Origin of the sequence: Lonepinella koalarum (assembly GCF_004565475.1) — a bacterium.
GTDB lineage: Bacteria > Pseudomonadota > Gammaproteobacteria > Enterobacterales > Pasteurellaceae > Lonepinella > Lonepinella koalarum.
In genome coordinates, this window is record NZ_SRHX01000001.1 from 115,344 (window position 1) to 173,014 (window position 57,671).

At 39.1% G+C, this 57,671-nt stretch carries 57 protein-coding genes and 2 tRNA genes (2 of these 59 cut by a window edge); 22 read left to right on the top strand and 37 right to left on the bottom strand.

Annotated features, from left to right (window positions below; genetic code table 11):
• From hemN to corA, 4 genes are all read right to left on the bottom strand, one after another.
• Nucleotides 1–15, bottom strand: the start of a protein-coding gene (gene hemN, locus E0709_RS00570; protein ID WP_132299509.1) for an oxygen-independent coproporphyrinogen III oxidase. It extends 1,353 nt beyond the left edge of the window; 15 of the gene's 1,368 nt are visible here — the first part of the coding sequence; its start codon is at nt 13–15; its stop codon lies off the left edge, out of view.
• A gap of 2 nt (nt 16–17) precedes the next feature.
• Nucleotides 18–446 (bottom strand): DUF2489 domain-containing protein, encoded by a 429-nt coding sequence (locus E0709_RS00575; RefSeq protein WP_207905200.1) that lies wholly within the window; start codon nt 444–446, stop codon nt 18–20.
• Entirely contained in the window at nt 446–1,009 is a 564-nt protein-coding gene (gene yihI, locus E0709_RS00580) for a Der GTPase-activating protein YihI (RefSeq protein WP_132299513.1), read from the bottom strand. The genes E0709_RS00575 and yihI overlap by 1 nt, the downstream gene beginning before the upstream one ends.
• Before the next feature lie 93 nt (nt 1,010–1,102).
• Entirely contained in the window at nt 1,103–2,053 is a 951-nt protein-coding gene (gene corA / locus E0709_RS00585; protein WP_132299515.1) for a magnesium/cobalt transporter CorA, read from the bottom strand.
• Nucleotides 2,054–2,454: 401 nt separating this feature from the next.
• On the opposite strand from corA, the gene E0709_RS00590 reads away from it, so the two are divergent.
• The gene (locus tag E0709_RS00590) at nt 2,455–3,405 is read left to right on the top strand and encodes a hypothetical protein (protein ID WP_132299517.1); all 951 of its coding nucleotides are present in this window, start codon (nt 2,455–2,457) and stop codon (nt 3,403–3,405) included.
• A 50-nt stretch (nt 3,406–3,455) separates the two neighbouring features.
• On the opposite strand, the gene E0709_RS00595 is transcribed toward E0709_RS00590, so the two are convergent.
• The 4 genes from E0709_RS00595 to E0709_RS00610 all read right to left on the bottom strand — a co-directional run bounded on the left by E0709_RS00595 (nt 3,456) and on the right by E0709_RS00610 (nt 8,161).
• Complete coding sequence (locus E0709_RS00595; protein WP_132299519.1) at nt 3,456–3,794, bottom strand: YggL family protein; 339 nt, start codon at nt 3,792–3,794, stop codon at nt 3,456–3,458.
• Between the two features lie 31 nt (nt 3,795–3,825).
• Nucleotides 3,826–4,584, bottom strand: coding sequence for a tRNA (guanosine(46)-N7)-methyltransferase TrmB (gene trmB, locus E0709_RS00600; protein ID WP_132299521.1), 759 nt, complete (start codon nt 4,582–4,584; stop codon nt 3,826–3,828).
• A gap of 71 nt (nt 4,585–4,655) precedes the next feature.
• Nucleotides 4,656–5,825 (bottom strand): MFS transporter, encoded by a 1,170-nt coding sequence (locus E0709_RS00605; RefSeq protein ID WP_207905201.1) that lies wholly within the window; start codon nt 5,823–5,825, stop codon nt 4,656–4,658.
• A 140-nt stretch (nt 5,826–5,965) separates the two neighbouring features.
• Nucleotides 5,966–8,161 (bottom strand): TonB-dependent hemoglobin/transferrin/lactoferrin family receptor, encoded by a 2,196-nt coding sequence (locus tag E0709_RS00610; RefSeq protein ID WP_132299525.1) that lies wholly within the window; start codon nt 8,159–8,161, stop codon nt 5,966–5,968.
• Between the two features lie 144 nt (nt 8,162–8,305).
• Here E0709_RS00610 and mutY point away from each other — a divergent pair, with 144 nt between their 5' ends.
• The 7 genes from mutY to tkt all read left to right on the top strand — a co-directional run bounded on the left by mutY (nt 8,306) and on the right by tkt (nt 14,238).
• Entirely contained in the window at nt 8,306–9,418 is a 1,113-nt protein-coding gene (gene mutY / locus E0709_RS00615; protein WP_132300268.1) for an A/G-specific adenine glycosylase, read from the top strand.
• A gap of 2 nt (nt 9,419–9,420) precedes the next feature.
• Nucleotides 9,421–9,693, top strand: a complete 273-nt coding sequence (locus tag E0709_RS00620) for an oxidative damage protection protein (protein ID WP_132299527.1) — start codon at nt 9,421–9,423, stop codon at nt 9,691–9,693.
• A 7-nt stretch (nt 9,694–9,700) separates the two neighbouring features.
• Nucleotides 9,701–10,783: a membrane-bound lytic murein transglycosylase MltC gene (gene mltC / locus E0709_RS00625; RefSeq protein ID WP_132299529.1), complete on the top strand. Its 1,083-nt coding sequence runs from the start codon at nt 9,701–9,703 to the stop codon at nt 10,781–10,783.
• A 157-nt stretch (nt 10,784–10,940) separates the two neighbouring features.
• A tRNA-Phe gene (locus E0709_RS00630) sits at nt 10,941–11,016 on the top strand.
• Nucleotides 11,017–11,021: 5 nt separating this feature from the next.
• A tRNA-Asn gene (locus E0709_RS00635) sits at nt 11,022–11,097 on the top strand.
• A 73-nt stretch (nt 11,098–11,170) separates the two neighbouring features.
• A complete protein-coding gene (locus E0709_RS00640; RefSeq protein WP_132299531.1) occupies nt 11,171–12,016 on the top strand; it encodes a 23S rRNA (adenine(2030)-N(6))-methyltransferase RlmJ in 846 nt (281 codons plus the stop codon).
• Nucleotides 12,017–12,237: 221 nt separating this feature from the next.
• Nucleotides 12,238–14,238, top strand: a complete 2,001-nt coding sequence (tkt, locus tag E0709_RS00645; protein WP_132299533.1) for a transketolase — start codon at nt 12,238–12,240, stop codon at nt 14,236–14,238.
• An 82-nt stretch (nt 14,239–14,320) separates the two neighbouring features.
• Here tkt and E0709_RS00650 read toward each other — a convergent pair whose 3' ends face one another.
• The 8 genes from E0709_RS00650 to E0709_RS00685 form a co-directional block, all read right to left on the bottom strand.
• On the bottom strand, nt 14,321–15,079 hold the full coding sequence (locus E0709_RS00650; protein ID WP_132299535.1) for a DeoR/GlpR family DNA-binding transcription regulator: 759 nt from the start codon (nt 15,077–15,079) through the stop codon (nt 14,321–14,323).
• 8 nt (nt 15,080–15,087) lie between these two features.
• Nucleotides 15,088–17,655: a DNA mismatch repair protein MutS gene (gene mutS / locus E0709_RS00655; protein WP_132299537.1), complete on the bottom strand. Its 2,568-nt coding sequence runs from the start codon at nt 17,653–17,655 to the stop codon at nt 15,088–15,090.
• Between the two features lie 162 nt (nt 17,656–17,817).
• Nucleotides 17,818–18,615 carry a serine O-acetyltransferase gene (cysE, locus tag E0709_RS00660; RefSeq protein WP_132299539.1) on the bottom strand — a complete coding sequence of 266 codons (798 nt, stop codon included), beginning with the start codon at nt 18,613–18,615 and terminating at the stop codon, nt 17,818–17,820.
• Nucleotides 18,616–18,625: 10 nt separating this feature from the next.
• Nucleotides 18,626–19,630 carry an NAD(P)H-dependent glycerol-3-phosphate dehydrogenase gene (gene gpsA / locus E0709_RS00665; protein WP_132299541.1) on the bottom strand — a complete coding sequence of 335 codons (1,005 nt, stop codon included), beginning with the start codon at nt 19,628–19,630 and terminating at the stop codon, nt 18,626–18,628.
• Between the two features lie 125 nt (nt 19,631–19,755).
• On the bottom strand, nt 19,756–20,265 hold the full coding sequence (secB, locus tag E0709_RS00670; protein WP_132299543.1) for a protein-export chaperone SecB: 510 nt from the start codon (nt 20,263–20,265) through the stop codon (nt 19,756–19,758).
• Between the two features lie 9 nt (nt 20,266–20,274).
• Nucleotides 20,275–20,712, bottom strand: coding sequence for a rhodanese-like domain-containing protein (locus E0709_RS00675; RefSeq protein ID WP_132299545.1), 438 nt, complete (start codon nt 20,710–20,712; stop codon nt 20,275–20,277).
• A gap of 78 nt (nt 20,713–20,790) precedes the next feature.
• A complete protein-coding gene (gene dtd, locus E0709_RS00680; RefSeq protein WP_132299547.1) occupies nt 20,791–21,225 on the bottom strand; it encodes a D-aminoacyl-tRNA deacylase in 435 nt (144 codons plus the stop codon).
• Nucleotides 21,222–22,103: a virulence factor BrkB family protein gene (locus E0709_RS00685; RefSeq protein ID WP_132299549.1), complete on the bottom strand. Its 882-nt coding sequence runs from the start codon at nt 22,101–22,103 to the stop codon at nt 21,222–21,224. Before E0709_RS00685 ends, dtd begins: the two co-directional genes overlap by 4 nt.
• Before the next feature lie 60 nt (nt 22,104–22,163).
• Between E0709_RS00685 and trmL the strand changes: the two genes are divergently transcribed.
• The gene (trmL, locus tag E0709_RS00690) at nt 22,164–22,640 is read left to right on the top strand and encodes a tRNA (uridine(34)/cytosine(34)/5-carboxymethylaminomethyluridine(34)-2'-O)-methyltransferase TrmL (RefSeq protein ID WP_132299551.1); all 477 of its coding nucleotides are present in this window, start codon (nt 22,164–22,166) and stop codon (nt 22,638–22,640) included.
• 292 nt (nt 22,641–22,932) lie between these two features.
• Here trmL and E0709_RS00695 read toward each other — a convergent pair whose 3' ends face one another.
• The 3 genes from E0709_RS00695 to E0709_RS00705 all read right to left on the bottom strand — a co-directional run bounded on the left by E0709_RS00695 (nt 22,933) and on the right by E0709_RS00705 (nt 25,376).
• Nucleotides 22,933–23,973 (bottom strand): Gfo/Idh/MocA family oxidoreductase, encoded by a 1,041-nt coding sequence (locus E0709_RS00695; RefSeq protein WP_132299553.1) that lies wholly within the window; start codon nt 23,971–23,973, stop codon nt 22,933–22,935.
• A gap of 128 nt (nt 23,974–24,101) precedes the next feature.
• Entirely contained in the window at nt 24,102–24,641 is a 540-nt protein-coding gene (locus E0709_RS00700) for an NADPH-dependent FMN reductase (RefSeq protein ID WP_132299555.1), read from the bottom strand.
• 45 nt (nt 24,642–24,686) lie between these two features.
• Nucleotides 24,687–25,376: a pirin family protein gene (locus E0709_RS00705; protein WP_132299557.1), complete on the bottom strand. Its 690-nt coding sequence runs from the start codon at nt 25,374–25,376 to the stop codon at nt 24,687–24,689.
• 216 nt (nt 25,377–25,592) lie between these two features.
• Between E0709_RS00705 and gltS the strand changes: the two genes are divergently transcribed.
• From gltS to E0709_RS00730, 5 genes are all read left to right on the top strand, one after another.
• Nucleotides 25,593–26,801, top strand: coding sequence for a sodium/glutamate symporter (gltS, locus tag E0709_RS00710; protein WP_132300270.1), 1,209 nt, complete (start codon nt 25,593–25,595; stop codon nt 26,799–26,801).
• A gap of 89 nt (nt 26,802–26,890) precedes the next feature.
• The gene (locus E0709_RS00715; protein ID WP_132299559.1) at nt 26,891–27,280 is read left to right on the top strand and encodes a RidA family protein; all 390 of its coding nucleotides are present in this window, start codon (nt 26,891–26,893) and stop codon (nt 27,278–27,280) included.
• A gap of 12 nt (nt 27,281–27,292) precedes the next feature.
• Nucleotides 27,293–27,967, top strand: coding sequence for a phosphoglycolate phosphatase (locus E0709_RS00720; RefSeq protein ID WP_132299561.1), 675 nt, complete (start codon nt 27,293–27,295; stop codon nt 27,965–27,967).
• A gap of 38 nt (nt 27,968–28,005) precedes the next feature.
• On the top strand, nt 28,006–29,022 hold the full coding sequence (gene trpS / locus E0709_RS00725) for a tryptophan--tRNA ligase (protein WP_132299563.1): 1,017 nt from the start codon (nt 28,006–28,008) through the stop codon (nt 29,020–29,022).
• A gap of 73 nt (nt 29,023–29,095) precedes the next feature.
• On the top strand, nt 29,096–29,731 hold the full coding sequence (locus tag E0709_RS00730; RefSeq protein WP_132299565.1) for a hypothetical protein: 636 nt from the start codon (nt 29,096–29,098) through the stop codon (nt 29,729–29,731).
• Between the two features lie 49 nt (nt 29,732–29,780).
• Here E0709_RS00730 and glpX read toward each other — a convergent pair whose 3' ends face one another.
• A complete protein-coding gene (gene glpX / locus E0709_RS00735; RefSeq protein ID WP_132299567.1) occupies nt 29,781–30,794 on the bottom strand; it encodes a class II fructose-bisphosphatase in 1,014 nt (337 codons plus the stop codon).
• Nucleotides 30,795–30,968: 174 nt separating this feature from the next.
• On the opposite strand from glpX, the gene zapB reads away from it, so the two are divergent.
• Nucleotides 30,969–31,187 carry a cell division protein ZapB gene (gene zapB, locus E0709_RS00740; RefSeq protein WP_132299569.1) on the top strand — a complete coding sequence of 73 codons (219 nt, stop codon included), beginning with the start codon at nt 30,969–30,971 and terminating at the stop codon, nt 31,185–31,187.
• 153 nt (nt 31,188–31,340) lie between these two features.
• Nucleotides 31,341–32,099 (top strand): DeoR/GlpR family transcriptional regulator, encoded by a 759-nt coding sequence (locus E0709_RS00745; RefSeq protein WP_132299571.1) that lies wholly within the window; start codon nt 31,341–31,343, stop codon nt 32,097–32,099.
• A 390-nt stretch (nt 32,100–32,489) separates the two neighbouring features.
• Here E0709_RS00745 and glpK read toward each other — a convergent pair whose 3' ends face one another.
• The 5 genes from glpK to E0709_RS00770 form a co-directional block, all read right to left on the bottom strand.
• Nucleotides 32,490–34,004: a glycerol kinase GlpK gene (gene glpK / locus E0709_RS00750; RefSeq protein ID WP_132299573.1), complete on the bottom strand. Its 1,515-nt coding sequence runs from the start codon at nt 34,002–34,004 to the stop codon at nt 32,490–32,492.
• A gap of 355 nt (nt 34,005–34,359) precedes the next feature.
• Nucleotides 34,360–35,799: a glycerol-3-phosphate transporter gene (gene glpT, locus E0709_RS00755; protein ID WP_132299575.1), complete on the bottom strand. Its 1,440-nt coding sequence runs from the start codon at nt 35,797–35,799 to the stop codon at nt 34,360–34,362.
• Between the two features lie 19 nt (nt 35,800–35,818).
• On the bottom strand, nt 35,819–37,375 hold the full coding sequence (locus tag E0709_RS00760) for a glycerol-3-phosphate dehydrogenase/oxidase (RefSeq protein ID WP_132299577.1): 1,557 nt from the start codon (nt 37,373–37,375) through the stop codon (nt 35,819–35,821).
• Nucleotides 37,376–37,601: 226 nt separating this feature from the next.
• On the bottom strand, nt 37,602–37,985 hold the full coding sequence (gene crcB, locus E0709_RS00765) for a fluoride efflux transporter CrcB (RefSeq protein ID WP_132299579.1): 384 nt from the start codon (nt 37,983–37,985) through the stop codon (nt 37,602–37,604).
• Nucleotides 37,985–38,803, bottom strand: a complete 819-nt coding sequence (locus E0709_RS00770) for a Cof-type HAD-IIB family hydrolase (RefSeq protein WP_132299581.1) — start codon at nt 38,801–38,803, stop codon at nt 37,985–37,987. The genes crcB and E0709_RS00770 overlap by 1 nt, the downstream gene beginning before the upstream one ends.
• A 154-nt stretch (nt 38,804–38,957) precedes the next feature.
• On the opposite strand from E0709_RS00770, the gene ilvG reads away from it, so the two are divergent.
• From ilvG to ilvA, 4 genes are all read left to right on the top strand, one after another.
• Complete coding sequence (ilvG, locus tag E0709_RS00775) at nt 38,958–40,610, top strand: acetolactate synthase 2 catalytic subunit (protein ID WP_132299583.1); 1,653 nt, start codon at nt 38,958–38,960, stop codon at nt 40,608–40,610.
• 13 nt (nt 40,611–40,623) lie between these two features.
• Complete coding sequence (gene ilvM, locus E0709_RS00780) at nt 40,624–40,848, top strand: acetolactate synthase 2 small subunit (protein WP_132299585.1); 225 nt, start codon at nt 40,624–40,626, stop codon at nt 40,846–40,848.
• Nucleotides 40,849–40,999: 151 nt separating this feature from the next.
• Nucleotides 41,000–42,835: a dihydroxy-acid dehydratase gene (gene ilvD / locus E0709_RS00785; RefSeq protein ID WP_132299587.1), complete on the top strand. Its 1,836-nt coding sequence runs from the start codon at nt 41,000–41,002 to the stop codon at nt 42,833–42,835.
• A 79-nt stretch (nt 42,836–42,914) separates the two neighbouring features.
• Nucleotides 42,915–44,456 (top strand): threonine ammonia-lyase, biosynthetic, encoded by a 1,542-nt coding sequence (ilvA, locus tag E0709_RS00790; protein ID WP_132299589.1) that lies wholly within the window; start codon nt 42,915–42,917, stop codon nt 44,454–44,456.
• 257 nt (nt 44,457–44,713) lie between these two features.
• Here ilvA and E0709_RS00795 read toward each other — a convergent pair whose 3' ends face one another.
• The 12 genes from E0709_RS00795 to E0709_RS00850 all read right to left on the bottom strand — a co-directional run bounded on the left by E0709_RS00795 (nt 44,714) and on the right by E0709_RS00850 (nt 55,687).
• Entirely contained in the window at nt 44,714–45,142 is a 429-nt protein-coding gene (locus E0709_RS00795) for a F0F1 ATP synthase subunit epsilon (protein ID WP_132299591.1), read from the bottom strand.
• A 36-nt stretch (nt 45,143–45,178) separates the two neighbouring features.
• On the bottom strand, nt 45,179–46,552 hold the full coding sequence (gene atpD, locus E0709_RS00800; protein ID WP_132299593.1) for a F0F1 ATP synthase subunit beta: 1,374 nt from the start codon (nt 46,550–46,552) through the stop codon (nt 45,179–45,181).
• A gap of 13 nt (nt 46,553–46,565) precedes the next feature.
• Entirely contained in the window at nt 46,566–47,435 is an 870-nt protein-coding gene (gene atpG, locus E0709_RS00805; protein WP_132299595.1) for a F0F1 ATP synthase subunit gamma, read from the bottom strand.
• Between the two features lie 25 nt (nt 47,436–47,460).
• Entirely contained in the window at nt 47,461–49,002 is a 1,542-nt protein-coding gene (gene atpA, locus E0709_RS00810; RefSeq protein WP_132299597.1) for a F0F1 ATP synthase subunit alpha, read from the bottom strand.
• A gap of 16 nt (nt 49,003–49,018) precedes the next feature.
• Nucleotides 49,019–49,564: a F0F1 ATP synthase subunit delta gene (gene atpH / locus E0709_RS00815; protein WP_132299599.1), complete on the bottom strand. Its 546-nt coding sequence runs from the start codon at nt 49,562–49,564 to the stop codon at nt 49,019–49,021.
• A gap of 13 nt (nt 49,565–49,577) precedes the next feature.
• Entirely contained in the window at nt 49,578–50,048 is a 471-nt protein-coding gene (gene atpF / locus E0709_RS00820) for a F0F1 ATP synthase subunit B (RefSeq protein ID WP_132299601.1), read from the bottom strand.
• Between the two features lie 78 nt (nt 50,049–50,126).
• Nucleotides 50,127–50,381 (bottom strand): F0F1 ATP synthase subunit C, encoded by a 255-nt coding sequence (atpE, locus tag E0709_RS00825; RefSeq protein ID WP_005599073.1) that lies wholly within the window; start codon nt 50,379–50,381, stop codon nt 50,127–50,129.
• 90 nt (nt 50,382–50,471) lie between these two features.
• Nucleotides 50,472–51,263 carry a F0F1 ATP synthase subunit A gene (gene atpB, locus E0709_RS00830; RefSeq protein WP_132299603.1) on the bottom strand — a complete coding sequence of 264 codons (792 nt, stop codon included), beginning with the start codon at nt 51,261–51,263 and terminating at the stop codon, nt 50,472–50,474.
• 25 nt (nt 51,264–51,288) lie between these two features.
• Complete coding sequence (locus tag E0709_RS00835) at nt 51,289–51,675, bottom strand: ATP synthase subunit I (protein ID WP_132299605.1); 387 nt, start codon at nt 51,673–51,675, stop codon at nt 51,289–51,291.
• Nucleotides 51,676–51,867: 192 nt separating this feature from the next.
• Complete coding sequence (rsmG, locus tag E0709_RS00840) at nt 51,868–52,506, bottom strand: 16S rRNA (guanine(527)-N(7))-methyltransferase RsmG (RefSeq protein ID WP_132299607.1); 639 nt, start codon at nt 52,504–52,506, stop codon at nt 51,868–51,870.
• Entirely contained in the window at nt 52,499–54,388 is a 1,890-nt protein-coding gene (gene mnmG / locus E0709_RS00845) for a tRNA uridine-5-carboxymethylaminomethyl(34) synthesis enzyme MnmG (protein ID WP_132299609.1), read from the bottom strand. Before mnmG ends, rsmG begins: the two co-directional genes overlap by 8 nt.
• 381 nt (nt 54,389–54,769) lie before the next feature.
• Nucleotides 54,770–55,687, bottom strand: a complete 918-nt coding sequence (locus tag E0709_RS00850; RefSeq protein ID WP_132299611.1) for a LysR family transcriptional regulator — start codon at nt 55,685–55,687, stop codon at nt 54,770–54,772.
• 103 nt (nt 55,688–55,790) lie between these two features.
• On the opposite strand from E0709_RS00850, the gene E0709_RS00855 reads away from it, so the two are divergent.
• Entirely contained in the window at nt 55,791–56,888 is a 1,098-nt protein-coding gene (locus E0709_RS00855) for a 4-oxalomesaconate tautomerase (protein ID WP_132299613.1), read from the top strand.
• Between the two features lies 1 nt (nt 56,889).
• A protein-coding gene (locus E0709_RS00860) for an amidohydrolase family protein (protein WP_132299615.1) crosses the window boundary here: on the top strand, nt 56,890–57,671 show its 5' portion. The gene runs 250 nt beyond the window's last position; the window shows 782 of its 1,032 coding nt (coding positions 1–782); the start codon lies at nt 56,890–56,892; its stop codon lies off the right edge, out of view.

Sequence of the window (57,671 nt, forward strand, 5' to 3'; positions counted from 1 at the left end):
AGTAATGTCGCTCATGGCTATTTTATATCTTCAAGTAGTTGTTGAATTTCCAGTTTAATGTGTTGTTCTAGTTCGCTTTCTTTGCTTTCTCGTTGCAGATCTAATCGCATCCGTTCATTCTTTTTCAGTGTTTTACGAGCGTCGTGGGTTGGCATATCTTGTACGATTTCATACAGTTGCCACATGGCGGAATAATCCACAAGGCGTTTTTGCCCTAGGGGATCAAGTAACATCTTAAGCCGAATAACCCCTTCGGAATGGTTACAATCACCGACTAGCATGGCTTTAGCAATAAGCGTGACACTTTCCTTAATGCGATTCATACGAGCTTGTTTAGCTTGTGCAAATAAGCGTTTTTGTTTGCGTAATTGCATTAATAAATAAATGGTATAACCTGTCATTGCCAGTAGAATCAGGGTACCAAGAATAAGTAAAATCGTTGTCATTATTTAAACCGGTTAATATCTATTTTCTCGAAAGTGCGGTATAAATCCTCTTCACTTTCATCTTCTTCGTCAATGCCAAGTTCATTCATTAATTGAGCAATGCGATCTAGGCATTCATCCACAAATTTTTGATCTTCCGTATTTAGTGTTTTGCCTGCATCTAATTGATCTAATAAATCATTTAGGCATTCATTATTTTCCAACTGTTCTAGTTCTAACATTGGATTAAGTGTGCTAGATTTTGGTTCTGTTTTTAACGCCGGAATAGCTTTGCCTTGTTCTGGTTTATTGACAAATTCCACCACCAAAGGCACTTTTTTACGGCTACCGATACGAGGATCTTTGTATTCTGTCGTTTGAGTTTGCTTGCTGTTGTCCGTAACACTATGACGAGAACCGCTGGCAAGCCCTTTATGTTTGCGTTTTCTTTTTTCTTGGCGAGCTTTTGCATCTAATTCATAACGTGATAACTTCTTGCCAAACAAAGGTTTTTCCGATTTTTTATCAGATTTTCGAATCGGCATAGTATCTGTGATGCGACGACTTTTCTTTTCTCTTGACATAATTTTTTCTTAATAAAATAACATTTACATGATTGTAACATAAAAAGCGAAAGGGCGTTAAAAAACGCCCAAAAACTACCGCACTTTTATGAATTATAACCAACCTTTGCGTTTAAAATAAAAATACGGACCAATCGCAGCGAGCAACATTATACCTAATGCCATGGCATAGCCGTATTCGAAATGCAATTCTGGCATAATCTCAAAGTTCATGCCGTAATTGGATGCTACTAAGGTTGGTGGTAAGAAAATCACGGAAATCACTGAGAAAATTTTAATGATTTTGTTCTGTTCAATATTGATATAACCCATGGCTGCCTGCATCAAGAAGTTGACCTTCTGGAACAACGCTTCATTATGCGGTTGTAGAGATTCAATATCGCGTAAAATTTCTCTCGCTTGTTCCAGCTGATTAGTTGGCAAACGGGTTTTACGTACCAAGAAACTTAATGCACGCTGTGTATCCATTAAGCACAGGCGTACTTTTGAACTGCTGTCTTCTTGTTCAGTTAAGGTGGCTAAGGCTTCGTTAAAGGCTTCGCCTTGTTTACCATCTAAAATAATGCGGCTCAATTTTTCCAGTTCCGCATAAACGGTTTCAATGACGTCGGCTAATTGTTCGATTTTAGTTTCTAATAAATCTAACAACACTTCATAGGCATTACATTCTTCTAAACGTTGATAACGAGAACGCATGCGATATAAGCGGAAAGCGGGCAATTCGCGATTGCGTAAGGTAAAGAGACGACCGTCACGCAAAGTAAAGGCGACGGACGATAAATCCGCATAATCATTTTCATCTTCACAATAAAAGAAAGAGTGCAAATGTAAACCGTCTTCATCTTCGAAAAAACGAGCGGATGCTTCAATATCTTCCAATTCAAGAAAGCTCGCCAGATTTTGGTCTAAGCTATCTTGTAAGGTTTCACGTTCTTCTCGGGTTGGCTCAATTAAATCAATCCAAATGGCATTGTTTAACGCCGCGTTATCTTCATCTTCTAAACGTGCAAGGTGAGCATTTTCAAGTGAAAAAGCATTAATCATGTTGTCATACTCCTGTGAGAGATGAACAAACGCAATGAACAAAACCGATTTTTCAACCAAATAACACCCAAAGTGCGGTTGAAAAAAGCATAAAAAGATACCAAAATGGTGGAAAACTTATCCACGACCTTGTCGCCGATAAGCCCCAAGAAAGGGAAAGGCGACACTAAATGAAAATATAAAGTCGGTATCGACTGTGACTGTCCAAAGTGTGTTGCTCCTAAGTAATAAAATCGGGGCGAATATTACTCCTGAAAGTGTCTTTCGTCAAGGTTTAACGCGTAAATATCATTTACAAATAGTAAAGCCAAGATGATTTTTTCTAAATAAATAAAATTTGCATTTATCATATAATAACTTTATTATGTGATTGTTGATCAATACGTTATGGAAGAAATACTATGGCAAAAAAAGTGTATTATTTTACTCCCTTAGTGTTATTGGGATTGACGAGTCATGCTTGGGCAGAAACAAGTGACGAAAATTGGGTTGATAGCTCACATAAAAGTATTAGACAAACGTTAAAGGAGTGGTCTAATGATATTGACGGTTGGTTTGGTGAAACCGATCCCAATGATCCCTCTAGTGCCACCTTGCGTATCATGTTGGATAATCGTTGGAATCATTATGATCATTATACGATTAAACCAAGAATCCGAGGTAAAATTAAATTACCGACTTTAAAACGCAGATGGAGTTTGGTATTTGGTGATGAATCTATTGATAACATAATGGACGATCCCGTTAATCCAAGCCGTAAAGATCCGTTACAAACCAAAAAATTAGATCGAAAAAGTAGCCGTAATGATAATGCATCCGTAGCGTTGCGTTGGTCAAATGATCTTAAACGTTGGGGGATTGATACCGATCTCGATCTTGGTATTCGTCATGGCGCTGATATTTTCGTGCGAGCGAAAGCGGGTAAAAACTGGCAATGGACCGAAAATGTGGGATCAAGAGTGGAACAGATTTATCGTTACGGTGCCAACAGCAAACATTTTTTACGTACTAATTTTGACGTTAAACATTATGAAAGTAATCAGGTTAGCAATATTAGTAGCCTTTACCTTGAATATACTCATGATAATGATGAAGAGACCAATTGGGGAAATAGTATCTACCGCCAACATCGTTTTAGTGGCAATCGGGAACTTAATTATGGTATTTTTACCGGTGGCCCGATAGAACATAAGAAAGCGGATTTAACGGTGTATGGTCCTTTTATTAGTTGGCGTCAGCCTATTTTCAGAAAATGGATTTTTATCAAACCTGAAGTGCAATACTATAATGATCGTAAGGAAGATCGTACGCATTTTATTAATCTGTTTTTACGTGTTGAAGCGGTATTTTAAAAGAAATCCAAAAAATAGGGCTAATAGCCCTATTTTTTGTTGCTAGATGACTATTTAGTCGGGAATTCCCACCAAATATCAAATAATTCACTGATTTCCACTTGTTGTAATCCATTGCTTTCTAACCAGTTTCTCACTAAAGTGCGGTGATTTTCATCACATTTGCCAATTTTTTCTAAGCACACTAGCCCTTCCCAATGTAAATAGCCACTACCTTCATAAGCTAAGCCATTTGGTTGGATAACTTCATCAATAAAGCGATCAACGATTTCATCGACTTTCTCAATAGCCGTACCTTCGGCGAATTGCCAATTGACTAAAAAGCCTAATTCTTGGAATTCTGCTAAATGCATTTTTTTACGCTGACGCGCATTACGTTGAATAGCCATATTTTTCTCCTATGCTATCAGGGGGTTAGCCCTATTCTTTAATAAAATATAAATCCCAAACGCGGTGACCCAGTTTATGACCACGTTGTTCAAATTTGGTTAAAGGGCGGAAATCCGGGCGTTCAATATAATCGTTCGTGATTGAAACATTGCGAATTCCCACCGCACTTTGCACAGATTGTAACACACCCAGCATGTGTTCAGCATAATTTCCCCAGTCGGTGGCGAAATGAATAAAGCCACCGGTTTGTAATTTTTTCGCCACGGTTTCCACAAAAGCCGGCTGGACAATGCGCCGTTTATGATGTTTGGCTTTTTGCCAAGGATCGGGAAAGAATAATTGCAAGCCACCCAATGAATTTTCCGCAATACAGTCCCGCAATACTTCCGTGGCATCGTGGCACATGACACGCAAATTTTTAACCCCTTTCTCTAACGCATATGCCAAACAAGCCCCCACACCCGGTGTATGGACTTCAATACCCAGATAATTTCTATCAGGATGTTGTGCTGCCATTTCCACTAAGGATTTTCCCATACCAAAGCCTATTTCTAATACCACAGGATGACTATTGCCATAAATTTTAGCAAAATCAAAGAGTTCGTCTTGATAATCTACGCCATAATTAGCCCAGTTATCATTCATCATTTGACGTTGGTATTCACTTAATCGCCCTGTACGTAGCACAAAACTACGGACTTTACGCTTATAGCGACCGTCTTCGGTAAATTCGGCGCTTTCGACGGTTTTACGTTTTTGACCCGCAAAAGTATTTTTTTGTTCTGTCATAATGATTTATTGGTGATAAATTTGGCAGCAATTATACGGATTTAACAGCGTGGTGCAAATTTTCTTGATGCTTATGGCGTTGTTCTTTTAGCGAGCTTTATACCAAAAAACACGATATTCAACGCGACAATTTGTAATAACACCACGGTAAATACCACACCTGACCAACCGAAATAGGTATAACTTATCCCACAAACCCAAGCGCCAATACTGCCGCCAGTGTAATAACACATATAATATAGTCCAGACGCCAGTGAACGTCCTTGGTTAACATGTTGCGAGATATGGCTAATAGTGGTGGCTTGGCTAATAAACACGCCGGATGACATAATAATCAAGCCCACAATAATTAGCCATAACGGCGAACACAGGGTAATCAATGCCCCGATGATGGAACTCATAATCGCGAGCAATAAACTGTTGGCAATCCCGACATTGTGAATCAGTTTCGCCGTCAAGGGCGTAATTAGCATACCAATCAGATAAACCGTAAAAATATTCGCCAGATTAGCTGAACTGAGATAGTAAGGATCATCAGCTAAATGCAGGTTAATAAAGGTAAAAATACTGACTAGACTAAACAACACACAAGCCCCTAACGCACAAGCGGTTAGCACATGGGGATTTTGAATATGTTGCCGAAGAATATGCAGCGAAGACCGAAAATTTCCGCTCACCACAAAATTTTTTGATGCAGGCAACACCAACGCCGCCCATATTACCCCGATTAACATTAAACCGGCGAAAATTAAATACCCCGTTTGCCAACCCACTATACTATGTAAATAGCCGATCAAAAACCGCCCCGAAAATCCCCCCAGAACGGTTCCTGATACATATAAAGACAGCATCGATGCTAATCGGTCAGGAAATTCTTCGCTAATATAAGCGATGGTGACTACCGTAACTCCCGGCACAAATAAGCCTTGTAAAAACCGCCATAATTTAATCTGTGTGATATTTTCACTTATGCTGAGTAAGGCAGTGGGGAACACGATAAGCAACATACAGATCACGATCAGGCTTTTTCGCCCCACGGCATCGGAAAACATCCCCATAACAGGCGATATGATAGCAACAGCCATCACTGTTACCCCCACGGTTAACCCTGCTTGCACTTTAGAGGCGGAAAAATGTTCCATTAATACCGGTAAAATGGCCTGAATAGAATAGACTTGCAAAAAGGCAAAGCCACCTATCATCATAATGGTGAGTTTTAACAAGAAACGGGAAGATTGCATTTTTTGAATCATAATAACAAGCTATTTTGCTAATAATTATGGCTATTCTAACAGATTTAATGAGATGAATTATAGGAATGGGGAATAAAAATCGGCTTAAAGATGATAACGACACACTTTAAGCCGATATTGTAGATTAATTAAAATTCATATCGGAGATTGATACTATAATTACGTCCCGGTGCGCTATAAGCATCAGCATTCTCTTGTGAAATTGCTACCGAGCTATCGCTATTGGCCGTCATATTCGTACCACGGCTATTCCCCGCAAAATAGGAAATATCCGCCCAGTTCCAGTATTTTTTATCAAAGGCATTATTTAAGCTTGCACTTAAGGTGAGATCTTTGATTGGACGAATGTATAATCCGAAATCTACGACATTATAGGATGTGCTTGGATTGTACATTGAGCCGTAAATATCTTTATCCGCTTTTGCTCGTACATGCGTGATGGTGCCACTGGCCCCCCAAAATTCATTTTCATAACTCAAACCAGCTTTCAATTTTAGCGGTTGAATGGTACTAATTGGATTTTTCTCACCGCTTTCATTATCTTTCATCTTACCTTTGCTATAAGCTAAACCACCAGTGAAATAGAAATCATCATAGAAATTCCATTTCCCTTCGGCATCTACCCCATAGATTTTAGCTTTGGCAATATTTTGATATTGATAAGCATAGTTGGCTAATCCTGTATTAGCTAGATAACGGTAATCGATAAAGTTTTTATAAAGGTTGTAGAAACCACTGACACGATAGTTAAAGCGTTCATTGTTACCTTTGAAACCCGCTTCAAAGTTATTCGCTGTTTCTGGTTTAAGATTTTGATTCCCCACAATCGCATAGCCATATTGTTGGCGACCATAGGATGTGGTAAGTTGTTGCGCTGACGGTGCTTTAAAACCACGAGAATATTGGACATACGGCACAAATTCATTAGCAACTTGATAAGCTAAGGTTAATTTTGGTAAGAAAGCGGTTTTATGTTGTTTTTGTACGCCTGAATTCGGTATATATTGGGTAACCCAGTCATTATAGCCGTCAGCATCTGGGTTTAAACGGTAATGTACTAAGCCTAATTGCGGGGTAACTAACAAATCACCAAATTGTAATTCATCTTCGACATAAGCATGCAAACGGAATTGTTTGGTGTCTGCGGAAGATTGTGAAAGACTGGTATCTGACGTGGTATCAATATCATTGGTGAGATCATGATAGCTCGCGCTTAAGCCATAACGTAATACTTGCGGAATGGAACTATTAATAAATTGTGTCGCTTGAGTCGATAATCCGTATAACTTTTCTTTATTGTCCATGTTATCTATGCGTTCTGTTACCGTAGAGTTACCTGATACTGTTCTGGTTTGATGACGAACACGGTAATTTTCTGTATCTGATTGTTGGAAATAGAGTTTGCTATCTAGTTTAATATCGTTACCGGTGTAATTATGTGTGAGAGCTAAACGAGTACGTGTGACTTGATCATTGCTATGACTACTGTCAGTGGATGTGGTGACAAAAGGCGTAACGCTTGTTGAAATATCGGAAAGGTTATCGGTTTCAGTCCGTCTATGCACATATTCCACCGCTAAGCCGATACGATTTTGCTCATTGATTTGGTAATAATTTTTTACTAACACCGCACCATTTTTGTAATCCGCCGGGTTTGCTTCTGTACGCGTTGAACCGGTACCCGAATTATCGCCATTGGTTTTAGTTTCATGACCTTTACGTTGCGTACCAACCACTAAACCTTGATAATCACCATGTTGTAATGCGACCCCCATAGTGCCGACCAGTGACGTATCAACACTTTGATAGCCGGTGGAGAATAATCCACCGAACGCACGATTTTTCAATAAATCTTGTGGTTCAAGGGTTTGGAAATCAATTGCACCGGAAAGCCCTGATGCAGAACCAGAACGATCAACTCTGGCGGAACGCAATAAACTGGGTTCGACAAAATCACCGCGTCCAAAAGCACCGGCAATGGTGGTAAACAATTTGTTTTCTTGACTTTCTGGCAAAGGGATACCATCAACACTGGTGGCAACACGGTTTCCTTGCAAGCCACGGATATTCACACCATCATTTCCACCACGTGTACGTTGTAATTCGTTGACATTGACATCAATAGTATTTTCTAACATTTGTTTAATATCAGCCGGATTGGTTCTGGTGATTTGATTGGGCGTAATTGTCGTGGTTAAATCACTCGCTTCTTGTTCAACGACTTTAATTTCTTGCAGATTTTCATTAGATTTAGCGGTGTTGGCAACGGCATATTGATTAGCTAAGGCTAACACAATAGCACTTGCTAAAAGTGATTTTTTCATGAGCTTTCCTTATGAGTTAAAATATTAAAATAAAAATCGTTTGTATTATTAAAGATCGCCTGAGAAATGTAAATAATAATTTCACATTTCTATTACATTATCGCTATGCTAAAATTTTCTTTTTTCACCGCACTTTTACACTATATGACTGCACAATCTTGCTCAATCGCCCCTTTTGCTCAGGCTGTACTTCACTGGTACGACCAATTTGGGCGTAAGCATTTACCGTGGCAACAAAATAAAACGCTGTATGGTGTGTGGTTGTCGGAAGTGATGTTGCAACAAACCCAAGTGGCTACGGTGATCCCTTATTTTGAGCGATTTATCAAAACTTTTCCCAATATTACCGCACTTGCCAATGCTCCCCTTGATGAAGTGTTGCATTTGTGGACTGGTTTAGGTTATTACGCTCGAGCTAGAAACTTGCACAAGGCAGCACAGCAAATTCGTGATGAATATCAAGGGCAATTTCCTACGCAATTTGAGCAAGTGCTGGCATTGTCGGGTATCGGGCGAAGCACGGCAGGCGCCATTTTATCTTCGGTATTAAATCAACCTTATGCCATTTTAGATGGCAATGTAAAACGTGTTTTATCGCGTTATTTTCTGGTGGATGGTTGGACTGGCGATAAGAAAGTAGAAAATAAACTCTGGGCATTAAGTGAACAAGTCACCCCACAAGATCAAGTGGCGGATTTTAATCAGGCGATGATGGATATTGGGGCAATGGTTTGTACGCGTTCAAAACCGAAGTGTGATTTGTGTCCAATTAGTCAAAAGTGCGGTGCAAATTTAACAAATTGTTGGATGGATTATCCACATAAAAAACCGAAAAAGACCTTGCCAGCACGCACAAGTTATTTTTTAATTTTGAGCTGTCAAGGCAAAATTGCATTAGAACAACGTAAGCATTCTGGCTTGTGGGGAGGGCTGTATTGTTTTCCACAATTTCCTAGCAAAACAGAATTGTTGCAATATTTAGCTGCACAAGGTATTCGCCAATATCAAGAATGGACGGCATTTAGACATACTTTTAGTCATTTTCATTTAGATATTTATCCAATTTATGCGGAACTTCATGGCAAAAAATGTGACGAAGATCGCACAGACTGGAAAAAAATAGCAGAAAAGCCGGCGAAATATCAATTTACGGTATCAACCACAGATAAATATTGGTATGATCCTGATAATCCAGATCAAATTGGACTCGCTACGCCGGTCAAAAATTTATTAATTGAATTTCATAAGAGAAAATAACCATGGCAAGAACAGTATTTTGTGCATATTTAAAACAACAAGCAGAAGGATTAGATTTTCAGCTTTATCCCGGTGAACTCGGTAAACGTATTTTCGATAATATTAGTAAACAGGCTTGGGGCGAATGGATGAAAAAGCAAACCATGCTAGTTAATGAAAAAAAATTAAATATGATGAATGCTGAGCATCGTCAATTATTAGAACAAGAAATGGTGAATTTTTTGTTTGAAGGTAAAGAGGTACATATTGAAGGTTATGTGCCACAATCAAAATAAAATAAATATGAAAAAGATTTTCTTTAAAAAATTAGCCGTGTTGGCAATCATTTCTCTTTTGTATGCCTGTTCATCGAATCAAGAACGTAGTTATGATGAGACGTTTGCGAAAGATACGCATGGTTTAGATTTACTTACGGGGCAGTTTTCACGAAATATTGACCAAATTTGGGGGGTTAATGAATTATTAGTGGCGAGTCGTAAGGACTATGTAAAATATACTGATAGTTATTACACTCGTAGTCATATTAGCTTTGAAGAAGGGCAAATTAATATTGAAACACTTGCGGATTTAAATCGTTTACATAATGCCATTGTGCATACGTTGTTGATGGGATCTGATGCCAAAGGGATTGATTTATTTGCTTCAGGTGATGTACCTATTAGCTCTCGTCCGTTCTTAGTTGGTCAGGTCGTCAATAACTTTGGTCAACCGATTAGAGATCTCAATACAGCAAATAATTTTGCTAGCTATTTAATTCAAAACAGATTAAAAAAACGTAAACTCAGCAATGGGCGTGCTGTGCAGTTTGTGAGCATTCAAATGATTGCAAATCACGTTAATGTACGTGCTAGAGCCTATTTGCCGTTTGTACGCAAAGCATCTCGTCAATATGGCATTGATGAAAGTTTAATTTTAGGGATTATGCAAACGGAATCTAGCTTTAACCCTTATGCGATTAGTTATGCAAATGCCTTAGGTTTAATGCAAGTAGTACCACATAGTGCAGGGCGTGATGTGTTTAAAATGAAAGGGTTGTCAGGACAGCCAAGTAAAAATTATTTATTTGATCCGGCTAAAAATGTGGATGCTGGCGTGTCTTATTTATGGTTGTTGAGAAATGAATATTTGGCAGGGATTGAGAATCCAACATCCATGCGTTATGCCATGATTTCCGCCTATAACAGTGGTGCGGGTGCAGTGTTGCGTGTATTTAATCCTGATAAAGATCAAGCGATTTATCAAATTAACCGTATGCAACCGGAACAAGTGTATCGTATTTTAACCACGGCTCATCCATCATCACAGGCACGTAATTACTTGTTGAAAGTGGATAAAGCACAACAGAGTTATCGCAGAGTGAGATAAGACAACTCCCGTATTTTACAAGTGCGGGACTATTTTTAACACTTTTTGCATATTAAACAAGCAAACAAACACATTTTAGATTTTTTTGTAAAATAACTATTGACCGAAAGACGTAAATACGGTTTAATACGCCCCGTGTTGGCGCAGTGAGCGTTACGCCTCGATAGCTCAGTCGGTAGAGCAGGGGATTGAAAATCCCCGTGTCGGTGGTTCGATTCCGCCTCGAGGCACCATCTTTTCCTCCTTAGTTCAGTCGGTAGAACGGTGGACTGTTAATCCATATGTCGCAGGTTCGAGTCCCGCAGGAGGAGCCATATTTAGAAGCCCTGATGAGTGATCATCGGGGTTTTTGTTTATTTAGCGAATATTAAAAATCAAAGGTATCCCATGTTAAGCTATCGCCATAGTTTCCACGCAGGCAATCATGCCGATGTACTCAAGCATATTGTGCAAATGCTGATTATTGAAAATCTGCAACAAAAAGACAAAGGTTTTTATTATTTAGATACCCATGCTGGTGTGGGGAAATACCGTTTATTGAGTGAAGAATCAGAAAAAACCGCTGAATATCTTGCTGGTATTGCTAGATTGTGGCAACAAAAAGATTTACCAGAAGAAATACAACGCTATGTGAATTTAATCAAAAAGCTCAATTATGGTGGTAAAGAATTGCGTTACTATGCGGGTTCACCTTTTATTGCAAGTCTTATGTTACGTGAGCAGGATCGGGCGTTATTCATTGAATTGCATCCCGCAGATTATCCCTTATTGCGTAATACATTCAAAGACTATCAAAATATTAGCACCAAACGAGATGATGGTTTTCAACAGCTTAAGGCTACGTTGCCGCCCAAAGAACGTCGTGGTTTAGTATTAATCGATCCCCCTTATGAGCTGAAAGAAGATTATGATCTGGTGGTGCGAGCCATTGTGGAGGGTTATAAGCGTTTTGCCACCGGCATTTATGCCATTTGGTATCCCGTGGTGTTACGCCAACAAACCAAACGTATCATCAAATGTTTAGAAGCCACAGGCATTCGCAAAATTTTGCAAATTGAACTCGCCGTGCGTCCTGACAGCGATCAACGTGGCATGACCGCCAGCGGTATGATTGTGATTAATCCGCCGTGGCAATTAGAAAGTCAAATGAAACAGATTTTACCTTATTTAGTCAAGACCTTAGTGCCTGAAAATACGGGCAGCTGGAAAGTCAGTTGGATTACACCTGAATAACTTATTTGTTCCTATTGGTTAAAGTGCGGTGGAAAATTCGGAAATTTTTTACCGCACTTTTTACGCCAAATTCCCCTTGGTACACCATAAAAATGTGATCTTGATCACATTTTAAATGCTATCTATAAAATCAATCGTATTAATTTACCTTTTACCCTGAAAAATCAGGTAAAATAAAGAGCAATTCATATTCATTCAATCTCATTAAGCAGGAGTAAACAATGGCAACGCAAAAACAACTTGCAAATGCAATCCGTTTTTTAAGTATGGACGCTGTACAAAAGGCAAAATCAGGCCACCCCGGTGCCCCAATGGGAATGGCAGACATTGCCGAAGTCTTATGGCGTGGTTTCTTAAAACACAATCCAACTAATCCAAAATGGGCAGATCGTGACCGTTTCGTGTTATCTAATGGACATGGTTCGATGTTAATTTACAGCCTATTACATCTCACAGGCTATGATCTCCCAATTGAAGAATTGAAAAATTTCCGTCAATTGCATTCTAAAACCCCCGGTCACCCTGAATATGGCTATGCACCGGGTGTGGAAACTACCACTGGTCCATTAGGTCAAGGGATCACCAACGCCGTGGGTATGGCTATTGCAGAAAAAACCCTTGCAGGTCAATTTAACCGTGCAGGTCACGATATTGTAGATCACTTTACTTATGTGTTCTTAGGTGATGGCTGTTTAATGGAAGGCGTAAGCCACGAAGCCTGTTCATTGGCAGGAACGTTAGGCTTAGGTAAATTAATTGCATTCTATGACGACAACAATATTTCCATTGATGGTCATGTTGACGGTTGGTTCACTGATGATACACAAAAACGCTTTGAAGCCTACGGTTGGCAAGTAATTCCAGCGATTGACGGTCACAACCCACAACAAATCGCCGAAGCGGTGAAACAAGCTCAAGCAGAAACTAATAAACCAACCTTGATTATCTGTAAAACCGTTATCGGTTACGGTTCACCAAACAAATCCGCTTCTCACGACTGCCACGGTGCACCACTAGGTGATGAAGAAATTGCCTTAACCCGTAAAGCCTTGGAATGGGATTATGCTCCATTTGAAATTCCTGCGGATATTTATGCGGAATGGGATGCCAAAGCTCAAGGTCAAGCAGCGGAGCAAGCGTGGAACGACAAATTTGCCGCTTATGAAAAAGCTCACCCAGAACTTGCAGCAGAATTTAAACGCCGTGCAGCGGGCGAATTGCCAGCCAACTGGGCGCAAGAAAGTCAAGCCTTTGTGGAAAAATTACAAGCCAACCCAGCGTCAATTGCGAGCCGTAAAGCCTCACAAAACGCCATTGAAGCCTATGCACATTTATTGCCAGAGTTCTTGGGCGGTTCAGCCGACCTTGCCAGCTCCAATTTAACCCTATGGTCAGGTTCAAAACCAATCCGTGCCGACAAAAACGTAGACGGCAACTATGTGAACTACGGCGTGCGTGAGTTCGGTATGTCAGCGATTATGAACGGTATCGCCCTACACGGCGGCTTCATTCCTTACGGTGCAACCTTCTTAATGTTCTTTGAATACGCCCACAACGCCGTGCGTATGGCATCGCTGATGAAACAACGTGCCTTATTCGTTTACACCCATGACTCTATCGGTTTAGGCGAAGACGGCCCAACCCACCAACCTGTGGAACAAACTGCCGCATTACGCTTAATTCCAAACTTGGAAACATGGCGACCAGCGGATCAAGTGGAATCTGCAGTGGCATGGAAAGCGGCAGTAGAACGTCAAGACGGCCCAAGTGCGTTAATCTTCACTCGTCAAAACTTGGCACAACAACCACGCACCGCAGAGCAATTAGCCAATGTGGCTCGTGGTGGTTACATTTTGGTCGATTGCGGTTGCAACAACCCAGATGTGATCTTAATTGCCACCGGTTCTGAAGTGGAATTAGCGGTTAAAGCCGCTGAAGTGTTGAAAGGCGAAGGCAAAAAAGTGCGTGTGGTGTCTATGCCAAGCACCAATGTATTCGACAAACAAGACGAAGCCTACCGTGAAAGCGTGTTACCAAAACACATCACCAAACGTGTTGCCATTGAAGCCCAAATCGGCGATTTCTGGTACAAATACGTTGGCTTTGACGGTCGTATCGTGGCAATGCAAAGTTTCGGCGAATCCGCCCCAGCAGATCAATTATTCAAATTGTTCGGCTTCACGGTGGAAAACGTGGTAGCAAAAGCCAAAGAAATTTTGTAATAGTCTAACTGTTGACATAATGGACAAAAAGGTTGCTATAAACTACTATATAGTTTTAGCAACTTTTTTATCTAACTTAAGCTTAAGTAAGTTGCAGATTCACATTATTAAAACCGCCCAATTCTTCCACCATCTTATCTTCTAACCCCGAATCTGTAATAATATCTGACAGCTCATTTAGTGAGCTGGCCTGGAATAAGGAAAATTTGCCATATTTACTGCTATCTGCCACCAATACTTTGCGTGTGGCGTTTTGCAGCAACAATCTTTTTAAACAGGCTTTTTCTTCCGTAGGGGCGGTGATACCTTGTGCAGCACTCCAAGAATTGCAACTCACGAAAGCAAAATCAGGATAAATATTTTGTAATAATCGTGTGGTTTGATTGCCAATACAAGATTGGCTGCTGGCATCGATTTTTCCTCCGGTCATAATCACCTCCATCTGTTTATATTCTGAAAGTAACAGGGCAATATGTAAATCAGTGGTGATAACTCGCAGTGGAATATGGCTGATTTTTCTTGCAATACAAAGGGTTGTGGTACCAGCATCTAATACAATCGCATCACCTGCTTTAAGCAGGGAAACCGCATAATCGGCAATACGTTCTTTTTCCGCAATTTGTTTTAACTTTTTCTCATCGGTAGTGGGTTGAAACGGTACAAATTGATTTAATGCCACGCCACCGTGCGTACGAATAATAGATCCTTCCTGATCTAATTTAATCAAATCGCGGCGAATGGTAGCAGGTGATGAATCCGTCACTTTAACCAACTGCTCAACTGTTGCCATATTATGGCTTTTGAGATAAAGCAAAATCATTTCTTGTCGTTCTTGAAACATAACCTTTCCTAATTCAATATCTTCTTTAACTGATATAAATAACTCAACGCCTGTTTTGGACTTAACTCATCTGGATCGAGTTTTTCTAACATCTCTAACACTTCGTTTTTACTTTCATCTTCATTTAATAAGGGTAACTCTGCCTGCAGAGATAAAATGTCAGATTTTTTTACCGCACTTTTGCTTGATAATTTCTCAAGCTGCGTTAATTTTTGTTTTGCCAGCTTAATCACATTTTGTGGCACACCCGCTAAGGCTGCCACGGCTAAACCATAACTTTTACTGGCAGCACCGTCTTGTACGCTGTGCATAAAAGCAATGCTGTTATTATGTTCTAGGGCATCTAAATGCACATTCATTGTGCCAGTGATCTGTTCTGGCATGGCAGTGAGTTCAAAATAATGGGTAGCAAATAGGGTAAGACTTCTGATTTTTTTAGCTAACCATTCGGCACAAGCCCACGCCAGTGATAAACCGTCATAGGTAGATGTGCCACGTCCTATTTCATCAATCAAGACTAAACTTTGTGCGGTGGCTTGATGGAGGATATTTGCCATTTCGGTCATTTCTACCATAAAAGTGGATCGCCCTGAAGCCAAGTCATCACTGGCCCCAATACGGGTAAAAATACGATCAATAGGACCAATCACCGCGCGTTCTGCGGGGACAAAACTGCCGATATATGCCATTAAGGTAATCAAGGCGGTTTGTCGCATATAGGTACTTTTACCGCCCATATTTGGTCCCGTGATAATCAATAAATGACGTTGCTGATTGAGTTCCACGGGGTTGGCAATAAAAGGGTCTTTCAATACTTGTTCCACCACAGGGTGGCGACCATTTTCAATTTTTACCCCAATTTCATTGCTAAATTCAGGTTGTACGTAATTTAGCGTTTCTGCCCGTTCGCTCAAATTAACCAATACATCTAACTCGGCAAGGGTAAGACTGGCTAATTGTAGATCACCTAAGTGCGGTAGAATTTGCTCAAAAATTTCATCATAAAGCTGCTTTTCTAACGCCAAACTTGCCCCTTTGGCTTTGAGAACTTTATCTTCGTAGGTTTTTAATTCAGGAATAATATAACGTTCGGCATTTTTTAAGGTTTGACGGCGAACATAGTGAATCGGTGCTTTGTGGGCTTGTCCTTGGCTAATTTGAATGTAGTAACCATGTACTGCATTAAATCCGACTTTCAAGGTATCAATCCCTGTGGTTTCTCGTTCACGGCGTTCTAGCTCTTCTAAATATTGGGTTGCCCCTTGGGCTAGGCTTCGCCATTCGTCTAATTCGGCATGATAGCCTTCGGCGATCACGCCACCATCACGGATTAACAGGGGTGGATTATCAATAATCGCCCGTTCCAGCAAATCTAAAATGGGTGGAAATTCGCTAATTAATAAGGAAAGTGCGGTGAATTTTGGTGAAATTTTGAGAATTTGATTAATTTCGGGTAATTGTGCCAACGCCAAACGTAAACGAGAAAAATCTCTTGGGCGAGCGGTGCGTAACGCCACTCGAGCTAGAATCCGTTCCATATCACCCACTTGTTGCAACAAGGGTTGTAATTGAGCAATTAAGTCAAATTGCAAGATTTCCGCAATATAGTTGTGGCGTAAACGTAACTTTTCCACTTGACGAATGGGTTGATGCAACCAACGTTTTAATAAACGGCTCCCCATAGGGGTAACACATTTATCCAACACCGCAGACAAGGTATTTTCGCTCCCACCCGTTAAATTTTGGGTCAGTTCAAGATTGCGTCTGGTGGCGGCATCTAATTGAATATTCTCATTATTCTGGATTAAACTGATACTTTGAATATGAGGTAATGCACTACGTTGAGTATCCCTGACATATTGAATTAAACAACCTGCGGCACACAAACCGAGAATCGCTTTTTCTACTCCAAAAGCAGTGAGATTTTGTGTACCGAATTGACGATTAAGTAACTGTACAGCAGTACCTAATTCAAATTCCCAAATAGGACGACGGCGTAAGCCCTTGCTGTTGGCAAGCATATCCATTTCGGCAAAATCTTCGCAATACAATAATTCGGCAGGTGCTAAACGTTGTAATTCGGCTTTTAAGGTTTCTTTATTTTCAGGTTCGCTAATTTGAAAACGCCCTGAACTCATATCAATGCTGGCTAAGCCAAATTTTGCTTTTTCTTGATAAACCGCCACAATCAGATTATCTAAGCGTTCAGGTAACAGATTTTCATCACTCACCGTACCGGGTGTGACGATGCGTACAATTTTCCGCTCAACAGGACCTTTACTGGTGGCAGGATCGCCAATTTGTTCACAAATCGCCACACTCTCGCCCAATTGTACTAATTTTGCTAAATAGCCCTCGACCGCATGATATGGCACGCCCGCCATAGGTATCGGTTCCCCCGCAGATGCGCCTCGTTTAGTCAGTGAAATATCTAACAGGCTTGACGCTTTTTTAGCATCATCATAAAACAACTCATAAAAATCGCCCATGCGATAAAACAACAGAATATCTGGATTTTCCGCTTTGAGCGTTAAATATTGTTTCATCATGGGGGTATGACTTTCAAAATTCTGCATAAAAAACTCATTGAGATTAGAAACATTTAATAAGATTATAGCAAAAAGTGCGGTGTTTTTTGTGGGGTTTTAAGATATTTCTAGAAATTGTGATGATTTTTTAAAGATCATGTGTTTCTACTTGGTATCAATTAAGCAGAAACACATTTCAGCAAAAGCCCATCAAATATTCAGCATTGCTGCATCATCAATAAAATATTGGTTCATATCAAAGGCTGGTTTGGCATCTTTATCTTTACCGATAATGCGAGCTGGTACACCAGCAGCAGTGGCATATTCCGGCACAGGCTGTAATACCACGGAGTTAGCACCAATTTTAGCGTATTTACCCACTTCAATATTGCCGAGTATTTTTGCCCCCGCACCAATCATCACACCTTCACGGATTTTTGGGTGGCGGTCGCCTGATTCTTTCCCTGTACCGCCTAAGGTAACACCTTGTAAAATAGATACGTCATTTTCAATCACTGCCGTTTCACCTACCACAATGCCAGTGGCATGGTCAAACATAATACCGCAGCCAATACGAGCTGCCGGGTGAATATCCACATCAAAGGCGACAGAAATTTGATTTTGTAAATAAATGGCTAAAGAACGACGATTATTTTGCCATAAATAATGGGTAATACGATAGCTTTGAATGGCGTGGAACCCTTTAAGATAGAGTAACGGCGTAGATAAAAGTGCTACTGCGGGGTCACGTTGTCGTACCGCATAAATATCGCAGGCAGCACTTTCAATAATACTCGGCTGAGCTTGATAAGCGTCTTCAATAATTTCTCGTAACGTGATCGCTGGCATGGTAGAGGTAGCAAGTTTATTGGCTAAAATATAGCTTAATACACTACCTAAATTTTTATGCTTCAAAATTGTAGAATGAAAAAAACTGGCTAACATGGGTTCATGCTCGACTAATTCTTTCGCTTCATCACGAATTTTATGCCATACATCATTTAACATAAATTACTCCTTATTCTTCCTTTTTCTCGCGACTTAATAATGCTATAGCAGCTTCTTGAGCAGTTTTATGCTGAAACAGTACTTGATACATTTGTTCTGTAATCGGCATTTCAATGTGTTGTCGTTGGGCTAATAACATGGTTTCTTTGGTATTATAATAACCTTCCACCACTTGACCGATTTCATGCATTGCTTGTTCAGCAGAAATACCTTGTCCTAACATCAAACCAAAACGTCGATTGCGAGATTGGTTGTCAGTACAGGTTAACACTAAATCACCTAAGCCAGACATCCCCATAAACGTATTGGGGTTCGCACCTAATGATACGCCTAAACGGCTGATTTCCGCAATACCACGGGTAATCAAGGCGGTACGGGCGTTTGCTCCAAATCCCATACCGTCTGAAATACCAGCGGCAATCGCAATCACATTTTTAATCGCACCGCCCAGTTGTACACCAATCATATCTTGATTTAAATAAACCCGAAAATGTTTACTGCAATGAATTCGATTTTGCAGTTCAAGCGCAAATTGTGGGTCATTGGATGCTAACGCAATGGCGGTGGGTAAGCCGGCGGCTAATTCTTTGGCGAAAGTTGGACCGGATAGCATGGCTAGAGGATAATGATCGCCCAATTTTTCTTCCATCACGGTTTGCAATAAACGCCCAGTATCACGCTCTAGGCCTTTAGTCGCCCATGCAATCCGACTATCATTGCGTAAGTGGGGTTTTATTTGATCGATGACGTCCGCAAATACATGGCTTGGCACCACTATTAATAAATCTCGTGAGATTTGCAGCGCGGTTTTAAGATTGGCTTCAATATGCAATGCCGTTGGAAAAGCAATATCCGGCAAAAAACGTACATTTTGGCGTGCTTCGGCTAACTGGCGACAATGTTCAGGGTTATGCCCCCAAAGATAAGTAGGGAAATTGTTACGGGACAAGGCAATGGCTAAAGATGTGCCATAAGACCCCGCTCCCAATACGCTAATCGGTGTTTGAATGGTCATCGCAAAATCCTTAAAAAAGCATTTCGCATTGTAAGGGCAGACCAATATGTCCGCCTGAAAATCCCGCTCCGTTTTGGGCGGGCGGACGCATCGGTCCGCACCCTACGAAAGACTTTTAAATTTAATTAATGAGCAGTAGGTTGTTCCGCTTGTTCTTCTTGCTGTTCAATACGACGTAAATGTTCCATAAATAAGGCATCAAAATTTACCGGAGCAAGATTTAACGCCGGGAAGGTCCCGCGATTAACTAAGCTAGAGATCAATTCACGCGCATAAGGGAACAGCATATTCGGACATTGTGAGGTTAAACAATGCGCCATTTGCATATTTTCTAACCCGCTGATGGTAAATACGCCAGCTTGCTTCACTTCACAAATAAATGCCACTTCTTTGCTGCCTTCCATGGTTGTTTCGGCAGAAATATTTAACACCACTTCGTATAAATCATCACCTAATTGTTTAGCTTCAGTGCTTAAGTCAAAGCTTAAATTTGGTTTCCATTCTTGATGAAAAATATGTGGCAAATTAGGCGCTTCAAATGACACATCTTTAATATAAATACGTTGAATTTGAAACACCACTTCTGGTTGAGTTTGTGCTTGTTCTGAAACGGGGTTTTGTGTTTCTTCGGTCATATAAAATCCTTATTTTACTAATGGTAAGTTGGCGGCGTTCCAGCCAGCAATGCCTTCTTGTAAGGCATAAACTTCGCTGAATCCTTGTTTAGACAAGATCTCCGCAGAAGTATTGGCTGTGGCACCGGTGGCACAGACTAAGATAATTGGCATCTCTTTATGTTGTTCTATTTTGCCTAAATTATGTTTTTTAATATCGCTTGGCAAAAATTGTTTGCTGTTAATAATGTGACCACGTTTAAATTCATCAATACTACGCAAATCAATCACGACCGCATCTTTATTATTGATTAGCGCAACGGCTTGGGAATTATTGACTAATTTCACTTTGCTTAAGGCAGATTTGACAAAGACATAAATGGTAGCTACGAAAATAGCGACCCAAGCGACCACTAACAAGGTATGGTTTTTGGCAAATTGTACTGCCAACGGCATAAATTCTTCCATATTGTTCTCAAATTGAAGTAAATAAAAATAGGCGTTAAGTATAACCGACTTTCTGCATGTTGCAAAAACTAATTTTTATTACACATTTAGCCAGAAGGTCACTGGTCCATCATTAGTTAAGCTAACTTGCATATCGGCGGCAAATTGTCCGCTAGAAACTTGAATTTTTTCACCGCACTTTTGCACAAAATATTGATACAATTGATTTGCTAGATCTGGAGATGCACCTTTTGAGAAACTCGGACGTAAGCCTTTTTGCGTATCAGCCGCAAGGGTAAATTGCGACACCACTAACAGCGCTCCTCCCACCTGTTGTACATTTAAATTCATTTTACCCTCTGGATCAGTAAATACCCGATAATTCAGTACTTTTTCCACTAATTTATCTGCTTTGGCAGGCGTGTCTTGTTTTTCCACCCCGAGCAATACCAATAATCCTTTGCCGATTTCCCCGATAATCTGGTTGTCCACCGCTACGTTGGCTTGGCTCACTCGTTGAATTAATCCAATCATTGTTGTTTTTCCTTAAATTTTTCCATGATTTGTGACAAATTTAATTCACCCGCGTTAATTAATCGCATATCATCTAACACAGCCGTTAATTGTGCACCGAGTAAAATAAAGACCCAGCTTAACCAAATCCACAGCAACGTAATAGGTAAGGTCGCCATCGCACCATAAATTAATTGGTAAGATGGAAAGGTGGTGATATACCAAGCAAAACCTTGTTTACCTAACGTAAAGAAGATCGCTGCCACCAACGCACCCGCAGCAGCATGCTGCCAATAAACTTTTTGATTTGGTACTAATAAATAAATCAGGGTAAAACTCAACCAAGTTAATAAAAACGGCACTATCCCTAATAATTTTAAACCAAAGGGTAAATTAATGCTTTCATTGAATAGCCGAAATGACGCAATATAGCTAGAAATAGCAATGCTCGCACCGATAAAAATCGGTCCTAGGGTTAAAATCGTCCAATAAATCGCAAACGAAAAGAGTAAGCTACGATTTTTAGCACGCCAAATATCATTTAGCGTTTCATCAATAGACTTGATTAGCATTAATGCCACCACTATTAAACTCACAATCCCTACTGCACTCATCTGTTTAGAATTATTAACAAATTCATCAATATATTGCCCCACCACATCACTGGCTGATGGCGCAAAATTAGTAAAAATAAATTCCTTTAATGAATCCGTCATTTCATTAAACATCGGAAAAGCGGAAAAAATTGCAAACACCACCATGACTAACGGCACAATAGCTAGAGTAGTGTTATATGTTAATGAACCAGCGGCTTGAGTGAGCTTGTTTTGCTGAAAACGTTGCCAAAAAACATTCAGAAATAACCAAGATTGTGTTAACAAGGGAACATTTTTTTTCATAAGATTTTTTCCTTAAACTGCGGTACAATTTGCCATTATTTTTCTTAAGCACAAATTATTATGTTAGACATTGTTTTATATGAGCCTGAAATTCCACAAAATACCGGTAATATCATTCGTTTATGTGCCAACACAGGCTTTCGCTTACATTTAATTGAACCGCTGGGTTTTACTTGGGACGATAAAAGACTACGTCGTTCAGGGTTAGATTACCACGAATTTGCCGAAATCAAAAAACATAAAACCTTTGAATGGTTTTTACAATCCGAACAACCAAAACGATTATTTGCGATGACGACCAAAGGTGGTCCAGCCCACAGTGAAGTGAGGTTTGAATACGGGGATTATTTGATGTTTGGACCAGAAACAAGGGGAATTCCGATGTCCATCTTAGACAATATGCCGATGCAACAAAAAATTCGTATTCCTATGACGGAAAATAGCCGGAGTATGAATTTATCTAATTCAGTGGCAGTAGCTGTTTATGAAGCGTGGCGACAATTAGGTTATCAAGGTGCGGTGAATTTAAGCCGTTAATTAGGGTCTAAATACCCGAAAAAATGCGATAAGAAATTTAATATTCTTATCGCACTTTTCATTACTTTTCAATCCAATCAGAGAAATGATAAGTTCTCTGGTTCCTAAACATACCCTACATTAAGGTGTCCCCACACCTGTAAGATATGGGTTAAATTATATGGTAAATACGTTACCTGTAAATCACAAATTTGTAAAGGAAGTGTAAAGGGTATTGATTTTAAATGAAATTTCTAAATTTACTATTTTAACACTTGAGCAAATAAATATTTTTATTTGCTCAAATCATCATTTATATTGAAACTTTTTGACCATGTTTTGCGCTTGCAAAGGCTTTTTCAATGATGTTTAACACTAAAATAACCTGTTCTATATCCACTAACTGCGGTGCATTTTCTATAATATTTGCATACAGATTATCAAATAACGCTCGATAACTGGTTGCTACATTTGGGTAAGCATAACGTACAACTTGGTTATCTTGTTCAGTATGTAAAATACCCCACCATTCTTCACTCTCAGCATTCCAATTCCCCACGGGAACAATACCGTTGATTAACAGATTTTCTTGCTGATCGGCTTTCGCCTTAAGGTAAGAACCTAGTTTACCATGCAAGGCGAATTGTGCGTTAGTTTCTCGAACATATTTACTGGCAATCAGCGACACTTTTAAACCGTTAGCATAATATAAATGCACATCAAAATTATCATCCACCACCGAATCTTCATGCTGCGAACGAATATCCGCAAATACCGCTTGTGGTTTGCCAAATAAATACACCGCCTGATCAATTAAATGTACACCTAAATCATACATCAAGCCTGTGCCTTGTTCGCCCGTTTCTTTCCATTGTTTCGGGTTTTTACTTTTAGCATAACGTTCCATACGGATTTCACAATCCACTGGTTCACCGACTAAACCTTTTTGTAAAATTTCTTTTGCAGTCGCAATATGACTATCCCAACGGCGGTTTTGATACACATATAGGGTAACATGATGCTGTTGAGCTAACTCATTTAATTCCATTGCTTGTTGTGAAGTGGCAACTAACGGCTTTTCCACCAATACATTTTTTTTCGCTAAAATGGCTTGTTTCACCATAGCATAATGAGTTTGATTTGGCGTAGTAATCACCACCAGATCGATTTCGTCAGTTAATAATTCCGCGTAATCTCGCACAATTTTCACATCGGGCAACCATGCTTTTGCGCGTTCAGTAGAACGTTCATACACTTTACAAATACGAAAGCGATCATCGGTTTTGAAAAAAGGAACATGAAATAATCGAGCGGAATAACCGCTACCAGCAATGGCGATATTGAGGGTTTTCATTGGGTTTTCCTAGTAAAAGACCCCATATTTACATATGGGGTTAAGTATATTATGCCACGCTGTGGCTAGAAAAGATGCAGAGCATCGTTACTATTCATAGCCCTGTCCGTTAGTGCAGGGAATACAAATTATTGCACAAAATCCGCAAAATCCTTGATAAAGTTTTGTAGTTTTTGTTTTACCTCTTCAGAAACAATTTCACCTTGCTCGTTAAATACACCACTGAAAATACCTGCTACATTAACCACTTCTGGTAATACTTTCATATTAATATAATGTGCATTAGCAATCGCTTTTAATTGACCGGATACGCCCGCACCATCTGTCGCCGTAACAGCGACAAGACCTGCTGGTTTACCAATCCATAAACTTTGTCCTGAAGCGCGTGAACCAATATCAATGGCATTTTTTAACATCGCAGACAGACCACCATTATGTTCTGGACTAATCAACAATACGCCATCAGCGTCTTTAATTTGTTGACGAAAACGCGCATATTGTGCTGGGCTGTTATCATCAAAATCACGATCGTATAATGGCAGATCTGCAATTTCAATCAGGTTAAGTTGGATACTCGCTGGTGCAATAGATTGTAAATATTTTGCCACGATTTGGTTAAATGAAGTTTTGCTATTACTTCCTACTAATACTGCAATTTGTTTTGTCATAATAATTTTCCTTATAATAAATATTGTTGTATTCTAGTCCCAAGTTTAAATCAAATCAAACAGTAAAAATTCAACATCACTGCTCGTTTCAATCGCTAATCTTGGTTCTGCTTTAATACCTAAGGCATCACTGCTATTCAATTTCACGCCGTTTACGGATAATTCCCCTTTAACCACTTGCAACCAGTAACTGCGGTGCAAATTCAAAGAAATTTTTTCCGTACTTGGTGCACTAAATTGATAACGCCATAATTTCATATCCTGATAAATCTTAAACGAACCGTCGCTGGCATCAGGCGATAAAATCAAAGTACCACCTTGTTTATCGGTGAACTGTCCTTGATCATATCTTGGGTTAATGTTCTTCTGATTTGGAATGATCCAAATTTGATATAAATGTAAGGTTTCTTTTTCATCTGGATTCACTTCCGAATGAAAAATCCCAGTACCAGCAGACATTATCTGAAATTCACCTGCTTTGACCTCGGTCTGATTACCCATACTATCTTGGTGAGCCACACGTCCATTAAGCACATAGGTTAAGATTTCCATATTGTCATGGGGATGTTTGCCAAAACCACGCAAGGGGGCTATAAAATCTTCATTAATCACTCGTAAATGGGAAAAATGCATATGTTTTGGGTCATAATAATTCGCAAATGAAAAGGTATGATAACTTTTTAACCAGTCAGCGGAACCATGACCACGTTCCTGAGCATATCTTATTTGTAACATTATTCTGTCCTCCTAGTAAATCTATGGTTATAAGTTTAACTGTTATTTATTATGAGATAAACATCCAACTTATTGAAACATTATTAACCTAAAGTAAAATATCAACTTCGCGGTAATTACATTTTTACTAGAAAAAATAGGTATTTTTTGATAGGTTATAGGCTTTACCAAAATGTTATTTGGTTATTTTTAACTATCATATAATAGGGGAAAATGATGATCTTTGATTCATACGAAACGCTGACGCTAGCGGGTTTTGTATTATTACTGGGTTATTTTCTGGTAAAACGTATTCGTATCTTAAATAACTTTAATATTCCTGAACCCGTTGTCGGTGGCTTTATCGTCGCTGTCGTGTTAACTATTGCTTATCAAGTCTGGGGCATTCAATTTACCTTTGATAAAGAACTACAAACCACGATGATGCTGGTTTTCTTTAGCTCGATTGGGTTAAGTGCCAACTTTTCTCGTCTAGTCAAAGGAGGAAAACCCCTGATCATCTTTTTGATTGTGGCAGCGGGGCTTATCTTCTTACAAAATTCTGTCGGGATTTTAAGTGCGTTAGCTTTAGACATTGATCCAGCCTACGGTTTAATTGCCAGTTCAGTGAGTTTAACTGGCGGGCACGGTACCGGAGCTGCTTGGGCGGATACGTTAACCCAACAATTTGGTATTCAGGGGGCGACTGAATTAGCTATGGCTTGTGCAACGTTTGGCTTGGTTTCTGGTGGAATTATCGGTGGTCCAGTAGCCAGTTTCTTATTAAAACGTTCGAAAAAAGAAACGGTGCTTGAAGATGAAAATTTTGATGATGTACAAGAAGCTTTTGAGAAACCGGTTTATCGTCGCAAAATCAATACACGTTCTATTATTGAAACGGTGACCATGATATCCATTTGTTTGTTAGTCGGAAAATTCTTAGATGTTCAAGCAAAAGGCACAGCGTTGCAATTACCCACTTTCGTTTGGTGTTTATTTACCGGCGTAGTGATGCGTAACTCAATTGCGCATATCTGCAAATTTAAAGCCGCGGATGAAGCGATTGATGTGTTAGGCACCGTGGGATTATCAATTTTCTTAGCGATAGCCTTAATGTCATTAAAATTATGGGAACTGGCTGGTTTAGCCTTACCAGTATTTGCGATTCTAATCCTACAAGTCGTGGTGATGATTACTTATTCGATTTTTATCACCTATCGCGCTATGGGGAAAGATTATGATGCGATTGTATTAAGTGCCGGACATTGTGGTTTCGGGTTGGGAGCGACACCAACCGCCGTGGCAAATATGCAATCGGTAACATCCCATTTTGGTCCATCCCATAAAGCGTTCTTAATTGTACCTATGGTAGGTGCATTTTTTATCGACTTAATTAATGCCAGTTCGTTAAAAATATTCCTCGTTATTGTACATGCCTTACATTAATCCAGCATACCGTACTAAAGTGCGGTATTTTTTTTCGTTTTTTTTGTGTAGAATGAATATATCATTGCATACTATAAAGGAAATTTATTATGACAACAGTTATTCATACAGATAAAGCACCCGCCGCCATTGGACCTTATGTACAAGCTGTGGATTTAGGTAATTTAGTGCTGACTTCAGGACAAATTCCGGTCAATCCAGCCACTGGCGAAATTGCAACGGATATTGTGGCTCAAGCACGTCAATCGTTAGAAAATATCAAAGCGATTGTCGAACAAGCAGGATTAACAGTAAGCGATATTGTAAAAACCACGGTTTTTGTTAAAGATCTTAACCATTTTGCTGCCGTTAATGCAGAATACGAACGTTTCTTCCAAGAAAATAATCACCCGACTTTCCCTGCTCGTTCTTGTGTTGAAGTAGCTCGTTTACCAAAAGATGTTGGCTTAGAAATTGAAGCCATTGCGGTTAGAAAATAAGTGGTAAAGATTATGGCATCACAATTTAAACTTATCGGCTTTGATTTAGACGGTACTCTAGTCAATAGCCTGCCCGATTTAGCACTTTCAGTAAATTCTGCTTTAGCAGAATTTAATTTTCCACCAGCAGAAGAAAGCCTAGTACTTACTTGGATTGGTAATGGTGCAGATGTATTAATTAGCCGAGCTTTGGATTGGGCTATGCAACAAACTGGTAAACCACTAGACGAACAGCAAATCCAGCAATTAAAACTGCGGTTTAATTTTTATTACGGTGAAAATTTGTGTAATGTGAGTCGTTTATATCCGAATGTAAAAACCACTTTAGAACAGTTAAAAGCGCGTGGGTTTGTGTTGGCAGTAGTAACCAATAAACCAACTAAACACGTTCAACCTGTATTAAAAGCCTTTGCCATTGACCATTTATTTAGTGAAACCTTAGGCGGTCAATCTTTACCAGTGATTAAACCGCATCCAGCACCACTTTATTATTTATGTGGTAAATTTGGTTTTTATCCACACCAGATGTTATTTGTAGGGGATTCTCGCAATGACATCCTCGCCGCTCACAATGCTGGCTGTGCAGCAGTAGGCTTAACCTACGGCTATAATTACAACATTCCGATTGCAGAAAGCCACCCTGAATGGGTGTTTGATGACTTTGCGGATATTCTAAAAATCGTTTAAACTGCGGTACAAAAATAGCAAGTTTTAAGGAACAAAAAATGACAAAACCAGTTGTATTAAGTGGCGTTCAGCCATCAGGTGAATTAACTATTGGAAACTATCTCGGTGCATTACGTCAATGGGTCAAAATGCAAGATGACTTTGATTGTCTGTTCTGTATCGTGGATTTGCACGCCATTACCGTTCGTCAAGATCCTGACAAATTACGCAAAGCCACTTTAGACGTGCTCGCACTCTATCTAGCCTGTGGCATCGACCCAGAAAAAAGCACCATCTTTGTGCAATCTCATGTACCTGAACATACGCAATTAGCATGGGTATTAAATTGTTACACCTATTTCGGTGAAATGAGCCGTATGACGCAATTCAAAGATAAATCCAGCAAATACGCTGAAAATGTGAATGTGGGCTTATTTACTTACCCCGTATTAATGGCAGCGGATATTTTATTATATCAAGCCAACCAAGTGCCTGTGGGCGAAGACCAACGTCAACACCTTGAAATCACGCGTGATATTGCACAACGTTTTAATGCTTTATATCCAAATGAAAAAGGGGAATTATTTGTAGTGCCAGAAGCCTTTATTCCAAAAGCAGGGGCAAAAGTGATGGCATTGCAAGATCCTACTAAGAAAATGTCAAAATCCGATGAAAACCGCAATAACGTGATTACCTTGTTGGAAGATCCAAAATCCGTTGAGAAAAAAATCAAACGAGCCATGACTGATAGCGAAGAACCGCCTGTGGTACGTTATGATTTACAAAATAAAGCGGGGGTATCGAACTTATTAGAGATTCTTTCAGTGATTCGTGATGTGCCGATTGCGGATTTAGAAAAAGAATTTGCAGGTAAAATGTATGGTCATTTAAAAGGGGCGGTAGCAGAAAACGTAGTCAGCATGTTAACTGAGTTACAAGCGCGTTTTTATCATTATCGTAATAATGAAACCTTGTTAAATCAAATTGCATCGGAAGGTGCAAAAAAAGCCCGTGAACGTGCAGCCAACACCTTAGCCAGCATTTATCAAGCCATCGGGTTTGTACCTGCGCAATAAACTTTTACCATAAATTGTGGTCTAATTTAAGGTGTGAGCAAGCAATCACACCTTCATTTTTTTAGGAGCAAATATGAAATTTTTTAAATTTATTACCGCACTTTGTGCTTTAACGACTGCTAGCCTTGCTCAAGCAGTGGATTACAATATCAAATACAGTTCCAACTATTTAATGCCGGCTTATGTGCATTTTAGTGAAAATGGGACAAATTATGCCATTAATGCCAGAATTAACGTCCCTCTTTACAACATTCAATTTATTTCTTCCGGTACACATAATAGTCGTAATTTTACCATGTTTAATTACAAAGATACTCGTAACAAAAATACTTATGCTTTAGCTAAGATCAACGGCAAACAAATTGAATATGGTAAAGTGAAAGGTGGATTAAAAAAAGAAAGTGTGAGTATGCCTGTTTATGATTTATTTACCATGGCATTCCAATTAACTTACTATGATAAATTGCCGGTGAATTTTATTATTACTAATGGTAAAAAACTCTATCCAATGAATAATGTGTTTGTGAAAAAATTTGAACAAAATGTCAACAACGCGGGCAAAACTGTTAAAGAGTTGACTTACACCTTTAATGCTGATGGAAAAGATATTACCGTGAAAAAATATGAGGGTGAACAATTTCCACGCTATTTAAAATACGCCCGAGATGGAGATAATTATGAATTAACCTTTAGTGAGTTAATTAAATAAGGATGATTATAAGCTCTCCCCGATTGAAATTAGGGAGAGCATTAACGACTTATTCCCCAATTAAATCATAAATCTCCGCCTCTTTACGATCTAAATAATGGGTCGAGATAATGCGACGAATAGTACGAGATTTACCTCGAATTAACAAGGTTTCTGTTGTTGCTAAATTGCCTTTACGTTGAATCCCTTTTAATAGTTCACCATTGGTAATTCCTGTCGCAACAAAAGCTAAATTATCATCTTTGGCTAAATCTTCTAAATGTAAAATTTGATTAACCACTATACCATTTTGTGTACAACGACGAATTTCATCTTCCGCTATTTTTTGATTTTCTGGAGTATCTTCCTTGACTTGATTACGTGGTAATAAACGTGCTTGCATATCACCACCTAACGCTCGCACTGCTGCTGCGGTTACTACTCCCTCAGGGGCTCCACCGATACCATATAGCATATCGACACCGCCATCAGGTAAACAACATAATAATGCCCCCGCCACATCTCCATCAGGAATAGCTAATACTCTGGCACCCAGTTGCTGAATTTTTTTAATCACTTGATCATGACGGGGTTTGGCTAATACCATTACCGTCACTTGGCTCATAGATTTACCTAATTTTTGTGCCACTCGGCGTAGGTTTTGTTCAATCGGTAAAGATAAATCGATCATGCCTTTCATTTCCGCACCGACAACCAATTTTTCCATATACATATCTGGAGCACGCAAAAAGGTTTGTTTGCCACCTGCTGCTAATACAGAAATGGCATTAGATTGTCCCATAGCGGTCATTCTTGTGCCATCAATCGGGTCAACCGCAATGGCAATCTGTTCACCTTTGCCTGTCCCTAATTTTTCACCGATATATAACATTGGTGCTTGATCAATTTCGCCCTCACCAATCACCACTTCCGCATCCATTTCCATTTGGTTGAGCATAAAACGCATGGCTTTCACTGCTGCATCATCTGCTGCATTTTTGTCACCACGTCCTAACCAAGCAAAAGCGGCTAAGGCTGCCGCTTCGGTAATGCGAGAAAACTCTATGGCTAATAATCTGTTCATTTTACAGTTCCTTATTATTAAATAAAATTTCCCTTTATTTTATCACCAGCATTAAGCCTTGTATTAAAAAATTCGCAGTAATAACTATTTTTTCTCATTTGCTACTTTTAAAACCTAGCATATATGGGTAGAATAACTGGCATACTCTCACATTATTTTTGAAAGGAATTTATTATGTCATTAGAAATTTTAGATCAATTAGAAGGCAAAATCCGACAAGCAGTTGAAACTATTCAATTACTTCAATTAGAAGTAGAAGAATTAAAAGATAGAAACCAACAAACGCAACAAGCCTATGATGCGTTACGCAATGAAAACGAGCAATTAAAAGTGGAACACGATAGCTGGCAAGAACGTTTACGTTCATTATTGGGACAAATTGATAACGTTTAATGCTATTTACAGAATAATAGGCAAACTTATAGTTTGCCTTATTTTTATTAAGCTATCACTATCACAAATACCCCCATAGACCAAAACATACCGCAAAAGTGGTAAAATAGCGTTTATTCAACAATATTGTGAAAGGTAATAAGGATAATCACCATGAAACAATCTGTTCGTCATCAGAAAATTATCGATTTGGTTAAACAAGAAGGCTATGTAAGTACAGAAGAATTAGTCGATATTTTAAACGTGAGTCCACAAACTATTCGGCGAGATTTGAATACCCTAGCAGAACAAGATCTTATTCGCCGTCACCACGGCGGTGCGGCACACCCTTCTTCCGCAGAAAATAGTGATTATGCCGATCGTAAAGAATTTCTATTGCAAGAAAAAAATAAAATCGCTCAAGCTGCTGTCAAACTGATTCCCAATGGTTCATCTTTGTTTATTGATATTGGTACTACCCCCGAAGCGGTGGCGAATGCATTGTTAAACCATAAAGATTTACGTATCGTGACGAATAATATCAACGCCGCTTACATTTTAATGAAAAATAATAGCTTTCATATCACTATGGCAGGAGGAACATTACGTCATCAAGACGGTGGTATCATCGGTGAAGCTACCGTGGCATTTATTTCACAATTCCGCTTAGATTTCGGTATCTTAGGCATTAGTAGCATTGATTTAGACGGCTCTTTATTAGATTACGATTACCACGAAGTACAAGTAAAACGTGCGATTATCGAAAATTCACGCCAAACCTTACTGGTATCCGATCATTCTAAATTTAATCGACATGCCATGGTAAAATTAGGAAACTTAACTGACATGGATTATTTTGTCACGGATGGGTTTTTGCCATTGTCTATCAAAGAAAAGTTAGCATTATCTAATGTAGTGGTGATTGAAGGGTAAGATAAGAAATAATCCAATCAAGAAACCTGATTGGATTATTAAACGGTATATCGGATCAATTAAGTGATAGATTGAATAGTATTATATTGACATCCTCCCTGCCCTAAAGGACGGGGATTCCTACTAGCTCCCCCTTTCAGGGGCTACTCTCGGTGGGTTCTTGCTGCTGATCTCTAATGAGATTCACTTCACAAGCTCTACGGGTATGTCCTACCCTGAATATGTCGTCATTGAGAAAGCCTAAGCATATCTCTGTTAACACGAATTGATTGTACTCAAATTTTGAGTAATTTTCTATTTTTATTTGTGCCTTATATCACCGCCCTAAAGGGCAGTGTTTTACGGCACGATCAGATAAACATTCATTTTATATTTGACAGTGTATTATCCTTAATCTTCTGCATCTTCTTTCGCCCATTCTAAAGTACGTTTAACCGCTTTTTTCCAGCCCTTATAACGTTTCGCACGTTTCTCTTTATCGCCATCAGGAATAAAGGTATGTTCTATTTCCGCTTTATCTTTGAGTTCGTCAAGGTTTTTCCAGAATCCTACTGCCAAACCAGCTAAATAAGCTGCCCCTAATGCTGTCACTTCTTTCACTTTTGGGCGTTCCACTTGGGTATCTAAAATATCAGCTTGGAATTGCATTAAGAAATTATTTGCGGTTGCACCACCGTCCACACGTAAACTTTGTAATTGAACCCCAGAATCCGACTGCATTGCTTCCAATACATCACGCGTTTGATAAGCAATAGATTCAAGGGTAGCACGCACAATGTGATTGCGATTTGCTCCACGAGATAAACCAAAAATAGCACCGCGAGCATAAGGATCCCAATAAGGCGCCCCTAATCCGGTAAAGGCTGGTACCACATAAACACCATTGCTACTGTCCACTTTTGTTGCAAAATATTCACTATCCGCACTATCATGTACGACTTTTAATTCATCACGTAACCATTGAATAGATGCTCCCGCAATAAAGATCGAGCCTTCTAACGCATATTCCGGTTCACCTTTTGCATTACATGCTATAGTAGTTAACAAACCGTTCTGAGATTGCACCGCGGTTTTCCCAGTGTGCATTAACATAAAACAACCTGTACCATAGGTATTTTTTGCTTGTCCAGCGTTCACACATAAATGACCATAAAGTGCGGCTTGTTGATCCCCGGCAATTCCTGCAATAGGAATACGCACACCACCTTTTCCTCCAATATTGGTTTGACCATAAACTTCAGATGAATTTTTCACTTCAGGTAACATAGCACGCGGAATATCCAGTAATTCCAATATTTTATCGTCCCATTGTTTAGTATGGATATTAAATAACATGGTACGAGACGCATTGGTATAATCCGTCACATGCACACGTCCTTGGGTTAATTTCCAAATTAACCATGTATCCACTGTACCAAACAATAATTCGCCACGTTCCGCTTGTTCCCTAGCACCTTCCACATTATCCAGAATCCATTTTACTTTAGTCCCTGAAAAGTAAGGATCCACCACTAACCCTGTTGTTTTACGAATATAATCTTCGTGTCCATCAGCTTTTAATTTATCAGTAATATCTGAGGTACGACGACATTGCCACACAATCGCATTATAAACAGGCTTACCACTTTCTTTTTCCCACACAATAGTGGTTTCACGTTGATTCGTAATCCCAATCGCCGCAATTTCATCAGACGTAATCCCTGCTTTGGCTACCACTTCATTTAGTGTTGAACTTTGGGTCGCCCAAATTTCCATCGGATTATGTTCTACCCAGCCCGCTTGCGGATAAATTTGAGTAAATTCACGTTGAGCGATTTCGATAATATTAGCATTATGATCCAACAATACTGCTCTTGAGCTCGTTGTACCTTGATCTAAGGCGATAATGTATTTTTTATCTGTCATAATAGATTCCTTCTGTTTTAAAATGTGGTATAAAATTCAGTGATGTTTATTCTTTACAATTACAAGGTAAATTTAAACCAATAAACTCACCGATACAGGCTGCTTTTTAATGATTTATCTAATGCTATAATATTTTCCCTTTTGTTCGTCTTGGAAAAACAAGTTTACTTTTGCGAAATAAATTCAACTTTTAGATAAGAAATGTATGAAAAAGAAAATTATTTGAAAAGCACTTTTTTTTGAATTTGTGACAGAGTTCACAAAATTTTTAGAAAAGAGGGCGCAAATAAATAACCCTCTGATTTTCTTATTTTTTAAGAAAATCAGAGGGATTGATAAAATGAGGTTTTTCCTATTATTCCCCATAATGATCTGCTAATTTTGCTTTGTGTTTACCTTCTTCAATCATTACGATAAATAACAACAAGATAGATAACACTCCTCCTGCGATCATTACATAGAAACCTCCATCCCAGCCGTAATATTCCGCAGCCCATCCAACGATGGCAGAGGCAGATACGGTACCCCCAAGATAACCGAATAAACCGGTAAATCCTGCGGATGTTCCTGCTGCTTTTTTTGGTGCAAGTTCAAGGGCATGTAAACCGATTAACATAACAGGACCATAGATTAAGAAACCAACAGTGGTCATTAAAATAAAGTCAGTTAATTGATACGGATTTTCATACCAGTTGGCATAGTTAGCTAACTCTGCTTCTGGCGTTGCTGGATTTTTCCATAATGCCACCACCGCAATGGTAGTTAAAATCATAAAAATAAATCCAGTTAAACCACGTTTACCTTTGAAGACTTTGTCAGATACCCAACCGCACAATAATGTACCCGGAATAGCGGCGAGTTCATAAATAGTGTAAGCCCAAGCAGTACCTTTAATGTTGAAGTGTTTAACTTCGCCAAGATACACTGGTGACCATTTTAATACACCATAACGAATTAAATAGACGAACACGTTGGCAATAGCGATATACCATAACAATTTGTTTTTCAATACATAAGTAACAAAAATTTCTTTAGTGGTTAATTCTTGTTCGTTGGTTTTTTCATCATAGTTATCTGGGTAATCATTACGCCATTTTTCAATGGACGGCAAACCGCAAGATTGAGGAGTGTCTTTCATGATAAAATAAATGATGAATGAAACTACGATAGCGGCGATACCCGGATAGTACAAGGTTTGTTGCCACACATCTTTTGCTGTAGCTTGTACACCATGCGTATTAAAATAAATGGCACTGGCTAACAGTACCATTGCACCTGGCACCATACCGCCTAAGTTGTGAGCTGTATTCCAAATGGAAACAATGGTGCCACGTTCTGATTTAGACCACCAATGCACCATAGTACGTCCACACGGTGGCCAACCCATACCTTGAAACCAACCATTAAGGAAGATCAACACGAACATAATCATCACACCAGAAGTTGCCCACGGCATTAAACCCATCAATGTCATACAGAGACCTGACAAAAACAAACCAAATGGTAAGAATACTTTCGGATTAGAGCGGTCAGACATACCCGCCATGACGAATTTTGAAATACCATAAGCTAACCCTAATGCTGAACCAATAAATCCTAATTCTGCTTTATTATACATTCCCGCTTCAATTAAACCTTTTTGAGCTAAATCGAAGTTACCACGCACAAAATAATAAGCGGCATAGCCAAAGAAAATCCCAGCAAATACTTGCCAACGTAATTGTTTATATCTTGCGTCAACTTTGTCTGCGGGTAATTCCGCAATATGCGGTGCAGGTTTGAATGGACCGAACATAGTGTTTCTCCTTTATTAATTAAAAATGATACTGTTTACACAATTGACGGAACTCATTGACTTGTTGTTCCACCCAAATGGCATCTTTATTTAATTCAGGGGCAATATAATTTGCCACATCTTCTGCCACGGCTGAGGCTGCTCTTGCATCTAAAAATAACAAACGAATGCGGCGAGCTAACACATCTTCCAAGGTTTGTGCCATTTCTTCGCGTACCGCCCATAATGCTTCGGCATACAGGAATGGATAATCTGGATGAATTCGGCTACCTAATTTGCTGTCACTAGCCGCAAGCTGTTCAATATACGTACGGTCACTGCCATAAAAACCAAGGTGGCTGTTCATATCTGCTGGATGATGTCCATGAATTTTGAGATCCGTAGTCACACATTGTTTTTTAGGTAGAATATTGGCTTTCATCGCCGCATCTAAAGCATCTTCTGCCATTTGACGATAGGTTGTCCATTTACCGCCAATAATATCCACCAACCCAGAAGAACTGATATGAATTTTATGACTGCGTGACACTTCTTTGGTACTTTTATTTTCCCCTTTCGGTGCCGCTAATGGACGCAAGCCCACAAATACGCTACGCACATCCGCACGAGTTGGAGCTTTAACGAAATAATCTTTGGCTGTTTGTAAAATAAATTCCACTTCCTGTTCTAACGGACGAGGTTCATATTCCGCATTTTTCACTAACGTGTCTGTTGTACCAACTACTAACTTATCATGCCAAGGCACGGCGAATAAAACCCGTCCATCAGATGTTTTTGGCACCATTAAAGCTGATTCATTCGGTAAAAATTCCCGATCAATTACAATATGGATACCTTGGCTTGGAACGATACCGTCCATTTCATTGGGGTTATCCATTCTGTTGATTTCATTAGTAAAGACCCCTGTCGCATTGATGACACATTTGGCTCTTACAGCAAAACTTTCGCCACTCAACACATCTTTCGCCTGTACACCACAAATCTTACCCGTTGTATTTTTATCCAAACCAACCACTTCACAATAATTGACTAAAGAGGCACCTTGTTCAATCGCGGTTTGAGCAAGATTAACGGCTAAACGTGCATCATCAAATTGACCGTCATAATAGCAAACACCATTATTTAATTTTTCAGGTTTGACCCCTTTTAATGATTGATTGGCTTGGTTTTTATTTAAATAACGGGTATGTCCAATACTGAGATCACCAGATAAACGGTCATATAACCACAGTCCAAATGTATAATAATACGCCGTCCACCATTTTTCACCCGGAATTATAAAGGTTTCACTTTTGAATAAGTGCGGTGCGTTTTTGCTGAGTCTGCCACGTTCACGCAAAGCCTCACGGACAAGAGCAATATCGCCTTGGGCTAAATAACGCACCCCACCATGTACCAATTTGGTACTTCGACTGGATGTGCCTTTAGCAAAATCAACACGTTCTAATAACAAAGTAGAAAAACCACGACTGGCGGCATCAACAGCAATACCCAACCCCGTGGCACCACCACCAATAATCACAACATCCCATTCACGGTCTGTTTTGGCTTGTTGTAAATTCTTATTTCGATTCATAATGAGATTCTCCCCAATGTCAAAACACAAAGATAAAATACCCTATATTTTTCGGAAAAGAAACATTATTATTTCGAAATTGTGACAAGGATCACAATAATTTTCTTTTTTGCTCAAAAAAATTACTTATATTAGGAGTATGGTATAAAACGCTCAATTTATGGATGGATATTAATACAATTATTTTAATCTTAAAGATGATTAATTTTCACTGTATTTTTTGATATTAGACATTAACTAACCTAGTGGTTAAATAAATCCCTAAAAATGTACAAAGAAATCCACCTATTACATATAAGCCAATACCATTAATAGCTTGCATTATTTTGCCATTGATCAAGTAGTCCACAATTTCCAGCGAAAACGCAGAAAAAGTCGTTAAACTGCCTAATAAACCAGTGATTAGAAAAAGTTTCCATTCCGACGGAATTTGTGGAAACTGATAAAAAATAGCAGTAAATATGCCGATTAATAAGCAACCGAGATAATTTGCTATTAAGGTGCCAAAGGAGATTGTTGAGAATAAGGGATTAAACCACATTCCAAACAGCCAACGAGTAATCGCCCCAAATGCAGCTCCAGCACTAATTAACAATAATGATTGATACATTAAGAAACTCCAAAAGTGGCTCGCAAATAACTGGCTACCGCTTCATCTTTATTCAATCCGATTCGTTCTAAATCAGGTAAGGCAGTTAACAATCTTGGATCAGCATTTGCCATGATACAACCTTTGCCAACTTCCGTTAGCATTTCCAGATCATTCATACCGTCACCAAAAGCAATACATTGCGATAATTCGTAGTCACGTTGCTTTAATAGCTCTGCAAGTGCGGTGGCTTTTGAGACATTTTTATTCATCACTTCTAAGCATTGTGGCGTGGAATAAATAATCGTGGTTTGGTCGCCGTATTTTTCTTTTAATCGTTGTTCTAAAGGCAATAAATCTTGTAATGCACGTCCGATAAAAAAGATTTTTTGAGTGTTTCTTGCATGATGTTGAGCGAAATCAACCACTTGATAGGTAAAACCGCTTTGTTTATGGTATTTGTTAAGTTCGGGAACATCAATATTAATAAACCATTCCGTCCCTTGATAGCTGTTTAAACAAATATTACTTTGATCATAGGGTTCTTGCATAATCTCGAAAGCCAGTTGTTCGGGCAGATAATTGCTGTAAATTAAATCCCCTTGTAAATTATGTACTTCCGCACCGTTTGAGGTGATCATGGCAGCATTTTCAATCTGCATTTCATTTAAAATAAAGGTGACATCTGGATAGCCACGCCCAGTGGCGAGTATAATATCGACATTTTTAGTGGCAACTTTTTTAAGGGTGGCAGTGGTAAATTCTCCGACGACATGATGAGTATTTAATAATGTACCGTCCATATCAGACACCACTGCACGGAAAGGCAAGTTTTGCATTTTTTATCCTTAAATCTGGTATTTTTTGAAATTATAGCAAAAATCACCAAAAAATGACCGCACTTTGATGAATAAATAGTAGGAATAATAAGAAAGATCGTTATAATGAAGCAGATTACGCTAAAACAATAATGAATTTTTTGCAGGTACAACAATGAATGGAGCAAGATTAGTTACAGAATGTCTGAAAGCTCAGGGTGTCAACATTGTGTTTGGCTATCCCGGTGGGGCGATTATGCCAACTTATGATGCACTTTATGATTGTGGCATTGAACATTTTCTTTGTCGCAATGAACAAGGGGCGGCGATGGAAGCGATTGGCTATGCGAGAGCCTTGGGAAACGGCACCGTGGGCGTGTGTATTGCCACTTCTGGACCCGGAGCAGCAAACCTTATTACGGGGTTAGGTGATGCGTTTATGGACAGCATTCCTGTGGTCGCAATTACAGGGCAAGTGGCAAGCCATTTAATTGGTACCGATGCCTTTCAGGAAGCTGATGTATTGGGGTTATCGTTGGCTTGTACCAAACACAGCTTTATTGTGCAATCGGTGGAAGAATTACCCGAAATTATGGCGAAAGCCTTTCAAATTGCCCGTAGTGGTCGTCCCGGTCCTGTCTTAGTGGATATTCCACGTGATATTCAACTTGCTCCGACAGAGGCTAAACCGTTGGTTTATCCAGCACTTGCGGTAAAAAAAATTCACCCTGAAAAACTCGAAAGTGCGGTGCAATTATTAAAAGAAGCGAAAAAGCCTGTGCTTTATGTTGGTGGTGGTGTGGGTATGGCAAATGCCACGGAGGTATTACGCCAGTTTATTGAAATAACTCAAATTCCAAGCATTTCCACTCTAAAAGGGTTAGGTGCTATTCCAGCCAATACCCCCTATTATATGGGGATGATTGGCATGCACGGCACTAAAGCGGCGAATTTAGCTGTGCAAGAAGCTGATTTACTGGTAGTGCTGGGGGCGAGATTTGATGACCGTGTTACGGGTAAATTAGACACTTTTGCCCCGCATGCCAAAGTGATTCATGCGGATATTGATGCAGCGGAAATTCATAAATTACGCCGTGCCGATGTGGCGTTGCAAGGGAACTTAATTCAGGTAATTCAAGGCTTGAGCCAAGCATTAGCGATTCAACCTTGGCGTGACAAAATTAATCAGTTAAAACAACAATTTGATTTTACTTATGGGAAAAATCAAGGGGAATATTGCATCAATCCTACTTGGTTATTACATGAGATTTCTGATAAAAAAGCACCTACGGATATTATCGTTACCGATGTGGGACAACATCAAATGTGGTCGGCTCAACATATTGATTATTACGCCCCTGAGAATTTTATTACTTCGGCTGGTTTCGGCACCATGGGTTTTGGTTTACCTGCAGCGATCGGAGCGAAAAAAGCCCGTCCGCAAGATGAAGTCATTTTAGTCACGGGTGATGGTTCAATTATGATGAATATTCAAGAACTTGGTGCAGTGAAGTCTTACCATGTTCCCGTTAAAATTGTGCTGTTGGATAATCAACGTTTAGGCATGGTGCGACAATGGCAATCGTTGTTTTTTAATGAACGCCACAGTTCCACGATTTTAGACGACAACCCAGATTTTGTCACGCTAGCGAAAGCCTTTGATATTCCCGGTGAACGTATTGAGAAAGCCAGCGAGGTGAATGCGGCGTTAGATCGTTTATTACAATCGCCAACTGCTTATTTCTTGCACGTTTGCATTCCACCAGAGGATAATGTTTGGCCGTTAGTGCCACCGGGTGCTTGCAATGCGGATATGTTAGATAATTAATCTGGGAGGAAAGATGTTATTACATGAATTAACCATTGTTGCCAACCATAGCCCAGAAGTACTAGAACGTATTTTACGTGTGATCCGTCTGCGTGGTTATACGGTGACACAGTTAACAATGAAACTTGAGAACGGTAAAGTGTGGTTAGATATTTATACCACTAGCAAGAGAGAGATTCATTTATTACTCAACCAATTAGCGAAATTGCATGATGTGGTTGATGTAAGTTGTGATTAATCATTATTCAGATTGTACTCACATTATAATGTAGGGGCGTATTGCATACGCCCAATTTAAGATCGAGCAATAGGGCGTATGCAATACGCCCCTACATGTGAATAGATGTGAATTTTAGATCTAAATTAGAAATTTATTGGAGAGATTATTTATGCCTAAATTACGTTCAGCGACTTCAACACAGGGTCGCAATATGGCAGGCGCACGTTCCTTATGGCGTGCCACTGGTATGAAAGAGGGCGATTTCGGTAAACCGATTATTGCTGTGGTCAATTCCTTTACCCAGTTTGTCCCCGGTCATGTACATTTAAAAGATCTAGGGCAATTAGTGGCGGCAGAAATTGAAAAAGCAGGTGGGGTGGCGAAAGAATTTAATACCATTGCGGTGGATGACGGTATTGCGATGGGACACGGTGGCATGTTGTATTCATTGCCAAGCCGTGATTTAATTGCCGACAGCGTCGAATATATGGTGAACGCTCACTGTGCCGATGCCATGGTGTGTATTTCCAACTGCGACAAAATCACCCCAGGGATGTTAATGGCAGCCATGCGGTTAAATATTCCGGCGATTTTTGTGTCTGGCGGTCCAATGGAAGCAGGTAAAACCAAATTATCTGATCAATTAATTCGTTTGGACTTAGTGGATGCGATGATCGAAGCTGCGGATCCGAATGTCAGTGATGAGCGTATTGATGCCATTGAACGTAGTGCCTGTCCGACTTGTGGATCTTGTTCAGGTATGTTCACGGCGAACTCCATGAACTGTTTAACCGAAGCACTCGGTTTGAGTTTACCGGGTAATGGTTCTTGCTTAGCCACCCACGCCGACCGCAAAGAATTATTCTTAAAAGCAGGTCGTCAAATTGTGGAGCTATGTAAACGTTATTATGAACAAGATGATGAAAGCGTTCTGCCACGCTCCATTGCCACCTTTGATGCCTTTGAAAATGCTATGAGTTTAGATATTGCCATGGGTGGATCCAGTAATACCGTGTTGCATTTATTAGCTACTGCACAAGAAGCAGGGGTAGATTTCACCATGGCGGATATTGACCGTCTTTCTCGTCAAGTTCCTTGTTTAAGCAAGATTGCCCCGAATACCAATAAATACCACATGGAAGACGTACATCGTGCCGGCGGTATTATGGGCTTAGTGGGTGAATTAGATCGAGCAGGTTTAATTCATCGTCATACTAAAACGGTGTTAGGTTTAACCCTTGAACAACAGCTTAATCAATATGATATTATCCGCAACCGTAATCCTGATGTATTAAAATTCTATCGAGCAGGACCCGCGGGTATTCGTACTACACAGGCTTTTTCACAAGATTGCCGTTGGGACAGCGTAGATGATGATCGTGAAAATGGTTGTATTCGAAACAAAGAACATGCCATTACTAAAGAAGGTGGTTTGGCGGTGTTGTTCGGTAATATTGCTCAAGATGGTTGTATTGTCAAAACCGCTGGTGTCGATGAGTCTATTTGGAATTTCACGGGCGAAGCCATTGTATTTGAAAGCCAAGAAGATGCAGTATCAGGCATTTTAGGCGGTAAAGTCAAAGCAGGACATATTGTGATTATTCGTTACGAGGGTCCAAAAGGTGGACCGGGTATGCAAGAAATGCTTTATCCAACCAGCTATTTAAAATCTATGGGATTAGGTAAAGCCTGTGCCTTATTAACTGACGGACGTTTTTCTGGTGGTACATCAGGTTTATCTATTGGTCACTGTTCCCCAGAAGCCGCATCAGGTGGTGCGATTGGTTTAGTGCGTAACGGCGATAAGATTGAAATTGATATTCCAAATCGGGGGATTCATTTATTGGTCTCTGATGAAGAACTCGCCCAACGTCGTGCGGAACAAGATGTGAAAGGCTGGCAACCAGCCAACCGTGAACGTGAAGTATCCTTTGCCTTAAAAGTATTCGGACATTTTGCTACATCGGCGGATAAAGGTGCGGTGCGAGATAAAACAAAACTGTAATTTAACGATAATCCGTAGGGGCGGATCTGTATATCTGCCCCTACATTTAAATGAAATACAATAAAACTGCGGTGAAAAAATGACAAATAATTTATCTCACCAGCCCACTGGTGCAGAATATTTAAGAGCAGTACTCAGCTCAAAAGTGTATGAATTAGCTCAAGTTACCCCATTGCAACCGATGCAAAAATTATCGGAAAAATTGGGTAATCAAATTTTGGTAAAACGTGAAGATCGTCAACCTGTGCATAGCTTTAAATTACGTGGTGCTTATGCCATGATTGCAGGTTTAACCGAACAACAAAAAGCTGCTGGCGTGATTACATCCTCTGCGGGTAATCATGCTCAAGGCGTTGCATTGTCAGCAAAAAAACTTGGACTCAAGGCTCTCATTGTAATGCCACAAAACACCCCCTCCATTAAAGTAGAGGCAGTGCGTAGTTTTGGTGGTGAAGTCTTTTTATACGGTGCAAATTTTGATGAAGCCAAAGCCAAATCTATTGAGCTTTCGCAAACTAAACAAATGACCCTTATTCCGCCATTCGATCACCCAGCCGTAATCGCAGGGCAAGGTTCATTGGCAATGGAATTATTACAGCAAAATAGTCATATCGACCGTATTTTTGTGCCTGTTGGTGGTGGCGGTTTAGTGGCGGGAATCGCGGTGTTAATTAAGCAACTTTTACCTGAAATTAAAGTCATCGGTGTCGAAAGTAAAGACAGTGCTTGTTTATATGCGGCATTAAAAGCGGGTGAACCAACGGATTTAGAGCGTGTCGGTTTATTTGCCGATGGCGTGGCGGTCAAACGTATTGGTGATGAAACTTTCCGTCTTTGTCAGCAATATCTTGATGACGTGGTGTTAGTGAATGGCGATGAAATCTGTGCCGCCATGAAAGATATGTTTGAAAATGTCCGTGCCGTGTCTGAACCTGCAGGGGCATTGTCCTTGGCTGGTTTGAAAAAATACGTCAAGCAACATAATATTCAGGGAGAAACCTTAGTCAACGTGCTATCTGGTGCCAACTTGAATTTCCATACCTTGCGTTATGTGTCTGAACGTTGTGAAATCGGCGAAAAACAAGAAGCCCTGTTTGCCGTCACTATTCCAGAACAACAGGGCAGTTTCTTGAAATTCTGTCAAATTCTCGGACAAAATCCTGTGACAGAATTCAACTATCGTTATGCAGATGAAAAACAGGCGTGTATTTTTGTCGGTGTGCGTATTACGGGTGAACAGGAAAAACAAGCGATACTCAAACAGCTATGCGATAATGGTTATAATGTACAAGATTTATCCGATGATGAAATAGCCAAAACCCATATTCGTTATATGATCGGCGGGCGTTCAAGTAGTCAGTTAAACGAACGTTTATATAGTTTTGAATTCCCTGAGCAAAAAGGAGCGTTGCTCAATTTCTTAGCCACCTTAAATACCACCAATACCAATATTTCACTGTTCCACTATCGCGCCCATGGTGCAGATTATGGCAATGTGCTGGCAGGTTTCCAAGTGGCGGAAGAAAGTATTGCAGCATTTACTCAACAGCTAGAAAAAATCGGTTACAGCTATCAAGATGTGACGGAAAGTGTGGCTTATCGGTATTTTTTGGTGGGGTAAAAACTGGCTAAAAAATCACCGCGGTTTAGACTGAAGTTGTGAAAAAACACGCTTTCTGATCTGCGTCCGAAAAGTTGGACTCATAACCAACGGATTAAGATGCAGATTCTAATAATTTATTTTTAGAATGAAAATAGTGGCACATGAAAATAGTGGCACAGTAGACAAAAATTGTCAGAACAAATAAAAAATCTGCACCCCAGTCAGTTGGATTATCCAACTAGTAGGATGCAGATTAATTTATATTTTAATTTATCTTAACGGCTTTTTTTCACTAAACTTTCCGTTAATTCATAAGCACGAAGTTTAGCAAGTTCTTGTGATAATTTAGCCACCATTAATTCATGGTTAGCGTCACCTGATCTTGCGACAATATTTTCTTCTGCTTTGCGTTTTGCATTCAAAATACGATCTTGATCAAGTTCTTCACCACGAATAGCGACATCAGCTAATACTGTAACCACATTGGGTTGAACTTCTAAAAATCCACCGGAAACGTAGATAACTTCTTCCTTATCACTTTCTAAAGAGAATTTCACAATTCCCGGTTTAATTGCTGTCATTAAAGGGGTGTGATTGGCTAAAATCCCTAATTCCCCTTCAATACCACTAGCTTGCACGCTTTTTACCGCACCTTCGAAAATTTTTTTCTCCGCACTGACGATAATTAAGTTAAATGTTGCCATTTTGATCTCCTTCAATCTGGTAATCAGTTGAAGTGATTACATATTTTTCGCTTTTTCAACAACTTCATCAATTGAACCCACCATATAGAACGCTTGTTCTGGAATATGGTCGTATTCGCCTTCAAGAATACCTTTGAAACCACGAATAGTCTCTTTTAATGACACATATTTACCCGGTGAACCGGTAAACACTTCTGCCACGAAGAAGGGTTGTGATAAGAAACGTTCGATTTTACGCGCACGGGCTACCACTAATTTATCATCTTCGGAAAGTTCGTCCATACCCAGAATGGCGATAATATCTTTCAATTCTTTGTAGCGTTGTAAGATACCTTGTACACCACGCGCCACGTTATAATGTTCTTCACCGACTACTAATGGATCAAGTTGGCGAGAGGTAGAATCTAACGGGTCAACCGCAGGATAAATACCTAAAGAAGCAATATTACGACTTAATACTACGGTAGAGTCTAAGTGCGCAAAGGTCGTTGCTGGCGATGGATCAGTTAAGTCATCGGCTGGTACATAAACCGCTTGTACTGAGGTGATAGACCCTGTTTTGGTAGAAGTAATACGTTCTTGCAACACACCCATTTCTTCCGCCAAAGTTGGCTGATAACCTACCGCAGATGGCATACGTCCTAACAACGCCGACACTTCTGTCCCTGCAAGGGTATAACGATAGATGTTATCCACGAAGAATAATACATCACGTCCTTCATCACGGAATTTTTCCGCCATGGTTAAACCGGTTAATGCCACACGCAGACGGTTGCCGGGTGGCTCATTCATTTGACCATAAACGAGAGATACTTTATCCAATACGTTCGATTCTGTCATTTCGTGGTAGAAGTCGTTACCTTCACGGGTACGTTCACCCACCCCTGCAAATACGGAATAACCTGAATGCTCAATCGCAATATTACGGATTAATTCCATCATATTGACGGTTTTACCTACACCCGCACCACCGAATAGACCGACTTTACCACCCTTAGCGAATGGACAAATTAAGTCAATCACTTTGATCCCCGTTTCTAATAATTCTGTGCTGTTAGATTGATCTTCATAGCTTGGTGCTTGACGATGGATAGCCCAATTTTCTTCTGCACCAATTTCACCTTTCTCATCAATCGGCTCACCTAGCACGTTCATAATCCGTCCTAAGGTTTTCACGCCTACTGGCACAGAAATAGGATGACCTGTGTTTTCTACTTTTAAACCACGTTTTAAACCATCAGATGAACCCAACGCGATACAACGCACCACGCCGCCACCTAATTGTTGTTGTACCTCAAGGGTTAACCCTGATTCAACTTTTAATGCATCGTAAACCTTTGGTACTGCATCTTGTGGGAATTCAACGTCGATTACCGCACCGATAATCTGTACAATTTTTCCTGCTGACATTACCTATTCTCCATTAAATCGCTGCTGCACCAGCAACAATTTCATTTAATTCATTTGTAATACTGAATTGGCGAGCTTTGTTATACACCAACTGCAAGTCATTAATTAAATTTCCTGCATTATCTGTTGCTGCTTTCATTGCTACCATTCGAGCCGCTTGTTCTGAAGCTAAATTATCAACCACTGCTTGATATACTTGAGATTCTAAATAACGAACTAATAAGCTATCTAATAGCACCTTTGGATCCGGTTCGTAAATATAATCCCAAACATTTTGTCTTTCGCCTAATCTATCAGTTTCTAATTCTGGTAATGGCACAAGCTGTTGGTAAACGGGTTTTTGTGACATCGTATTAATAAATTTATTATAGGTAATGTAAATAGCATCAAGTTCACCATTACGATATGAATCTATCATACCATTTACCACTCCAAGTAAATCTTCTAATGTCGGATTATCACCTAAACCAGAATGTTGTCCTTGTACTTTCAACCCAAGGGAACGGAAAAAACCGATACCTTTTGAACCAATTAAACTCAGTTCAACCGTCACGCCTTTTTCTTTCCATTGTCTGATTTCATTAAGTGCGGTTTTAAATAAATTTATATTTAATCCACCGCACATTCCTCGATCCGTTGAAATAACCAGTACACCCACTTTTTTCACTTCACGTTCTACTAAAAAGGGGTGTTTATAACCAACACTTGCTTTTGAAACATGGCTAATAACATTTCTAATGGTTTCAGAATAAGGGCGAGACGCAGCCATACGATCTTGCGTTTTACGCATTTTCGATGTTGCCACCATTTCCATTGCCTTGGTAATTTTTTGTGTACTCTGTACACTAGCAATTTTGGTTTTTATCTCTTTTCCACCAGCCATATTATTTCTCCGTCCTTAACAAAGATTACCACGTATTATTCGCTTTGAAATTGTCTAAAATGCTTTGCAATTTAGCCTTAATTTCATCGTTATAATTACCAGACTGATTTAATTCTTGTATAAACTCGACATGTTCTCGTTTCGCATAATCTAAAAGTGCAGTCTCAAAACTGGCAATTTTATTCAGTTCCACATCTTCTAAATAACCAAATTCTACCGCAAACAATACTAAAGATTGTTCCGCTACACTTAATGGTGCATATTGTTTTTGTTTCAACAATTCAGTGACTTTTTCACCGTGTGACAATTGCTTACGGGTCGCTTCATCAAGATCCGATGCAAACTGAGAGAAAGATGCCAATTCACGGTACTGTGCAAGAGCAGTACGAATACCTCCAGCAAGTTTTTTCACCACTTTAGTTTGTGCCGCACCACCCACACGAGAAACCGAGATACCTGGGTTTACCGCTGGACGAATACCTGCATTAAAGAAACTGGTTTCTAAGAAGATCTGACCGTCTGTAATAGAAATTACGTTAGTAGGGACGAAAGCTGACACGTCTCCTGCTTGGGTTTCAATAATTGGAAGTGCGGTTAGAGAACCAGTTTTACCTTTAATTTCACCATTGGTGAAACGTTCTACATAATCTGCATTTACACGAGCTGCACGTTCAAGTAAACGGCTATGAAGATAGAATATATCACCCGGATAAGCTTCACGACCTGGTGGACGACGTAATAATAAAGAAATTTGACGATAAGCCACGGCTTGTTTGGATAAATCATCATAGATGATTAACGCATCTTCACCACGATCACGGAAATATTCACCCATTGCACAACCGGCATAAGGGGCTAAATATTGTAATGCTGCAGATTCAGAGGCTGATGCCACTACCACGATAGTATTCGCTAACGCACCATGTTCTTCCAATTTACGTACCACATTAGCGATGGTTGATGCTTTTTGACCAATCGCCACATAAATACATTTAATACCTGAATCACGTTGGTTAATGATCGCATCAATGGCAAGTGCGGTTTTACCTGTTTGACGGTCGCCGATAATCAACTCACGTTGACCACGACCGATTGGCACCATGGAGTCCACTGCTTTATAACCCGTTTGTACAGGTTGATCCACAGATTGACGGTCGATAACCCCAGGGGCAATCACTTCAACCGGTGAAAAACCGTCATTTTTAATTTCGCCTTTACCATCAATGGGTTCACCCAACGTATTTACCACACGACCTAATAAACCACGACCTACTGGTACTTCAAGGATACGACCTGTACATTGTACTTCTACACCTTCTGCTAAATCAGCATAAGGTCCCATCACTACCGCACCTACTGAATCACGTTCAAGGTTTAATGCCATGGCAAAACGGTTATCCGGTAAGGCAATCATTTCACCTTGCATAACATCACTTAAACCATGAATACGGATAATACCGTCACTCACGGAAACGATTGTTCCTGTGTTGCGAGCTTCGCTCACTACATCAAACTGGGCAATACGTTTTTTAATCAATTCACTAATTTCTGTTGAATTTAGTTGCATTTTGAATTCCTTCTTATCATTGCAATTCGTTGGCTAGACGATCTAATTGACCACGGCTAGAACCGTCAATCACAAAATCATCGGTACGAATGATAACTCCTGCAATCAGCGAATTATCCACTGTGCAATTTAATTTCACTTTACGAGCAAGTCTTTTTTCCATTGCAGCTACAATTTTTTGTTGTTGCGTTGCATTTAATGGTTTAGCCGAAATAGCTTGAACTTCCGCTATGGCATTATGCTCTTTCACATAATGTTGAAACTCATCAAATACTGCTGGAAGTGCCGTTAAGCGCTTATTTTCAGCCATTAACCGAATCAGATTTTGCCCATATTGATCAAGTTGTTCGCCACAAATTGAAATCACCGTATCAGCGACTTTTTGAGATGAAAAAGAACCGGTTAAAAAAGATTGAACCTGTTCATTTTCTGCTACATGTGCAGCAAAACTGAGCATTTCTGTCCATTTTTGCACCGCACTTTTATCCGTCGCAGATTGTTCAACGGCAAAATCAAATGCTGCTTTGGCATAAGGGCGAGCTATGGTAGTTAATTCTGACATAAGCTCAACCTTCCTATAATTCTGCAACTAATTTATCAATAATATCATTGTTGGCCGCTTCATCAATGGTACGACCCACAATTTTCTCTGCACCAGCAATGGCAAGAGATGCCACTTTCACACGCAATTCTTCTTGAACTCGTTTACGTTCTGATTCTACCTCAGCGTGACCTTGTTCAATAATTTTAGCTTTCAAAGTTTCTGCTTCTACTTTCACTTCTTCTAGCACTTCATTACGGCGTTTGTTGGCTAAATCAATAATTTCTTGTGCTTGTAATTTTGCTTTAGAAATTTCTTCTTCGGCTAATAATTTCGTATCCGCTTGCTCTTTTTTTGCTACTTCAGCAGATGCTAAAGCATTAGCAATACTTGTTTGACGATCTTCAATCGCTTTAATGAGCGGTGGCCAAACATATTTCATGCAGAACGCCACAAAAATTGCGAACGCAATAAGTTGACCTATTAATGTTGCATTTAAATTCACAACGCCCTCCTACTGATAAAGTCGGTTATGTTATTTCAAATAAAAAAAACCGAAATAACCCTAAATTTCAAGCCCGACTTATTTTAATAAATCAATGAACGGGTTTGCGAAAATGAAAAGTAAAGAAATACCTACAGCAATCATTGCAATCGCATCTAAAAGACCGGCAACAATGAACATTTTTGTTTGTAAGCTACTTGCTAATTCAGGTTGACGAGCAGAAGATTCTAAGAATTTTCCCCCTAAAATAGCAAAGCCAATAGCTGTACCCAGTGCAGCAAAAGCTAATAAAATTGATGCACCAATGATTGTTGCTGTAATTACAGATTCCATAATGTTCTCCATTAAAAGATTGATAAATAAGCCCGAAGGCTAGGTTGTTAATAAAATAGTCTCTTTTTTAAACTAAAAAGAAAAAGTTTTTTAATGATCCGCTTTATTATAAGCAATACTCAAATAAACGATTGTCAGCATCATAAAGATAAAAGCCTGTAAAGTAACGATTAAAATATGGAAAATTGCCCAAGCTAAATGCAATGGAATACCTAAGGCTTGTAAAGCAAAATTATCCGCCATATACATCACGGCAATTAAAATAAAGATCAACTCACCTGCATACATATTACCAAATAAACGGAATGCTAATGAAATAGGTTTAGCTAATAAGGTTACTGTTTCAAGAATAAAGTTGACAGGAATGAAAGCCCAATGATTAAAAGGATGAAGGGTATATTCTTTGACTAAACCACTAAATCCTTTTGATTTAACCGTATAAAATAAGATAAGGCAGAATACACAAATAGACATACCCAAGGTTGCACTAATATCTGCTGTTGGTACTGCACGTAAATGATGAATACCTAATAAATTAGCAAACTCTGGTAAAAAATCCACAGGAATAAGGTCAATAGCATTCATAATGAACACCCAACAGAAAATAGTCAACGCCAGTGGTGCAATAACATTGCGCGAACCATGGAAATTATCTTTGACTAAACCATCAACCCATTCAATAACGATTTCGACAAAACATTGTAATTTTCCTGGAACACCTGAAGTTGCTTTTTTAGCCACTTTTGAAAAAATTAATAAGAAAATAGCACCAGATACAAAAGAAAAAAACAGAGTATCTAAATGCACTGACCAAAAACTATCCCCTGATGAAAGGAATGTTAAATGGTGACTAATATAATCAGCAGTAGTTAAATTTGACATACTAATAAAACCTTTATCTAGATTATTAATTACGTTGTTTAAATATATTCAAAATAAACGGTAATAGACTATTCAAAGCAAGAGCTACAAAAAAGCCTATAAAAAAAACTAATATATTATTTGTTATCAAATACTTAATTGAAATAACAATGAGTATAATAGCAAAAAGAAATTTAATTGCTTCAAGACGATAAAATAATGTTATATCTATTGGTTTACCCTTTTTAACGAAAAAAGCAATATAAATAACAAAAACACTTGGAACAAAAATAACCAAAAATCCTATGCTAAAAGCATAAGCAAAGTCATTATTATACAAAAATAATATACCAAAAATAGCAATTAAAACAATAATTTCAATAAGATATACTTTTTTATATAATTTTTGAGCTCGTTGCAGTACAGCTGACATTGTTTACGCTCACAAAAATCCAAAAATAATCAAACAGACTAATGTCTGAAAGTTGCCAAATTATCACCTATAAAAGTTATTATTGCAATAAATTAAGCGATAAAACCGAACTTAGATCAAAATTTTGTGAGTTTTATAGCGCTTTTTTAATCAAATTGACTTTTTTAATGCAAGTAAAAATATTAACTTAGACTACACCTTTTTTATTAACACCAAGTGTCGTTCACCGACTAATTCTGGCACTTGCAATGCAATCACCTGTTGAACTGTAAATTCCGTCGTAAGTTGTTGCACTTCATCCTGATGATATTGTCCTTTCAATGCATAAAATAAACCTTTTTCATTGATTAAATGCTGACACCAATCGGTCATATCAGACAGTGAAGCAAAAGCTCGGCTTAATACACCGTCAAATAAATGATCGGGTTTAAATTCTTCTACTCGACTTAATACGGGATAGACGTTAGTCAATCCTAATTCACACACTGCATTACGAACAAAGCTAATGCGTTTACCCAAACTATCAAGTAAATAAAATTGCTTATCTGGATTAATAATCGCTAAGGGTAAACCCGGTAATCCCGGTCCCGTCCCCACATCAATAAAATATTTACCTTGTAAATAAGGACTTACAACGAGACTATCCATAATATGTTTTACTAACATATCTTGCGGATCACGCACAGAAGTTAAATTATAAGCTTTATTCCATTTATGTAATAATAACACCAACTGTACTAATTGCGTTTTTTGCAGATCAGTCAAGCAAAGTGCGGTGTTTTTTAACAAAAATTCTAATTTTTCAGCTAAAATTTGTTGTAAATTATTCACTACGTTTTAACATTCCCTGTTTTTTCAAATTCACCAATAAAATGGAAATGGCAGCAGGCGTAATACCTGAAATGCGACTGGCTTGTCCAATAGAGACGGGACGATGTTGTTCTAATTTAGCCCGCACTTCATTAGAAAGTCCTACCACTAAACTATAATCAAAACGTTCTGGAATAACGGTATTTTCATGACGTTTTTGTTTTTCAATTTCTTCTTGCTGATGTTCAATATAGCCTTGATATTTAATTGCTATTTCTACTTGTTCGGCAGCCTGTTTATCTTCCAAAGCTGGCGCAAATAAAGCGGTTTTAGTTAAAATATCATACGTTATTTCAGGGCGACGTAATAAATCAATACCGTTAGCTTCACGCACAATAGAGGTATTTACTAAGTTATTGATTTCATCTAAATGTTCAGATTTTGTGTGAATCCAAATTTGTTTTAAACGTTCTTGTTCTTTGGCGATATTATCCATTTTTTGATTAAATCTCACCCAACGTTTTTCATCTATTAAACCTAGTTTGCGAGCAATTGGGGTTAAACGAATATCGGCGTTATCTTCACGTAATAATAAACGATATTCCGCTCGAGAAGTGAAGACACGGTAGGGTTCTTTTGTGCCAAGGGTACAAAGATCATCCACTAATACACCAACGTATGCTTGATCACGGCGTGGATACCAAGGATCTTTTTGTTGCACAAACAATCCTGCGTTAATGCCTGCTAACAATCCCTGAGCTGCCGCTTCTTCATAACCTGTGGTGCCATTAATTTGACCCGCAAAGAATAATCCTTTAATCGTTTTGGTTTCTAAAGTAGGTTTTAAATCTCTAGGATCGAAATAATCATATTCAATAGCATAACCGGGTTTCACAATGCGCGTTTTTTCTAGTCCTACCATGGAATTAACGATCGCCATTTGTACATCAAACGGTAAACTAGTAGAAATACCGTTCGGATAGACTTCATTGGAAGTTAAGCCCTCTGGTTCAAGATAAATTTGATGGGAATTGCGATCCGCAAAACGCATCACTTTATCTTCAATAGACGGACAATAACGTGGACCGATCCCCTCAATAATCCCTGTGTACATAGGACTACGATCCAAATTTTGACGGATCACTTGATGGGTTTTTTCATTAGTATGAGTAATAAAACATGGAATTTGACGGGGATGTTGATCCACACTTCCCATAAAGGAAAATACGGGCAGGTGATCATCACCATGTTGTTTAGCTAACACATCAAAATTAATTGTTCGTGCATCTAAACGTGGCGGTGTACCTGTTTTTAAACGATCTACACGAAGACCTAAATCACGCAAACGATAAGAAAGACTTACAGAAGCAGGATCGCCAGCTCGTCCACCTTGGTAATTTTGTAAACCTATATGGATCTTACCCGCTAAAAACGTACCTGCCGTTAATACTACCGATCCTGCACGAAATTTTAACCCCATTTTGGTTTCCACGCCTGTAACTTGATCTTGTTCGATCAATATATCTGTTACTTCTTGCTGAAAAATATCTAAATTAGGTTGATTTTCAAGAGCTATACGCACTGCTTGGCGATACAATACACGATCTGCTTGTGCTCGAGTGGCACGTACCGCAGGACCTTTAGAACTATTTAGCGTACGAAATTGAATCCCAGCTTGATCGGTAGCCGTTGCCATTAATCCTCCCATGGCATCAATTTCTTTCACTAAATGACCTTTACCAATCCCTCCAATAGCGGGATTACAAGACATTTGTCCAAGTGTATCAATATTATGGGTTAATAAAAGGGTTTTAAGCCCCATACGAGCAGGAGCAAGGGCAGCTTCTGTGCCAGCATGACCGCCACCAATAACGATCACATCATAATTTTCTGTATAAAACATAGTAACCTTGATTTATTAAAGATCCCTTTCACCGATCTCAGCTAAAAATAAAGGCGTATTTTACCTAAATTTGAGTAAACAGGAAAGTAGATCAGTAAAATTCGATCCGATAAAGATCGGTTTGCTAATAAATAGAGATCTTATTTATATATAAAGATCTTATTATGGTTATTATTAGATCCACTGTTTATCGTGGGTAAGGATCTTTTTCTTTTATAGATGAAAGTGTTAGATCTTTTTTAAATTAAGGAAAAACATGATCTTTACAGTAAGAAAAGATGGTATAACTCGTTCAGTTATCCACATATAAAATTTTATTGTATTTTATCCATGGAATTAATACAGGTTTTTAACTGGATTTTATTTAGTTATCCACAGTCACTAAATATTTTTTGAATTTGAATTTGGGAAATAACATAAGCAAACATCCTTAATAATTTTCACTAAAGCAGTTTGTAAACGGCTTGGTTTGGTTTTGTTGGCTGTTGCCATATATAAGTGACAAGGAAGCTGTGGTTGAGCTATTTTTACCGCGGTTAATTGTGGATGAGCCTGTCCTAGCGCTAATACCATAGGCAATAAAATAGAATTTCCTAATCCATCTTCCACTAAATCTAAAACCAATTCTTTGCTATCTACTTCTAATACCACATTACTTTTTCTGTGTAGTTTTGTCATTTCATTATCAAATAACTGACGGAAAGTATTGCCTTGAGTGGGTAAAATAAGAGGGATTTGTTGAAAATCGTCAAGTTCAATTTGGCTTTTTTGTGCCAGAGGATTATCTTTGCGAGTGATTAATTCTAGCTGTACTTGTGTGAGTAGATCATAATCAATACCCGATTGGAAAGGCGGATTATGTAATAATGCCACATTTAAACGGTTGTTCGTGATGCGTTCTTGTAAATTTGCTGTGAAAGCCTCTACTACCACAAGATTTGCTTCGGGTAATTGGGAATAAAAACGTCTGATGATATTTTTAGCAAATAATTTAGATAATGTTGGTGGGATACCTAGGGTGATAGTACCACTGATCTTACCTTGAGCAAGGTTTAAATCTTCTTGTAAATTGTCTAGTTGTGCAAAAATGGCATAGCTATGTTTAAGTAAAATATTGCCTGCTTCAGTGGTACAAACACCTCTGCCATTGCGTATAAATAAATTCTGTTTTAATTCCACTTCTAATTGACGAATTTGCCGGCTTAGTAAAGGCTGTGCCACATTGAATTGCTCCGCTGCTTTGGTGTAACTACCTAGTTCTGCCACTTTAATAAAATATTTCAATTGTTTTAAATCCATGTTAATACCTGTTATTTTAGTTATATCTGATAGGTGAAATATACTATTTTTTATATAGTAATAAAAGCATAGAATTGCCACATCAGATATATAGGAGGAAAAAATGGTAACTCAAACGGCAATTCCTTGCATGCTTATGCGTGGTGGCACATCAAAAGGTCCATTTTTTAGTTTTGATGATTTACCAAAAGATATTGAAACTCGCAATAATGTACTACTTGCAGCCCTTGGTTCACCAGATAAACGACAAATTGACGGCATCGGTGGCGCTCATTCTTTAACCAGTAAAGTAGGTATCGTCAAAATCAGTGATTTACCCAATGTAGATTTAGAATTTCTATTTGCACAATTACAACCCGATAGTGATTCTGTAAATACCAACGTCAATTGTGGCAATATGTTGGCCGCTGTAGTGCCTTTTGCTTTAGAGAAAGGTTTAATTAAGGCTCAAGGTGAAACCACCACTGTTCGTGTATTAACCCAAAATACTGGCGTATTAGCTGATATTACCGTACAAACCCCCAATCAAACCATTACTTATGATGGTGATGCCAAAATTGATGGTGTTCCCAATACCCATGCTCCTATTCAAATTCGTTTTTTAGATACGGAAGGATCAGTGTGCGGTAGCTTGCTTCCAACGGGCAATGTTTATGATGAATTTGATTTAGCTGAATTTGGCAAATTACCAGCGACTTGTATTGATAATGGTATGCCAATGGTTTTAGTGCGTGCAAAAGATGTGCATCGCACCGCTTATGAAAAGGTTGCTGAACTGAATCAAGATGAACAACTGAAACAGATTTTAGAACAATTGCGGATTCAAGCGGGCTTTAAAATGAATCTAGGCGATGTTAGCGATAAAAATTACCCGAAAATGTGTTTATTAAGTGAGCCTATTCAAGGGGGTAATGTGCATACACGCTGTTTTATTCCCCATGTTTGCCATGAAGCTATTGGCGTATTAGCAGCGGTGACGATTGCCACTGCCTGCGTGATACCTGATACGGTAGCTTATGGTTTTTCTGATTTCAATCCTAAAAAACCCTTTTCAGTGGAACACCCCAGTGGAGAATTTAGCGTGACATTAAGCTTTAATTCACAAGGTAAGGTGGAAAGTGCGGCATTGTTACGCACCGCAAGATTATTAATGAAAGGTGAAGTGATGATTTCACCAAAAATTTGGTCACAAGGAGAATAAGATGAGTTTAATTATTGATTGTCATGGACATTACACCACCGCACCAAAAGCCTTAGAAGAATGGCGAAATAAACAAATTGCTGGGATTAAACAGCCATCTGCCATGCCAAAGGTCGCAGATTTAAATATTTCCGATGATGAACTACGTGAATCCATTGAATTAAATCAACTGAAATTTATGCGAGAACGGGGTTCTGATATTACCTTATTTTCACCACGAGCTAGCTTTATGGCGCATCATATTGGTGATTACAATATTTCTGCCACTTGGGCGTCTATTTGTAATGAACTTTGTTATCGCGTATCACAACTATTTCCTGAGCATTTTGTGCCAGTGGCGATGTTACCACAATCGCCTGGCGTGCCAACGGAAACCTGCTTAGCGGAAATAGATCGTTGTATTAATGAATATGGCAATGTAGGCATTAACCTTAACCCCGATCCATCTGGTGGACATTGGACATCTCCGCCATTAACTGATCCTTATTGGTTTCCTATTTATGAAAAAATGGTGGAATACGATATTCCAGCCATGATCCACGTCAGCACCAGTTGTAACCATTGTTTCCATACTACAGGGGCACATTATTTAAATGCGGACACCACCAGTTTTATGCAGTGCCTACAAGGTGATTTATTTAAAGAATTTCCAACCTTACGCTTTATTGTGCCACATGGTGGCGGTGCAGCCCCTTATCATTGGGGTCGTTTTCGTGGTTTGGCGATGATGATGAAAAAGCCGATTTTAGAACAACATTTATTAAATAATATTTTCTTTGATAC

Coding starts and splice junctions, on each gene's coding strand:
- E0709_RS00575 (WP_207905200.1), bottom strand. CDS start 446: ATGACAACGATTTTACTTATTCTTGGTACCCTGATTCTACTGGCAATG.
- yihI (WP_132299513.1), bottom strand. CDS start 1,009: ATGTCAAGAGAAAAGAAAAGTCGTCGCATCACAGATACTATGCCGATT.
- corA (WP_132299515.1), bottom strand. CDS start 2,053: ATGATTAATGCTTTTTCACTTGAAAATGCTCACCTTGCACGTTTAGAA.
- E0709_RS00590 (WP_132299517.1), top strand. CDS start 2,455: ATGGCAAAAAAAGTGTATTATTTTACTCCCTTAGTGTTATTGGGATTG.
- E0709_RS00595 (WP_132299519.1), bottom strand. CDS start 3,794: ATGGCTATTCAACGTAATGCGCGTCAGCGTAAAAAAATGCATTTAGCA.
- trmB (WP_132299521.1), bottom strand. CDS start 4,584: ATGACAGAACAAAAAAATACTTTTGCGGGTCAAAAACGTAAAACCGTC.
- E0709_RS00605 (WP_207905201.1), bottom strand. CDS start 5,825: ATGCAATCTTCCCGTTTCTTGTTAAAACTCACCATTATGATGATAGGT.
- E0709_RS00610 (WP_132299525.1), bottom strand. CDS start 8,161: ATGAAAAAATCACTTTTAGCAAGTGCTATTGTGTTAGCCTTAGCTAAT.
- mutY (WP_132300268.1), top strand. CDS start 8,306: ATGACTGCACAATCTTGCTCAATCGCCCCTTTTGCTCAGGCTGTACTT.
- E0709_RS00620 (WP_132299527.1), top strand. CDS start 9,421: ATGGCAAGAACAGTATTTTGTGCATATTTAAAACAACAAGCAGAAGGA.
- mltC (WP_132299529.1), top strand. CDS start 9,701: ATGAAAAAGATTTTCTTTAAAAAATTAGCCGTGTTGGCAATCATTTCT.
- E0709_RS00640 (WP_132299531.1), top strand. CDS start 11,171: ATGTTAAGCTATCGCCATAGTTTCCACGCAGGCAATCATGCCGATGTA.
- tkt (WP_132299533.1), top strand. CDS start 12,238: ATGGCAACGCAAAAACAACTTGCAAATGCAATCCGTTTTTTAAGTATG.
- E0709_RS00650 (WP_132299535.1), bottom strand. CDS start 15,079: ATGTTTCAAGAACGACAAGAAATGATTTTGCTTTATCTCAAAAGCCAT.
- mutS (WP_132299537.1), bottom strand. CDS start 17,655: ATGCAGAATTTTGAAAGTCATACCCCCATGATGAAACAATATTTAACG.
- cysE (WP_132299539.1), bottom strand. CDS start 18,615: ATGTTAAATGATGTATGGCATAAAATTCGTGATGAAGCGAAAGAATTA.
- gpsA (WP_132299541.1), bottom strand. CDS start 19,630: ATGACCATTCAAACACCGATTAGCGTATTGGGAGCGGGGTCTTATGGC.
- secB (WP_132299543.1), bottom strand. CDS start 20,265: ATGACCGAAGAAACACAAAACCCCGTTTCAGAACAAGCACAAACTCAA.
- E0709_RS00675 (WP_132299545.1), bottom strand. CDS start 20,712: ATGGAAGAATTTATGCCGTTGGCAGTACAATTTGCCAAAAACCATACC.
- dtd (WP_132299547.1), bottom strand. CDS start 21,225: ATGATTGGATTAATTCAACGAGTGAGCCAAGCCAACGTAGCGGTGGAC.
- E0709_RS00685 (WP_132299549.1), bottom strand. CDS start 22,103: ATGAAAAAAAATGTTCCCTTGTTAACACAATCTTGGTTATTTCTGAAT.
- trmL (WP_132299551.1), top strand. CDS start 22,164: ATGTTAGACATTGTTTTATATGAGCCTGAAATTCCACAAAATACCGGT.
- E0709_RS00695 (WP_132299553.1), bottom strand. CDS start 23,973: ATGAAAACCCTCAATATCGCCATTGCTGGTAGCGGTTATTCCGCTCGA.
- E0709_RS00700 (WP_132299555.1), bottom strand. CDS start 24,641: ATGACAAAACAAATTGCAGTATTAGTAGGAAGTAATAGCAAAACTTCA.
- E0709_RS00705 (WP_132299557.1), bottom strand. CDS start 25,376: ATGTTACAAATAAGATATGCTCAGGAACGTGGTCATGGTTCCGCTGAC.
- gltS (WP_132300270.1), top strand. CDS start 25,593: ATGATCTTTGATTCATACGAAACGCTGACGCTAGCGGGTTTTGTATTA.
- E0709_RS00715 (WP_132299559.1), top strand. CDS start 26,891: ATGACAACAGTTATTCATACAGATAAAGCACCCGCCGCCATTGGACCT.
- E0709_RS00720 (WP_132299561.1), top strand. CDS start 27,293: ATGGCATCACAATTTAAACTTATCGGCTTTGATTTAGACGGTACTCTA.
- trpS (WP_132299563.1), top strand. CDS start 28,006: ATGACAAAACCAGTTGTATTAAGTGGCGTTCAGCCATCAGGTGAATTA.
- E0709_RS00730 (WP_132299565.1), top strand. CDS start 29,096: ATGAAATTTTTTAAATTTATTACCGCACTTTGTGCTTTAACGACTGCT.
- glpX (WP_132299567.1), bottom strand. CDS start 30,794: ATGAACAGATTATTAGCCATAGAGTTTTCTCGCATTACCGAAGCGGCA.
- zapB (WP_132299569.1), top strand. CDS start 30,969: ATGTCATTAGAAATTTTAGATCAATTAGAAGGCAAAATCCGACAAGCA.
- E0709_RS00745 (WP_132299571.1), top strand. CDS start 31,341: ATGAAACAATCTGTTCGTCATCAGAAAATTATCGATTTGGTTAAACAA.
- glpK (WP_132299573.1), bottom strand. CDS start 34,004: ATGACAGATAAAAAATACATTATCGCCTTAGATCAAGGTACAACGAGC.
- glpT (WP_132299575.1), bottom strand. CDS start 35,799: ATGTTCGGTCCATTCAAACCTGCACCGCATATTGCGGAATTACCCGCA.
- E0709_RS00760 (WP_132299577.1), bottom strand. CDS start 37,375: ATGAATCGAAATAAGAATTTACAACAAGCCAAAACAGACCGTGAATGG.
- crcB (WP_132299579.1), bottom strand. CDS start 37,985: ATGTATCAATCATTATTGTTAATTAGTGCTGGAGCTGCATTTGGGGCG.
- E0709_RS00770 (WP_132299581.1), bottom strand. CDS start 38,803: ATGCAAAACTTGCCTTTCCGTGCAGTGGTGTCTGATATGGACGGTACA.
- ilvG (WP_132299583.1), top strand. CDS start 38,958: ATGAATGGAGCAAGATTAGTTACAGAATGTCTGAAAGCTCAGGGTGTC.
- ilvM (WP_132299585.1), top strand. CDS start 40,624: ATGTTATTACATGAATTAACCATTGTTGCCAACCATAGCCCAGAAGTA.
- ilvD (WP_132299587.1), top strand. CDS start 41,000: ATGCCTAAATTACGTTCAGCGACTTCAACACAGGGTCGCAATATGGCA.
- ilvA (WP_132299589.1), top strand. CDS start 42,915: ATGACAAATAATTTATCTCACCAGCCCACTGGTGCAGAATATTTAAGA.
- E0709_RS00795 (WP_132299591.1), bottom strand. CDS start 45,142: ATGGCAACATTTAACTTAATTATCGTCAGTGCGGAGAAAAAAATTTTC.
- atpD (WP_132299593.1), bottom strand. CDS start 46,552: ATGTCAGCAGGAAAAATTGTACAGATTATCGGTGCGGTAATCGACGTT.
- atpG (WP_132299595.1), bottom strand. CDS start 47,435: ATGGCTGGTGGAAAAGAGATAAAAACCAAAATTGCTAGTGTACAGAGT.
- atpA (WP_132299597.1), bottom strand. CDS start 49,002: ATGCAACTAAATTCAACAGAAATTAGTGAATTGATTAAAAAACGTATT.
- atpH (WP_132299599.1), bottom strand. CDS start 49,564: ATGTCAGAATTAACTACCATAGCTCGCCCTTATGCCAAAGCAGCATTT.
- atpE (WP_005599073.1), bottom strand. CDS start 50,381: ATGGAATCTGTAATTACAGCAACAATCATTGGTGCATCAATTTTATTA.
- atpB (WP_132299603.1), bottom strand. CDS start 51,263: ATGTCAAATTTAACTACTGCTGATTATATTAGTCACCATTTAACATTC.
- E0709_RS00835 (WP_132299605.1), bottom strand. CDS start 51,675: ATGTCAGCTGTACTGCAACGAGCTCAAAAATTATATAAAAAAGTATAT.
- mnmG (WP_132299609.1), bottom strand. CDS start 54,388: ATGTTTTATACAGAAAATTATGATGTGATCGTTATTGGTGGCGGTCAT.
- E0709_RS00850 (WP_132299611.1), bottom strand. CDS start 55,687: ATGGATTTAAAACAATTGAAATATTTTATTAAAGTGGCAGAACTAGGT.
- E0709_RS00855 (WP_132299613.1), top strand. CDS start 55,791: ATGGTAACTCAAACGGCAATTCCTTGCATGCTTATGCGTGGTGGCACA.